This window comes from Mesoflavibacter sp. (assembly GCF_964226795.1).
In the GTDB taxonomy this organism is placed as follows: domain Bacteria; phylum Bacteroidota; class Bacteroidia; order Flavobacteriales; family Flavobacteriaceae; genus Mesoflavibacter; species Mesoflavibacter zeaxanthinifaciens.
In genome coordinates, this window is the sequence record NZ_CAXQQP010000006.1 from 173,014 (window position 1) to 230,684 (window position 57,671).

A 57,671-nucleotide genomic window follows, 5' to 3' on the forward strand; every position below is an offset into this window, starting at 1 on the left:
TAGGAGATAAGATTGAAGTATTTGTTTATCTAGATAATGAAGAACGTATCATTGCAACAACAACAAAACCTTACATTAAAAACGGAGAGTTTGCAATGCTGCGTTGTAATGAGGTTTCTAAATATGGTGCTTTTTTAGACTTTGGTTTAGTAAAAGAATTATTCTGTCCGTTTAAAGAACAAGCTTTCCCGATGAAAAAAGGAGGTTGGTATTTAGTAAGATGTTATATAGATGAAAAAACAGAACGTCTAGTAGCTTCAAGTAAAACCAATAGGTTTTTAGATAATACTAATCTAACCGTAGAACAGTTTGAAGAAGTAGATTTAATAGCATCACATCCAAGTGATATAGGTATGAATGTTATTGTAAATAATATACACTCAGGATTAATTTATAAAGACAATATTTATCAAGATATAAGTGTTGGAGACAAGCTAAAAGGAATAGTTAAAAAAATTAGACCAGGTAATAAATTAGATATAGCTTTAGGTCAAATAGGCTATAGAAGTATAGAGCCAAATGCAGATAAAATTTTAGAAGAATTAAAAGATAATTCTGGTTTTTTACCTTATAATGATAAATCTAGTCCAGAAGATATTAAAGAAGCTTTAGAGATGAGTAAAAAAAGCTTTAAAAAGGCAATAGGTACACTTTATAAACAAAAATTAATATTAATTAAAGAAGATGGTATACACCTTAACCAACATTAAAGTGTCTATACTTACTTTGGTTTTTTAGTCTACACCATTTTATAGCTTCATATAAATCATTAAATCTTTCCATCTTAAACCTAAAGAAAAATTTTTCCATTAAAGCACTTTGCCAACTACTTTCAAATTCTGTAACTATAGCATAACCATTTATTTTTAAATTTGCTTTTTGAAATTTTAACCAATCTTGTGGTTTAACAGAGTATTTGTTAACCCTATTAGATATGTAACAAATCTGTTTTCCAGAAGGATAATGTTTTAAAGCTTCATGTATAATTTCTTGGGCTTCGTCCCAAGTAAATGTAACACCTTCGTTGATTTCTGAAATTATTATTCCATCTAAAAAATAAAAGATACCACTATCAGATACATAAACATCTTCTATTTGATTGGCTAAGTTTGTGTTTTCAACTTTCATAAAAATTAATAGCGTTAAATTTTTTACAGTTCAAAAATATTTTGTTTGTAAGCGAAATCTTAAATTATGAGGTCGCTAAAAAAAAACTTTCGATAAAATTCACTTTTATTGCGACAAACAAATTTAAAATGAAGAATAAGTTGTGTGTCTATAACTGTTTGAAAATTAGTTTATTTAACACCTAAAACGTTTTAGATTTGTAAGAATTAAGCAAATTACTTACAAGTTATTTATTAGTAATACACACTAAAAATTATATAATTACTTATTTTTACATTATAAAAAATAACATCATGAGCCAAATTAATTGGGAAACAGCCAAAGAATATCAAGATATAACTTATAGAAAATGTAATGGTGTTGCACGTATTGCATTTAACAGACCAGATGTACGTAATGCGTTTAGACCGCAAACAACAAAAGAATTATACGATGCTTTTTATGATGCAAATGAAGACACATCAATAGGTGTAGTTCTTTTATCTGCAGAAGGACCATCTTCTAAAGATGGAATTTACAGTTTTTGCTCCGGTGGCGATCAAAAAGCTAGAGGACATCAAGGTTATGTAGGAGAAGATGGTTACCATAGGTTAAATATTTTAGAGGTACAACGTTTAATTAGATTTATGCCAAAAGCTGTAATAGCTGTAGTCCCAGGATGGGCAGTTGGTGGCGGACACAGTTTGCACGTAGTTTGCGACCTTACTTTGGCAAGTAAAGAACATGCTATTTTTAAACAAACCGATGCTGATGTTACTAGTTTTGATGGTGGTTATGGATCTGCATATTTGGCAAAAATGGTAGGACAAAAAAAAGCACGCGAAATTTTCTTTTTAGGAAGAAATTATTCGGCACAAGAAGCATATGAAATGGGAATGGTAAATGCAGTTATACCACATGCAGATTTAGAGGATACTGCTTACGAATGGGCACAAGAAATCTTAGCTAAATCGCCAACATCTATCAAAATGCTAAAGTTTGCAATGAATTTAACAGACGATGGTATGGTTGGACAACAAGTTTTTGCAGGTGAAGCAACACGTTTAGCTTATATGACTGACGAAGCAAAAGAAGGTCGTGATGCCTTTTTGGAAAAACGTAAGCCTAATTTCCCTAAAAAATGGATTCCTTAAGATGAAAAACACTTTAAAATGGATATCTGCAATGCGCTTGCGTACGCTACCATTATCAATATCAGGAATAATTATAGCGTCTTGTTTTGCAGAATATAATGGTGTTTTTGATATAAAAATCTTTGTATTAGCAATTTTAACCACACTTAGTTATCAAATTCTATCCAATTTAGCTAACGATTATGGAGATGGTGTAAAAGGCACTGATAACGATGATCGTATTGGACCGCAAAGAGCATTGCAAAGCGGTGCTATTAGTAAGGAAGAAATGTTTAATGCTATAAGAATAAACATATTAATATCTATAGTTTTAACTGTGGGATTGGTCTATTATTCTTTTGGAACGGAAAACCTTTTATTAGCTTTACTTTTTTTAGGTTTAGCAGGATTGGCGGTTAGAGCTGCTGTTAAATATACTGTTGGTAAGTCAGCGTATGGCTATCGAGGAAAAGGAGATATTTACGTATTTATATTTTTTGGTTTAGTAAGTGTTATAGGTTGTTATGTGCTTTATGCAAAGCAGATAGACCATGTAGTAATTTTACCAGCTATTAGTGTTGGTATGTTAAGTACAGCAGTATTAAATCTTAATAATATGAGAGATATAATCTCTGATACAAAATCAAGTAAAATTACATTAGCGGTCAAACTAGGTAAAGAAAAAGCAAAAAAATACCATTACTTTTTAGTTGGAGGCGCTATGATTTGTGCTCTCGTTTTTAGTGTTTTATATTATACTTCTTCACCTTTTAGTTTATTATTTATCATTTCTTACATACCATTACTTATACATTTGTCTAAGGTAAATAAGGTGTCAAATCCAAAAGACTTTGATCCAGAATTAAAAAAACTAGCTCTATCAACAGTTTTATTTAGTGTGCTGTTAGGTATAGGTTATTTATTATAAACTACTTTAAATGAAATTATTTAAACTTATCGTCTTATCATTATTACTTTCTAGTTGCCAGTATAACCAGTCTGTAAAAAAAAACTTTAACACAGATACTTACACTAGAGGAAAAGGTCTAGCATGTAACGATGTTTATATGACTATTAATGATGAAAAGGATAATAGAAATGAAATTATTTACGGAGAAAAAATAAAGTTTGTTTTTGATAATATATCAGGATTTAAAGTGGTCGAAGAGAAAGCATATCCTGCAATGTCAATTTATGTTGTTAAAAACCAAAAGGATACAGTTTTAAATATTCCAAATACGATTAAAGATATATCAGTTAATGGAACAGACTTAAAACCATTGCAATTACAAGCTCATATAACTGCTGGATTACCTTATTCTAAAAATGAGACATATAAAGTTTTTGTAGATATATGGGATACAAAAGGTAATGGCACTTATAATCTAGAAATGCCTTTTACGGTTAAAGAAAATGACCTTTTAAGAGTAAAGACTGAAGGGCTAGAGTATTCTAATGTTTATTTATGGGACCAAAGCAAAGAGCAAGTATTGACAAGCAAAGATAATTTTAAATTTGGTAAAGAGTATTTATTATTTATTGAAGGTTTAGATGGATTATCAGTTAAGGACAGTCATGTATATCCAATGTTTTCTTTAGATATTATTGATAATGATAAAGAGGAAATTTTATCAAGCAGTAATTTGTTTAATGTTAGTGAAACTAAAGGAGTATCGTACAATGATATAAAAGAAAAATTTTATGTAAATTTCAGTTTTACAGAAGGTTACTTGTCTAATCCTTGTAAATTAAAATCTGTTGTTAAAGATTTATATTCAGAAAATGAAATAAGAATCTTAACAGAAATTAATATAGAAACTCAAGAATAACTATTTACCTGACATCACTTTTAATAACTAAACGATGTAATAGTTTAGGAAAAAATCGTTTTAAATAAACTCCAAAAATTTCCTTTTTACCAATATATACTTCAAATTTTTCCTTTTGTATCGCTTTAATCATACGTTTACTAAATTCAGATACTGTTAATCCTTTTTCAGTTGCTTGATCTTGTTTATTTTGTAAACTTCCATCGCCTATTAAAGCATTTTTTGCAATATTAGTATTGACAAAACCAGGACAAACAATAGTTACTTTTATATTGTCTTTTTGATGTTCCATACGTAAAGCATCAAAAAAACCGTGTAAAGCATGTTTTGCGCCACAATATCCTGAACGATAAGGAGAACTAAATTTACCCATCAGACTTGTAACCACTACAAAATGACCATTTCTATTTTTGATAAAATGTGGTAGTAAAGTTTTACTTAAAGCAACAGTCCCTAAATAATCAACGTCTATCAATTTTTTGTCTACACTAATATCTGTATCCACAATTAATGATCGTTGACTAATACCACCATTGTTAATTAAAATATCAATATTTCCAAAGTAGTTAACTGCTGTTTTAACAACAGTTTTCATATTATTAATTTCGGCTAAATCAAAAGGAATAACAGCTACATTTTCAAGCGTTTTACAGGTTAGTTTTATAGCTTCTAATTTGGCTTTATTTCTTGCAGAAATAATTAACTTACAATCCATATTAGATAAATGTTCAACAAGACCTTTTCCTATTCCACTAGAGGCACCAGTTATCCAAACAACTTTATTGTTGAAGTTCATTTTGTCTGTTCTTTAACCATTCATTTCTTAAATCATCGCTTAGTTTTCCTGTACCATCATGTTTCCAACCTGGTGGTTTTATTAGATAATTAATTCTATTTTTTAAAGAAATTTTATGTTTAAAAGTATCTTTAAACATAAAAAACCATTCTATAAAAGCAACTTTTATAGGATTATAAGTTTTAATGTTGCTAACTAATCCATAGATCACCTTTTCTTCATCTAATTCTTCTTGAAATGTTCCAAAAAGTTTATCCCAAATAATTAAAATACCAGCATGGTTTCTGTCTAAATAAATAGGATTGCTTCCATGATGTACTCTATGATGCGATGGTGTATTAAATATAGCTTCAAACCATTTAGGCATTTTGTTAATAGCTTCGGTATGTATCCAAAATTGATACAGTAAACTTATTGACATTTGAAGTAAAATCATACCAGGATGAAATCCAACTAGAGGTAACCATAACCAAAAAATAAAGGTGTAAAAGCCACCAGACCACGTTTGCCTTAAAGCTGTACTTAGGTTATAATGTTGAGAAGAATGATGCACAACATGCGAAGCCCAAAATAAACGACATTGATGAGATATCCTATGAAACCAATAATAACTAAAATCGTCAGCAAAAAAGATTAAAACAAAACTCCACCAAGTAACAGGAATCGTAAAAAGCCTAAAGTTATCATACACAAAATAAAAAGCAGCAATAACAATTGCTTTGCTTATAAAGCCAAGTAAGACATTGCCAATGCCCATACTTAAAGACGTTATAGAGTCTTTAGTTTGGTAAGATTTTAAATTTAATCTAACAGTATAAACCACTTCTACAACCATAGCTATTATAAAAAAAGGAATAGCGTATAGTATAATATTAGGAAATTGATGCATTATATTTTGGGTTATATATGGACTAAAAATACAAAAATAATTACCTATTTTTGAAACTAACTTTATGAAAGCAACCTACAAAAAACATATTTTAAACTTTAAAGTGCCTAGCGGTACATCTAGAGGTATTTTAAAAACCAAAGAAACTTGGTTTATAATTATAGAAAATGATAGTAAACAAGGTATTGGAGAATGCGGAATTTTAAGAGGCTTAAGTGCAGACGATAGACCAGATTACGAAGCACAATTACAATACACCTGTAATAATATTGAAAAAGGTTTAGATGTTCTTTATTCTGAAAACGAAGAATTTCCTAGCATTCAAATTGGATTAGAAATGGCTTTTAAAAGCTTAGAGGCTAAAGATCCTTTTATCTTATTTCCATCTAATTTTTCAAAAGGTAATGACTCTATTCCGATTAATGGATTAATTTGGATGGGAGATAAGTCTTTTATGAATCAACAAATCAAACAAAAAATAGCAGATGGTTTTGATTGTATAAAGTTGAAAATTGGCGCTATAGATTTTCAAACAGAACTTGATATTTTAAAAGGGATTAGGCAAAATTTCAGCGAAAGCGATATAGAAATAAGAGTAGATGCTAATGGAGCTTTTAATATTGATTCTGCTTTAGAAAAACTTAAACGCTTATCTGACTATAAATTGCATTCTATTGAGCAGCCAATAAAACCAAACCAATGGGATCAAATGGCAAAACTTTGTGAAAAAACACCTTTAGCAATAGCATTAGATGAAGAATTAATAGGTGTCTTTAACGAAGATAAAAAGCAGGAACTATTACGTGTAATCAATCCACAATATATCATCTTAAAACCAAGTTTTATAGGCGGTTTTAAAGGTAGCAACACATGGATTACCCTTGCCGAAAAACAAAATATTGGTTGGTGGATTACTAGTGCTTTAGAAAGTAACGTTGGACTTAACGCTATTGCACAATACACCTATTTAAAAGAAGTCACAATGCCTCAAGGTTTAGGTACAGGTAGCTTATTTACCAACAATATTTCTTCACCATTAACAGTAAAAAATGGTACATTGCAATACAATACAAATTTAAATTGGGACTTTAATTTTTAACCTATGGATTATATAAAACAAGCCTTTTACGCTAAGCATGATGTATGGCGTTATATTGTTGGATTATTAATAATACTAGTTGCTTGGCAGTTTGTTGGCGCTATACCATTAATGATTGCATTAGTATTAGCAGTCGTTAAACAAAACGGAGATTTAAATAATACGCCAACAGATATAGCAGGATTGGTAGATCTTTTAGGTCAAAACAGCTTTTTGGTATTAATGTTAATCTCGTTTTTAATTGGTCTTATAAGTTTATTTTTAGTTGTTAAATTTATTCATAATCAATCCTTTACTTCATTAACAACAGCTAGAGCTAAAGTAGATTGGAAGCGTGTATTATTTTCGTTTTTCTTTTGGGGAATTATTTCTTCTGCTATGGTGATTTTAGATTATCAATTAACACCAGAAGATTATGTGTGGAATTTCGATTTACAAAAATTCTTAGTTTTAGCAGTTATCGGTATCGTGTTGTTACCATTTCAAACTAGTTTTGAAGAATATTTATTTAGAGGCTATTTAATGCAAGGTATTGGTGTTATAGCAAGAAATAGATGGTTACCACTGGTAATTACTTCAGTAATTTTCGGAGTAATGCACATTGCTAATCCAGAAGTAGAAAAACTAGGTTATGTTATTATGGTATATTATATAGGTACTGGTTTTTTCTTAGGAATTATAACTTTAATGGACGAAGGTATGGAGCTTGCACTTGGTTTTCACGCAGCAAATAACTTGTTTACAGCATTACTGGTAACTGCAGATTGGACAGCTTTACAAACAGATTCTATTTTAAAAGACATTTCAGAACCTGGTGAAATGGCTTTAGGTGAAATCTTTGTTCCGGTGTTTATAGTGTTTCCAATTCTATTATTTATTTTTTCTAAAATGTATAAATGGAATAACTGGAATGATAGATTATTTGGTAAAGTTGAAGCTCCAGAATTAGATATAACTACAGATATTGGCAATGACACCAACGTATAAAAACATCCATAATCGTTTTAAATTAAACGGTACTCATTACAATTTTGAAGATTTAAAAGAAGTCGCTTATAGCTTTATTAAAGAAGGCTTAGATTTTGAAAAACAAATAGGAGACTTTTTAAATCATTGGCAAGATGATAGCGAGTTAATCGATGTAAAAACTTCAGGATCTACAGGTCAACCAAAAACCATAAGTTTAAGTAAGCAAGCTATGGTTAACTCTGCGATAGCTACAGGAGATTATTTTGGGTTAGAACCAGGTAATACAGCCTTAATGTGTCTTCCTGCAAATTATATAGCAGGAAAAATGATGTTAGTTCGAGCATTAATTTTAGGTTTAGAAATTGAAGTTATAGAACCAAAAACAAATCCAATTTTTGATAACGAAGTGCACTACGATTTTTGTGCAATGATACCTATTCAAGTACAAAAAGCAATACAAAGATTAGATCATATTAACACGTTAATAATTGGTGGCGCTTCGGTAAATTATCAATTAAAAGAAAAGCTTCAAAATTTAAAAGTGAATGCTTATGAAACTTATGGTATGACAGAAACCATAACGCATATTGCAGTAAAAAAGCTAAATAACTTCAATACAGATAAGGATTGTAGTCCAGTTGAAGCGTCTTATTTTGAGACCTTACCAAACATTAAAATTTCACAAAATAAATCGCAATGTTTAGTCATTGTTGCACCAAATATTTTAGAGGAAACAATAGAAACAAACGATGTTGTAAAATTACATTCTGCAACTAGCTTTGAATGGTTAGGACGTAAAGACAATGTGATTAATTCTGGTGGCGTTAAATTGTTTCCAGAACAAATTGAAGCCAAATTACAGCCTCAAATAGCTTCACGATTTTTTATTTCAAAAGAAAATAATGATAAGTTTGGAGAGCATGTCATACTTGTTGTAGAAGATAAAGATTTCAACTTAAAACTTTCAGATTTAAAAGATTTATCTAAGTTAGAAGTGCCTAAAAATATCTACACTGTAGATAAATTTATAGAAACATCTTCAGGAAAAGTAAACAGAGGTAAAACATTGCAACTACTTCAAAAGTAGACTTCACTCAACAAAAAATACACTTTACTCAATAGCGGTTTTATAAGCATTGGTTTGGTTATAGTTTAGTTATAAACTTTAAAACCAAGGATTATGAAAACAATTCTATCATTAGTATTATTTCTGTTTTTAACGGTCATTAATGCACAAGAAACAACGCTCACAACTAAATCTTTAAAACTTGATAATCTAATTTCATTTGTAGCAGACAATTTTCCTTTGCAATCAGAAAATAATAACGAAGATGACGAAGATTATGAAGAAGAAGTAACTCAATTAAACTATCAAGTTACTTTTTTATTAGAAACAACGACTTCAAATTTTTCTGATGAAGATGAAATTATATTAAAGCAAGCCTTTAAATTTTTATCAAATAGATTAAGTAAAGAAGATAAGCTTTCAATAGTTGTTTATTCTGGTCAAAACGGATTATTATTAGATAATCAATCACCAAAATCACTTAAAAAAATTCTTCATGCTTTAAGTGATGTAAAAAAGAATATCATCGAAGAGTATGATGATGGAATTGAAGACGCTTATTCTCATGCAAACTCAAATTTCAACACAGAATCTCATAATATTTTAGTTATGGTAAGAAATCCAGATGCTAAAGTAGAAACTAGTGAAACAGAAGAAATTGTTGAAACCTTAAAAGCAAACGGAGCAAAAACTAAGGATAATAGTATCGTGCTTTTAACAGCTATTTCATTACTACCAGAATTAATCGAAGTTATTAAAAAATAAAACCATCAAATTATGAAACTATTTTTAAAATCAATTTTAGTACTTTTTACAATAGTACAAATACAAGCACAAGAAAAAGTAATAAGCGGTGTTGTCTCTGATGAGAATGGGTTACCATTACCATCTGCAACCGTTTTAGTTAAAGGAACATCAAATGGCATTCAAACCGATTTTGACGGAAATTACACTATAAAAGCACAACTTGGAGATATATTAGTATTTAGTTACGTTGGTTACAATACAAAAGAAGTTACAGTAGGATCTTCTAATACAATAAATGTTAGTATGGTACCAGATAATAATTTAGACGAAGTTATCGTAGTTGGTTATGGTACAACTAGACATCGTGTAAAAAAAGAAAGAATAAAAAATGCTAGTCAATTAGTTAGTAACAAACAGCAAGAATCTTCTAATGTCACTCAAGCTTTAACGGGACAAGTGGCAGGTGTAGCAATAACTAATTCCACAGGTCAACCAGGTAATAACACTAATATTAGAATAAGAGGTTATAATTCAATTAATGATAACGAACCTTTATACATAATTGACGGAAAAATTTCTAGCAAAGACGATTTAAATACTATTAAAGCAAGAAAAGTATCAGAAGTTAAAGTTGCTAAAAATTTTGTTGGACAAGCACTTTATGGAGACAAAGGAAAACACGGAGTAGTTTTCGTAAAAACTAAAAATAGCAATTATATACTACCAGATTTAGAAAGTATAGAAAACGAATCCTACACAAAAATTCACGAGAACAAGTTTAAAACTGTAAGTGCTTCGCCATTATCAACATTTTCAATAGATGTAGATAAAGCAGGTTATAGCAATGTAAGACGCTTAATTAATAATGGGCAATTTGTACCAGCAAATGCTGTAAAAATTGAAGAAATGGTTAATTATTTCAATTATAATTATCCGCAACCAAAAGACGAGCATCCATTTTCTATCCATACAGAAGTCGCAAAAACACCATGGAATCAAGACACAAAATTGGTTAAAATTGGATTACAAGGTAAAATTTATGAAAATGAAAATTTACCTGCAGCAAATCTTACATTTTTAATTGATGTATCTGGTTCTATGGGAAGTCCAAATAAGCTAGGATTATTAAAACAAGCATTTAAATTATTAGTAAATCAGCTTAGAGAAAAAGACAAAGTATCTATCGTGGTTTATGCTGGAGCAGCAGGAGTTGTTTTAAAACCAACATCTGGTAAACATAAAGATAAAATTATTGAGGCTTTAGATAATTTAGAATCCGGCGGTTCTACAGCTGGTGGCGCAGGTATACAATTAGCATACAAATTAGCACAAGAAAACTTTAATAAAAAAGGCAATAACAGAGTGATTTTAGCAACCGATGGTGATTTTAATGTTGGCGCATCTTCAGATCAAGATATGGAAGATTTAATTACTGAAAAACGTAAATCTGGCGTATTTCTTTCGGTTTTAGGTTTTGGATATGGAAATTACAAAGATTCTAAATTAGAAACTTTAGCCGATAAAGGTAACGGTAATCACGCTTACATAGATACAATGCAAGAAGCTAGACGTATTTTTGAAAGTGAATTTGGCGGAACGTTATTTACCATTGCAAAAGATGTAAAATTACAAGTAGAATTTAACCCAAATAAAGTACAAGCCTACCGTTTAATTGGTTACGAAAATAGATTGTTAGCAGACGAAGATTTTATTGATGACACTAAAGATGCTGGCGAATTAGGCGCAGGACATACCGTAACAGCACTTTATGAAGTGATTCCTGTTGGTGTAAAAAGTAAATTTATTAAAGATGAAATTGATTTAAAATACACAGACAAAAAAGCAAATAACAATTATTCTGATGAGTTGTTTACAGTAAAATTCAGATACAAAAAACCAGACGAAGATACGAGCATAGAGATGGTTCATGTTCAAAAAGATGAAACAACAGAAGCTTCCGAAAATATGAATTTTGCTAGCGCAGTAGCTTTATTTGGTATGCAATTAAGACAATCTCAGTTTTATAATAACGCATCTCAAGATTTAGTGATACAATTAGCAGAAAAGGGAAGAGGCGAAGATAAAAACGGATATCGCGCAGAATTTATCCGACTAGCAAAAACACAAACATTTTAATTAATTTTTTAATGTATTTAGAACTAGATTGTATTTTTAATTTTTAATCATTTATTTTTATGGTCTAACTAAAAATACAATCTATGAGTTCTAAATTTTACGATTTTAAAAACTTAAAAGGAGATTTAACTGGCGGATTAGTAGCTGGTGTAGTTGCTTTACCTTTAGCATTAGCATTTGGTGTACAATCTGGTTTAGGTGCAATTGCAGGACTTTATGGCGCAATAGCTGTTGGTATTTTTGCTGCTATTTTTGGTGGTACAGCTACACAAGCAAGTGGACCAACTGGTCCAATGACGGTTGTTTCTGCAGCATTAGTTGCTGCTTCCATAGAAATTACCGGTAGTTTGGAAGCTGCAATGCCAATCATAATTCTTACGTTTTTATTAGGCGGAATTTTTCAGATTGTTTTTGGATTTTTAAACATTGCAGGTTACGTTAAATACTTTCCATATCCTGTAGTTTCTGGATTTATGAGTGGCGTAGGATTAATAATAATTATCCTTCAGTTGTTCCCATTTGTAGGATTAAGTTCGGCTAAATCTACATGGTTAGTGATGCAGGATTTACCTAGATTGTTTTCAGATTTTAACTGGCAAGCTTTAGTTTTAGGTGTCATAACAATTATTGTTTATTTTGTTTTTCCGTATATAACAAAAGCGATTCCTAGTGCTTTGGTTGCTTTAATTTTTTCATCTGTATTATCATTTTTATTAAAATGGGATGTGCCAATTATTGGCGAAATTCCTTCAGGTTTACCAAGTTTACAAGTTTCTGGATTATTTTCAATAGACGCTAGTGCTTACGCTTTAGTGTTAGAATACGCTCTGGTTTTAGCTGTTTTAGGCTCGATAGATTCGTTATTAACTTCAGTTATTGCAGATAATATGACCAAAACAAAACACAATAGTAACCGCGAATTAATTGGTCAAGGAATTGGTAACTCAATTGCTGCAATTTTTGGTGGTATTCCTGGTGCAGGCGCAACCAAAGGAACAGTGATAAACATAAATTCTGGCGGACGTACAAGATTATCTGGTGCAACACATGGGTTGTTTTTATTAGCGGTTTTACTTGGTTTAGGTAAGTTAGCAGCGTTTATTCCGTTATCGGTTTTAGCTGGATTATTAATTCCAATTGCGTTTAAAATTATTGATGTTAAAGGCTTAAAACATTTACTAGTTGTACCAAGAGCAGATGCTGTAGTTTTAATAATTGTTTTATTAATTACCACATTTGGTAGTTTAATACAAGCAGTAGGAATTGGGTTATTATTAGCCTCTTTATTATTTATGAAACGCGCTAGTGATATTGGTGAAAAAGGTATGGAAGTTGGTACTTTGGCTGGTTTTGATGGCGAAAAACCTTGGCAAGATGAAAAAGAGTTTTACGAAGCGCATAAGGACAAAGTATACATTAAACACCTTTACGGACCGTTATTTTTTGGGTTTACCTCTCATTTTCAAGATGAAATCGCAAACATTCCTGAGCAAGTAAAGGCGTTAATTATTAGATTAGATCGTGTACCATATATTGATCAATCAGGTTTATATGCTTTAGAAAATGCAGTGTTAGATTTAGAACAACGTGGTATACAAGTGCTTTTAACAGCTGTACAAGAACAACCAAAAGACAAATTAACATCAATAGATATTGTACCAGATTTAATTTCTGAAGAACATATTTTTGATACTATAGAAGATGCTTACGCGTATTTAAGAACGCATTTTAAATTATAGCAGTTACAGTCTATCTTTATATACCAAATCCTCGTTTAGGTTATAGGCTTTCCAAAGTCCAATTGGTTTATCTTTTCGGTATTTACCACTAATTTTTAAAATCCCGTTTGGATAAAATTCTTGGTATTTACCGTGTTTTAAACCGTCTTTAAGTTCGACTATAATATGTGGTTTTCCGTTAGCGTAGTTTTTGGTGAATGTTTTTGCAGTTAAGTCTGTTGGATATAATTCGGAAACGTTAAATACTGTGTTTTTATCTAAATTTTCTTTGGTAATTTCTATAGAATAAGATGAAGTATATTGCTTTTCTTCTTTAAAAATGAAATTGTTTTTAACAGATTCTAAATCATCGTATTGCATAACAATTTTACTGCTAAAAAACTTGTTTTCTGGTGTTAATTGTAATCCAATTTGAGGAAAACAAATAAAGTAATCTTTGTTAGCTTTTAGTTGTTTTTTGGTATCATTATCTACAAATTGATAAGCCGAATTATATAAACTTGACGTGTTAGTGTAGGCAAACATACTTGATCTGTTTTCAAACCGATCTTCAAAATCTTTAAAAGCTTCAAAATTAGTAAGCGTTTCTTTGTCAATGTAAGTGTTTATAATACTTTTAAGCGTGTTTGGATGATTGCTAAACACCACATAATCATCAATTATAGTGAAGTAAGGCTTTTCAATATCTTCAAATAATCCGCCTAAAAACAGTTTAAAAAAGCCTTTAATTTGCATGAAATTAATAGCGTAACCTTTGTAGTTTATTTCTTTGAATTTTACAGGACTTCGTTTTCTAATTTGTTCTAAAACAAAACCCAAATTTTCTTTAGCATCATCTTTATGTTTTGCTTTTAAAACTAAAGCGACATCTTGTTTAGATTGCGAAACCGACGAATGTAATTGAAGTAAAGCCACTTCGTCATCAACCCAATTTATAAAGTGTCTTTTAATGTTTATTTTAAGGAAACTTTCGACTTGCTCTATACCTTCGGTATAAGATTTAAATTGTTTTGGGTTTTCTTTTTGAAGCGCTTCAAAATTCTGATAAAATTCAGAAAAACGACTAAAACCAAAGCTAAGGTACAATGCGGTTTGTTTTGGCGCTATTCCGGTAATGCTGCGTCCACCTTTACCTGATTTTTGTAAGGCTTTAAGGTAGATACCAGCATTTGGATTAACATTTGTAATTCCATTTGCGGTAATGATATTTTTATTTAATTCGAAACTAAAGCCACTAAACGCTAAACTTTTACTAATTGATGTGGTTAGTGTGTTGGGTTTATTGGAGAATACTTTGACAAATTCATCTAAATAATCATATTGAAAATATAGACGAAACATATCATCACCGTCGACTTCTTTTTTAACCTCTAAAAAATTAAGATTTCGACCAATTTCTGGTTCTAAATATTGATCAATAGAGGCTTCTACTAACGTGTGCACGTAGGACGCAATCATTTGATTTTTAATAAAACTTATGTATAGCGTTTCGTGTGTTTTGTTATCGTAAACTTCAGTGATTTCATGAGTTTTATAATCTCGTTTACTCACTTTGTAATTGTTGTTTACAACAGTATTTAAATGCGACTTTAATACATTTAACCGAGATAGTTTTTGTAGGTCGACTACATAAAAAAAGCCATATTTTTTTGGCGCATACACGTGAGCAGAAACTAAAACATCTCTGTTACCAATACGATTAAAAACCGATTCTTTTTCTTTAAAAATAGAATCGAGTTTATTTAGATTTTTAGCAAGCGTATTAAAATAGTCGTTAGTGTTTAGATGTTGCCAAATTTCACTTTCACTAATGGTAGCCCAATTATCTACAGGTTGATCGGTTTCGATAACATAAACCGCATCTTTTGGTACTAAATATATGGATTGAATGTTATCGTTTGTAGCAAAGTAAAACACATAAACTTGATACAAACAAAAAGCTATAAACAATACTCCTAAAGCAGATAAAATGGGGCGTTTTTTCATTAATTACACTTGTAAAACACCCATATTAAAAGGTTTTTCGATAGGCGAGTGGTTAGCTGCTTCTATACCCATACTTATCCATGTTCTTGTATCTAAAGGATCTATAACTGCATCTGTCCAAATACGTGCTGCAGCGTAATAAGGTGATACTTGATTGTCGTATCTCGCTTTTATTTTATTAAATAATTCTTCTTCTTTTTCTTTAGTAATCTCTTCACCTTTTTTCTTTAAAGAAGCAGTTTCTATTTGTAATAAAACTTTTGCAGCGCTATTACCACTCATAACTGCTAACTCTGCACTTGGCCAAGCAGCGATTAAAGTAGGGTCATAAGCTTTTCCGCACATGGCGTAGTTACCAGCACCATAACTATTACCAACAACAATTGTAAATTTTGGAACTACAGAATTACTAACTGCATTAACCATTTTGGCACCATCTTTAATAATTCCAGAGTGTTCACTTTTACTACCAACCATAAATCCAGTAACGTCTTGTAAAAACACTAATGGGATTTTTTTCTGGTTACAATTAGCAATAAATCTGGTTGCTTTATCTGCGCTATCATTATAGATTACTCCTCCAAATTGCATTTCGGTTGGTTTGGTTTTAGAGCCTTTAGTTTTTACCAAAGTACGTTGGTTGGCTACAATACCTACAGCCCAACCATCAATACGTGCATAAGCAGTGATAATGGTTTGTCCGTAACCTTCTTTATATTCATCAAATTCAGAATTATCAACTAATCGTTTGATAATTTCTTTCATATCGTATTGATCGGCGCGAGATCTAGGTAAAATCCCATAAATATCTTCTGGATTATCTTTAGGTTTTTTAGCTTCTATACGATTATAACCAGCTTTATCATAATCACCAATCTTATCTACAATTCGCTTAATTTTATCTAAAGCATCTTTATCGTCTGCAGCTTTATAGTCTGTAACGCCACTAATTTCGCAATGCGTAGTTGCGCCGCCAAGAGTTTCGTTATCTATACTTTCGCCAATTGCAGCTTTTACTAAATAACTACCAGCAAGAAATATACTTCCGGTTTTGTCTACAATTAGAGCTTCGTCACTCATAATAGGTAAGTAAGCGCCACCAGCAACACAACTTCCCATTACAGCAGCAATTTGTGTAATTCCCATACTACTCATAACCGCATTGTTTCTAAAGATGCGTCCAAAATGTTCTTTATCTGGGAAAATTTCGTCTTGCATTGGTAAATAAACACCAGCAGAATCTACAAGATAGATAATTGGTAATCGGTTTTCTATAGCAATTTCTTGCGCGCGTAAGTTTTTCTTTCCAGTGATCGGGAACCATGCACCAGCTTTAACTGTAGCATCGTTAGCAACAACGATACATTGTTTACCACTTATGTAACCTATTTTTACAACAACGCCACCAGAAGGACAACCACCATGTTCTTTATACATGTCTTCTCCTGCAAATGCACCAATTTCAATAGATTTTCTTTTGTTATCTAAAAGATAATCAATACGTTCTCTTGCTGTAAGTTTGCCTTTTTCATGGTGTTTAGCAATACGTTTTTCTCCGCCACCAAGCTTTACTTTAGCTAATTTTTTCTTTAGTTCTGAGACTAATAATTTATTGTGATCTTCGTTTTTATTGAAGTTTAAATCCATAGAATGTCATTTTTTCACGAATTTACAAAAAGTAAATGCTTTTTAATACAAAAAATGTAATACGTTAATTAATTCATAAAAATTTACCGTTGTAAATATATTCCTTGGAATATAAATTTATATTTCCTAATTTTGTATTAACAAACAAAAAGATATTTACAATGAAAAAAATAATAGCTTTTGCAGGAAGTGATAGTAAAACATCTATAAATAAGCAATTAGTAACATATGCTTCTAATCTAATCAATGGTTTTGAGGTTGAAATTTTAGACCTTAATGACTATCCATTACCAACTTACAGTGTAAATATTGAAAAGGAATCTGGTTTTCCTGAAAACGCGAAGTTGTTTTTAGAAAAGTTAAAGACTGCAGATGCTTTTATAATTTCTCTTGCAGAGCATAATAACGCTTACACAGCAGTTTTTAAGAGTTTAATGGATTGGTTATCTAGAATAGAGTTAAATTTCTTTTTTAACAAACCTTTACTTTTAATGAGTACTTCACCAGGAGCAAGAGCTGCAATTTCGTCTTTTAGTATGGGTGAAGAAAGGTTTCCAAGACATTCGGCAGAGATTGTTTCAACATTTAATTTACCATCTTTCAATGATAATTTTAAAGATGAAAAAATTATTGATCATGCATTAAATGAAGAATTAAAGCAGGCGGTAGATAAATTAACATCAGTTTTAAATAAATAATAATATGTCAAGTTTTTCAGAAGCTATAAATTCATCTTTTAAAGATAATAGAGTTAAGGCTATGCTTAATATTCTATATACTGCAAATTGGATTTCTAGTCATCAAAATGAATTTTTTAAGCAGTTTGGGTTGTCTCCACAACAATATAATATTTTAAGGATTTTAAGAGGTGCTAAAGAGCCAATTAAGGTACAAACTATTAAAGAACGTATGGTAGAACGTGCGCCTAACTTAACACGACTTACCGATAAATTATGTGATAAAAATTTAATAGAACGCATTCCTTTTGAAGGTGATAGACGTGTTGTTTTGATTGGTATTACTAAACAAGGATTAGAATTATTAGAAAAAATCGATCCTCAAAGTCCACAATTAAATTTATTAAAAAATTTAAACGAAGAAGAAGCTAACCAACTTAGTGACTTATTGGATAAAATGAGAGATTAATATTGGGGAAATATTGCTAAAAGAAAAGAAAAAAATGAAAACAATTGTACACAAAGCAGAAGACCGTGGATATGCAAACCACGGATGGTTACAAGCTAATCACAGTTTTAGTTTTGCTAATTTTTTTAACCCAGAAAAAGTTCAATTTGGAGCTTTAAGAGTCTTAAATGACGACATTATAGCTCCAAGTATGGGATTTAGTACACATCCGCATGATAATATGGAAATTATTACCATTCCTTTAAAAGGAACTTTAAAACATAAAGATTCTATGGGTAACACATGGGAAATGGTAGAAGCAGGAGAAGTACAAGTAATGAGCGCTGGAAGTGGCGTACAACATTCTGAAATGAATGCAAAAACAGACGAGTATTTAAATTTATTTCAAATTTGGATATTTCCTGATAAAAAAAATGTAAACCCACGTTACGATCAAAAACATTTTAATGCAGAAGATAGGCAAGGTAAATTACAAACCTTAGTATCTTCTATTGATAATGATGACGAAGGTTTAAAAATTCATCAAAATGCTAAGTTGTCAAGAATTGATTTATCAAAAGATGAATCTTTTACCTATAATCTTATAAGTGAAAATCATGGTGTTTATATTATGACTATTTCTGGAAATTTTTCAGTAGAAAATAATCAATTAGAATCAAGAGACGCAATAGGTGTTTATGACACAAAAGATTTTACTTTAAAGACTAAGGAAGACACTCAGCTTTTGTTCATAGAAGTACCGATGAGCTAATACATTTTAAAGTATAATTTATAAAAAAAGCACACTATAAAAGAGTGCTTTTTTTATTTATGTTTTCTAATTAGAATAATGATTCCCGCAAGAAGAATTCCTGTACCAGCCATAGCAGCTCCAACCCAATCTGCAGAGGTATAACCGTAACCCATTGCAATTGGTAGTCCTGCAAAATATGCACCAGATGCATTACCAATATTAAATGCACTTTGATTTAAAGAAGAGCCTAAGGTTTCAGAACCTTTTGATGCTTTTATTATCAATAATTGAATAGGAGTTGAAATTGAAAAAGCTACAACACCAATAATGAAAGTCATCACTAAAACCATTATTTTATCATGTGCCGCATATGTATTGATGATTAAACAAATAGCCATCATAATTAATACAATAGTTACAGCATAAAGCGACGAGAATTTTTCAGCTAATTTAGCACCAACAAAATTGCCAATAACCTTACCTAGACCAGCTAATATCATTGCGTAGGTAACAATATCTTCTGTGTGATGAGCAACTTCAGTGATTAACGGAGCTATATAACTATACCAAGCAAAAAATCCGCCAGTTCCAATTGTTGTTAGAAGTATGATTAACCAAAGTTCTGTACGTTTAAAGATTTTAAATTCTTCTAAAAAGCTTTTATCAGAAGAATTTTTTAAAAATGGCATCCAAAATTTGACACCTAGTACAGCCATAATACCAACTAAACCAACAAGTAAGAAAGATACACTCCAAGAAAAGTTTTTTCCTAAATAAGTACCTAGTGGTACACCTAAAAGGTTAGCAAAGGTTAGTCCACTAAACATAATTGCTATACCTTGTGCTTCTTTACCAGGTTTAGATAATTTACCAGCAACAACAGCACCAATACCAAAAAAAGCACCATGTGGTAAACCAGATAAAAAACGTAATATAATGAATGAATTATAGCCAGTTGCAAAAGCAGATAAGGTGTTAAACACCGTAAACCAAATCATTAAACCCAAAAGCATTTTGTTTGACGGAAATTTGCTTCCAAAAGCTGTTATAGTTGGAGCACCAACAACAACACCTAATGCATAAGCCGATATAAAATGACCTGCAACAGGAATACTTACATTAAAAGCAGTTGCTACATCTGGTAGAATTCCCATAATAACAAATTCAGTAAGTCCAATTCCAAATCCGCCAATTGCTAAAGATAGTAAGGCTTTATTCATATAAAGAGGTAGTTTAAGGATAAAACAAGTTACAAATGTAATTTGTACAATTAACTTTAGAATCTTTAATTTTTATAATAATATGTTAATTGAAAACTCTTTAAAATAACCCCTAAAAAATTACTAAATAAAGAAAAAAAGAGAATCACTTTAATTAATTTATAATAGATAAATTGGTAACTCTTGTAATTAAATTTGTGTGTTAGAATTGTAAAAAAGCACTTAAATTATCTGCTTTTTTTACAAAATAAACGATATTTGTTTTTACTAAACTATAAAAGGATTTAAAATGGCAATGAATAAAAATACAGTTTTAGCATGGGCAACAACAATAATGATAATAGTAGGATTAGCGCTAATAGCACTTGGTGCTTTTAGGTATGATGATGTTGCTGGTTGGGGATTTGCTTCTGTAGGAATTGGTTTTTTTGCAATCGCATGGGTATTTAACGCACTTAAAGGTCGCGTATAATTGTAATAAATAATAAAAAATAAGATATAAAATATGTCAGACGATAAAAAAGTAATATTCTCAATGTCTGGTGTTACCAAAACGTTTCAAAGCGCTAATACACCAGTACTTAAAAATATATATTTAAGCTTCTTTTACGGAGCAAAAATTGGTATTCTTGGACTTAACGGTTCGGGTAAATCTACCTTGTTAAAAATCATAGCAGGTGTAGATAAAAATTATCAAGGTGATGTTGTTTTTTCTCCAGGATATTCAGTTGGTTATTTAGAACAAGAACCACAATTAGACGAAGAAAAAACAGTATTAGAAGTTGTTAAAGAAGGTGCTGCAGAAACAGTTGCAATTCTTGATGAATACAACAAAATTAACGATATGTTTGGTTTAGAAGAAGTCTATAGTGATCCAGATAAAATGGAAAAGCTAATGAATCGTCAAGCCGAACTTCAAGATCAAATCGATGCTTCTAATGCTTGGGAATTAGACACTAAATTAGAAATCGCTATGGATGCACTACGTACGCCTGAAGGCGATAAAAAAATAGGTGTTTTATCTGGAGGAGAAAGACGTCGTGTAGCACTTTGTAGATTATTATTAAAAGAACCAGATGTATTATTATTAGATGAGCCAACTAACCACTTAGATGCAGAGTCTGTACATTGGTTAGAGCATCACTTAGCACAATATAAAGGAACTGTAATTGCAGTAACGCATGACCGTTATTTCTTAGATAATATTGCTGGTTGGATTTTAGAATTAGATAGAGGTGAAGGTATCCCGTGGAAAGGAAACTATTCGTCTTGGTTAGATCAAAAATCTAAACGAATGGCTCAAGAAGGTAAAGCAGCTTCTAAGCGTCAAAAAACATTAGAACGAGAGTTAGAATGGGTTAGACAAGGTGCTAGAGGAAGACAAACAAAGCAAAAAGCACGTTTGAAGAATTATGACAAGTTAATGAGTCAAGATCAAAAACAATTAGACGAAAAACTTGAAATCTATATTCCTAACGGACCACGTTTAGGAACAAACGTTATTGAAGCTAGCGGAGTAAGTAAAGCTTACGGAGATAAATTATTATACGAAGACTTAAACTTTAATTTACCACAAGCAGGAATTGTTGGTGTTATTGGTCCTAACGGAGCTGGTAAAACAACAATTTTTAGAATGATTATGGGTGAAGAAACACCTGATAAGGGCGAATTTAAAGTTGGTGAAACAGCAAAGATTGCTTACGTAGATCAAAGCCATTCTAATATAGATCCTGAAAAAACAATTTGGCAAAACTTTAGTGACGAGCAGGAATTAGTCATGATGGGAGGAAGAGAAGTTAATTCTCGTGCATACTTAAGCCGATTCAATTTTTCTGGTAGCGAGCAAAACAAAAAGGTAAAATTATTATCTGGTGGAGAACGTAACAGACTTCATTTAGCAATGACGCTAAAAGAAGAAGGAAACGTATTACTATTGGATGAGCCAACAAACGACCTTGATGTAAATACACTTCGTGCATTAGAAGAAGGTTTAGAAAATTTTGCAGGTTGTGCGGTTGTTATATCTCACGACAGATGGTTTTTAGACCGTATTTGTACGCATATTTTAGCTTTTGAAGGTGATAGTCAAGTTTACTTCTTCGAAGGTGGATTTAGTGATTATGAAGAAAATAAGAAAAAACGTCTTGGTGGCGATTTAATGCCAAAACGAATTAAGTATAAAAAACTAGTAAGATAGTTTAAAAAAGCCTTCCAAACTGGAAGGCTTTTTTATAAATTAAACTTTATTCTTTAACGTTTTAATTTCTTTCTTCAATTTAAAAATTTTGTAAATACTGATTATTAGTAAACAAAATACTATTAGTAAAGAATAAGACAATATGTCCGCTAGCTTTTCTAACCAAGTTACATCAGTAGTTTCTTGAAATAAAAGAAAAATAGTTAAAATCATTTGAGCATTCATTTTAATAGTTGAGGATATAAATATAATATTTTTCTCTAAATTTCATTTTTGAGGAATTTTTAATACTGCTAACTGCTAACTGCTAACTGTTTACTGATTTGGATACCATTCCAAAAGCTCTACATTAATATCAGGATTACCTTCATTTACAATAGATTTAAATTTTTCTACATCGCTCAAACCTTCAGTACCTCTAAAATGGTAAGGATAAACGGTTTTAGGTTTAAAATCTAATACAGAACTAGCTGCACTTTCAACAGGCATTGTGTAAGGTAAATTCATACAAACAAAAGCTTTATCAATGTTTTTAAGATTTCTCATTTCTGGGATATCTTCGGTATCACCAGAGATGTAAACACGTTCGTCTCCAAAGGTTAATACATAACCATTTCCTCTTCCTTTTTCATGAAATTTTAAAGCTTCTTCACGTAAATTATACATTGGTATAGCTTCAATATTTATGCCTTTAACAACTGCTGTTTGTCCATTATTCAACACTTTAAACATTGGTTTAAAGTCTTCAGGAAATTTATCTACTACAGCTTGAGGCGCTACTATTATTGTGCCATTAAGATTTAGTTCTTTTAAAGTATCAATACTTAAATGGTCGCCATGTATATCTGTAATTAAAATAATTGTAGGTTGTTTAAAATCAGCAAATGCTGCTTTGCCACCAGTAGGATCTACGTAAATAGTTTCGTCATCATAATTCATTACCATGGTTGCGTGTGTGATTGGTGTAAAATCTAAGCTAGCTTTGGTTTCTTTTTGTTCAATTACTTCTTTTTTAACCATTTCAGAAGTCGTTTCTTGTTTCGTATTCTCTTTACAACTAGTCAATAAAACAGACATTGAAAGAGTAATAAATAGTAGTTTTTTCATTTTTTATGGTTTTCTTTTAAAGATAAGTATCAATCGATAGAAAAAATAATTTGTAACATTTTTATAACAAATAATACCAATATTATGAGCATTAAATATTTCTTCAACTAATATTTTTTAACGAAATTGCTTACAGAAAATTTGTCCAACCTTAAAACAAAGTATATATGTCTGATGATTTTGACTTATTAGAAACCAACTCTCAAGAAAAAAACGAAAAAGTAGACGTTAATTGGGGAAAAGCAATTGACACCATGAAGTCTAAACTAGCACAAGAAGACGATCCTGAAAGTCGTCAAAAAATTCTTAACGCGACCTTAGATGATGTTGTTCACATGGCAGAAAAAGATCGTACAACACTTTTAGATGCAATTAAAGACTTAACCGATTATCAAGATGAAGTTGGTATACTTTTCGAGCGTTTTTCGTCTTTAAATGAAGACGAACAAAAAGTTATCGACGATGCACAAAAAGCTTTAGAACGTGCTAAAATCGAACTTGAAGACGCACAAAACAAACCAGATACGTGGTGGAATAACCTTTGGGGAAGAAAAAGCAAAATCAAAAAAGCCGAAGATACTTTAAAAGAAGCCGAAAAAACACGTGCAGCTGCAGATAATAAAGCAAAAGCAATGTTCCAAGAGCGTATAGAAAGTGCAGATGTACAAACCTTATTAAGTGAGTTGTCTTACAAATCTCAAGCTGCAATAACACGATTAAAAAACCGTGAGGTAGAAATTAAAGAAGTAGAAGATAAGTTACAAGACGCTATAGTAGAAGCATCTAAAAACCATACTAAAGCTTTAGAGAAAAAAGCCGAAACCGAAGCTAAACTAGAAGAGCAATACGCATTATTAAAACAAGCGCGTCAAGCTTTAGAAGAAGTAGCAGATAAACAATCTACAGAATACTCAGAAGCGTTAGCTAAAGTCACAAAACTAGAGCAAAAAGTAGAAGAATTAGAAGGTCTTAAAAACGCTTATACAACTTTAGCTGCATCAAAAGATAGCTTTGTTCACAAGCATAATTTAACGATTAAAGTTTTAACGTCTTTACGCAGTAATTTACAGACGCATCGTGCAAAATTAAAGTCAGATACAGACGAGCGTTTAAAGTACTACGATGGTTACGTTGTAGCACTTAAAGCACGTACAGATCAAGAGTTTGCTTCTATTCTAGAACATTTAGGAGTAAAAACAGACGAGCATATTGGAGAGACGTTAGCAGCAATGCACACAGCAAGTGCAAGAGCACGTCAAGAGATGATGGACAATATACCAGTACACGAAAAAGTAATGCAAGGTGTTTACAGTAGTTATGCAGAAGCGTTACAAGAAATCCGTGCTAAAGACGTAGATATTCAAAAGAATTTTGCCGAGCGTTATGGTATCGATATGAAAGAAATTTTTGAAGACTATTACAAAGCAGATGCTAATCAACCTACCGAAGATAATTCTGGAGGCGTTGGTAATGGTGCTCCAAAACAAGACACCGAAGACGATTTATTAGGTTAGAATAAAAAGGGCGTTACCTACTTTTGCTTTTAATGGCAAAAGTAGGTCAGGCTTTCCGCTATATCTTTTTTGCGAATGGTCACTGAGCGTAGTCGAAGTGATAGAAGCAAAAAAGGATGTCGCTTCAATCCTTAACGCATCACTTAGCCAAGTAAAAGTAAAACGTAAAAGTTAGTCAATATTTACAGTGTAAAATGGATAACTTCATTCAATTTATTAAAGACAACGGATTATCAATAATCATAGTCATTGTTGGTATTTTCATAATAAAAACAACAAGTTCAGATATTGGATTAATCATTGGTAGTGTTAATGTATTAGTCTTTGGCGGATTAACATTAAAGGCACTGATTCAATATTTAAAAAAATAAAAGCTAAAGCATAAAGCTAACAGCAAAAACATGTCAATACATCATATTACAACACCATTAGATTCGGCTATTTTAGATAGTAAAGCACAATATGTGTTTTATCATAAAAAAGTAGATTTTGCCCTTAAAGAATTGATTGTTGCAGTACAGCAAAACAACTTGTGTACACAGCAAGAAATTGTGTTTTTTAAGCAATATGCAGATTTGTTGTTGTATTCTATCGAGGCTATGCGTATTAAATACATGTACGACGAGGAAGATAACATGAAAGTTGATGTAACGGATTCTGGGTTTCCTAATTATTTAGAGTTTAGATACCTTTATAATGATTTATCATTACGTCATAATTACATTAATAAATTAAAAGATCTATCACAATTACAGGAAGAGTTTTTAGACCAATTATTAAGGGTAAAAGAACCAGTCAGACGTGATAAATTATTTCAAGCAGCTTCAATAGTTTATTATACTTCTGTAGAACAAAAATATATTTTCAACCGTTTTGTACAAGGTAAAATCATAAAAGCACCAGAAGGTAGTCAAGCAACATATATGACCAGCTGGAGTTTTTATGATGTGTCTTTAAACAGACCATTTATTTGCTACATGTATTTTGATTACGATGGTAAAGATCCTTTAAAAGACAAAGAAGATATCTACGAAGTTTTAAGCAAAGTAGCAGATCGCCAAATGGATTTAGATACTATGGCTTATGGTATAGATAGACGCTTAAAACGTGTGTTGCCAAAACACATAAAACGCTTAGATGTTGGTGCATTTCATAATGTATTTGCAAAAGATGAAAACGAATTAACGCATACCATTCTAGAAGCAATAGCAAAAAAAGAAGTGCCTTTAGAAGCTTACGCATTGTCTTTTAAAGTACATGAGGTTATGTCTGGAAGCACATTTCAAGAAGGCGGATTTTTTAATAAGCAAGTATTACAAAATTGGAGTCCAGTTATAAAACAAAAATATGTCTTTGCGCCTCATAGAATCATACAGCTATTATACAACAAAAACCCTGAAATAATGAATAAACTGGCTAAACCGCCATTTCAAATTTCAGATTTAAAAATTGATAAGGTTTAGTTTGCAGTAAGCAGTAAGCAGTATTCAGTAGGCAGTAAAAGATAACAAATTATGAGTTTTAAGTCATTATTAGCATATCAAAAAGGATTCGAACTAGCTATGGAAGTTTATGAGTTAAGCAAAACGTTTCCTAAATCAGAATTATTTGGCTTGACTTCTCAAATGGTTAGATCTAGTCGTTCAGTTTGCTCAAATATTGCTGAAGGTTATAGAAAAAGACAATATGAAAAGCATTTTAAAAGTAAAATGTCTGATGCTGATAGCGAAAACTCTGAAACACAACTTTGGTTAGATTTTGCATTAGCATGTAATTATATTTCTGAAAAAGAAAGAACAGAATTACAATTTAAAAGTGAAGAAATAGGAAAATTGATTAATTATATGATTAATAATCCTAATAAATTTAGATAAAAAAATAAACTCATGTAGTTTAATAAAGTAGTAGACTAAGACTGCAAACTGCTTACTGTAAACTGCATACTTAAATAAAAGATAATGGAACACAATTCCACATTTCCTATAAAAAAATCAGAACTAGATGTGTTACGTGATGAAGCGTCATCTTACTTAAAAAGTGTAAGTTGGGAGCAAGGCGCGCGTGCAAAAAACAGAGATAAAGACGCTAAAGACGAGTCTATTTTATTGTATCTGTCTCGTGCAAATAATGGTTCTTCAGTTTCTGTAACATCAGTTTCAAAAACCATTTTAGCGCTAAAAAAGCGTTTGTTGCCAGATAGTATTGCAATTCCAATTCATCTAAACCAGACATTATATGCCGTTCAAGAAGGTATTACTTTAGGAACGTGGATAAAAGATAGCTATTATGATGCATCGGGTTTATCAAGTTTAAACGAGCGTAAATCAGCATTAGATAGTAGTGGAAAACGCGAATACGAAAGCAAAATGCAAACCGCAACAGCGTTTATGTTATTTGCAACGTCTTATTATATTCTTCATCAAATAAAACCTTATGCGTCAGACGATTTAAGTGTGATGAAACAGAAGTTTGCAGGTATTCCGGAAGTGTCTTTACTATCACCATTAAAAGGAATTTCTTGCACATTATTTTACTATGATAAATATTTAGCGCATCCAGATATAATCAAATCTGATAAGGATGTAGCCGATTTTACAGCGGTATTTTTTGAAGCAGTAATTGACGAAATTAATTTAAGACGAAGCAGTTTAGAATACACCGAAACGATTGTAGATAGAACATATAAGTTAGAAAACAGTGATTTTGCTATTTCTGGTTGGGAAAATACGTTTCAAGGTACTGCAAAAAGTGTAGAGTTTAATAAAATTAAATTTGAGCAAATTGTAGGTAATAGAGATGCTAAACACTTTGCACGTCGTTTAACAGAAAGAATGCTAAGCTACGATTTTGCAGCACAGAAAAATCCGTTTCAAGAATTAGGCGGATTCATGCCGGTCTTTATGGGTTACGGTATTCCTGGTACGGGAAAAAGTATGCTTATCGCTGCTATAGCAACACGTTTAAAAGAACATTGTGATAATTTAGATATTCCGTTTTTGTTTCATCCAATGCCAGATACGTTAATTAGTACATTTCAAGGTGGATCTGCCGAAAAAATGGTAGACTGGATGAAACCTTTACAAGATCCAACAAAATTAATTTTTGCACCAATTGATGATGCCGAAAATAACTTGCAAGAGCGTACAGCACAAGGTGTTTCGGCTGGTGTAAAAGAAGTTATTGGTGTCTTTTTACGTTATACAGAAGGTGCTTATGCAGTTAATTATGGGAATAGTTCTATTGGTTTGTTTACTAACTTACCAGAAATGTTGGATAAAGCCGTAATCTCTCGTGTACAAGGACGTTTTAAAATTGACGGAGCACGTACAGAACACGATTTTTTAGATCAAGATCATTTATGGTGGCGTAAGTTTGAAAAGACAATGCCAGACTTTGTAAACATGCAAAATCCTACAAATTATACTTATTTACAAGATCAAGGTTTGGCGAAAAATATGGGTGAAATTTTAAATGTGTCTAACAAACCAACAGAACAACGTGTTTTAGAAGCTTATGATATTGCCGAAAAGCAACATAAAACAACAGATCATTTGTTTTATGCTACGTTGTATAAAGAAATTCAAAAGATATTTCCGTTTTTCTCTTCTAGAGATGTTAGGAATATACAAAGCGCAATTTCATTACGTTTAACCGATTTTGATTTAGAAGAAAGCTGGTTTGAAAATCCAGAGATATATTTCAAAAAAGATTACGATACCAAGTTTGCGATGCTTCAAGAATTAATGAAAGCCAATATGAAAGGTTTAGACTTTTCTGAAATTAGACGACAAGAAGTTGTACGTTATTTAGATAATGTTGCGACTATTGCAGATACCGATTTTAAACGTCAAGTAGAAGGTAGAGTTAATCAATTAAATATTGAAATGGAAGCTAGAAAGCAGTTTGATAACAAGTGAAAACTATTTTGATTTATATTGGAAAAAGTACTAAAAATATATAAAGAATATTTTTTATTAAGTCATGGGTTAGTATTGATTTTGTTTTTAATTAATTTACTTTTTGAATTAAAATCAAATAATAAAGAAGTAATTTTTTTAACAATTTATCTATTTCTAATTCTTACTTTTTTTAGTGTATTAGAATTTGTTAAATATGAAGTAATTCGTCCTAAAAAAATAAAAAGTGTATTAGAAGAATCATTTATAGAATCCATAAAAATCAATAAGCAAAAAATTAAAAATAATTATCTTTTAAATATTTATGATTATGACATTATAATTGAGCCAGAATGGGAAAGATTTCAAAAAAAACTTAATTTCAATTTTAGAGTATTATTTGATCCTTTATCTCTAGATAGAACAATTAGCAAAGAGGAATATGTTAAATTTAACGATGCTGAAAATCATAAATATTTTTTTCAATTGAACTGTTTAGTGCTCTCCTTAAATGAAAATCAGTTTAATAAATTGAATAAAAAAAGTTTTATAAGTGAGATTAAATTAATGACAGAATTACTTGTTTTAAAAAAGTTGAATCCTATCACATATAAAAACTGGATTTTAAGTTATGCAAAAATGGAAGAATTAGAATCAAAATACTTAGATAAATTATATAGTTAATGCAAAAACTAAAACAAGCAAATTTATATAGAAGTGAATTAATTCCCGTTAGCGGAAAGTTAGTGGAGCGTTATAATAAATGCTTAGTTAAGCTTGGTTTTACGCCAACAAAATTAACTTCATTTTTTATTGATGGCGTTGGTTATAGTCCAGAAATAGCCGAAGAAAAAGGCTCGACGATGTACTTAAATAACGGAGAAGCTAATCCGCATGCCATTATCATTTCGCCTTTACAAAAGGGTAAACCAGTGTATTCTCCATTTCATAGTTTTGATAAAGAAATGATGCAGCAAGTATTTAGAATTCATGGTGATAAAATAAATGATATTACACGCGATAGTGCCATTTGCTTAGACTTTGATCAAAATATAGATGCGTTTTATGAGCCATTAGATGTTTTAAAATATGATAAAGTAAGTATCAACTTTCATCTAATAGATAATTTAAATAAAGCTCAAAAAGAACAAGAGCAGCTTATTGAAATTTTTAAAAAAGGCAATAATTTTATAGATGAAAGTATTCATGAGCAATTGTTAGAATCTGCTAAAACATATGGAGACTTACGTCATAGAGATTTAACTTTACACAGTCTTCAGCATCAGTCAGAATCTTTTTACACCAAAGCTTTTGGTGGTGTTTATGTACTAAGAGATTTTATATCTCCAATCGTGGTTTTTGAAGATTTAAAATGGTATAAAGAAGCTATAAAAGATACCATACACGATGTGTTGATTTATCATATTAATCAACCAGAGTTAATGGAAAAATTGCGAGATCATATTATTGTAGAATATGATTTAGAAGCTGCGTTAAATACAGATCGATACCAACGTATTAAAAAAATGGAATTTGCAATGTCTTTAAAAGAGACACAACATCCAATACAGCAAATACTTAATGATAATGTGTTATTTAAAAGTTATTTAAATAAATTGGATATTGATACAAGAAAAAAGATTATGGGTGTAGAATTGTATCTTGAAAAGCTTGAAGTAAGTAATCAATACAAAATACACGATTTAGTAGATATAGGTATTTTTAATGCATTACATACACCACATTCGTCATTACATGTTTCTCAACAAGATTTAATATGGAAGTTGTTAATCAATATTTCACCAAGAGATATTTTATTCTTGTTCTGGTATGATAAAGATGAATTTTACAAACAATATGCTACTTGGGATGAATCTTTTCAAGATTGGGTTGTAGAAACTATATTAAAAAATATATAAAAAAAAACAGGTCGTTTAGACCTGTTTTTTTTGTTTCATTAAGATTATTAATCTATTTTTTTATAAACTTTTCTAAAGATTTTAAACCGTTAGAGTTAATCTCTAAAAAGTACATTCCTTGTGATAAATTAGTAATATTTATTTGATAATTAAGCGTATTATTTTCAAGAGATATTGTACTTATTAATCTTCCATTTATATCGTAAATGGTTAATTTTTCAATATTTGTGTTAGACGAAATATTTAAAATGTTTAATGCAGGATTTGGATAAACTTTATAGTTTTTAATCTCAAACTCTTCATTAGATAATGCTGCAGCAGGAGCAAAGCTATATATACCATCAATACCAGTAAAGTCTCCGGTTAAGGTTACTCCGCCATTATAACTACCAATAGTAGCCATAACGTTTTCAACAGTGCCAGAAGTACTTTCTCTATTAATAACTAAGTCGTTTCTTGTATATGTGCCAGCAACAGCAGTTTCCCAACCAGCAACTTCAGCTTCGGTAAAATAAAAGGTCATAGTATTATTTCCAGATTGAGTAGCTTGAGTAGCAGTAACTTCAAATTGCTTATCCATTGCTAATAATGGAGCTGTACTACCATTAATTGGTTGTCCGGCAGTTCCATCTCTATAAACACTTACATTTACACAGTCGTAATTAAAATTATCATTGTTTTCTAAACTAGCAATAATGTTACCATTACTAGAGTCGTAAGCATAAACTAATCCAGAACTAGCTAAAGGTACAATTGCATTTGTTGTTCCGTTATTAACACTAGTTTGTATGTTTGCATTACCTTGACTAGTTACAGTAAAATTATCAATAGCTAAACCATAAGCCCAATTTCCTAAATCATTATATAAGAAAGAAATTAATACGTTAGATTGTCCAGCATAAGCAGAAAGGTCTACATCTACATTGGTCCATTCAGAATAAGAAATAAGTTCTGGTCCTACATTTTGCCAAGTTAAACCATTATCTGTAGATGCTTGTATAAAACTATCTGAAGCATATTGATCATTACTATCTGTATAAATAATATCAAAATTTAAATTAGCTGTACTGTAAGCAGAAAAATCAAATGGAGTAGTGTACATTAAGCGTTCTTGGTTCATGTTACAATTACAAGCATCATCATTAACATAAGCAAAGTTAGTTGAGTTACCAACTGTACTCCAAGAGGTAGATGAAGATGATGCAGCATCACCTATTGAGAAAGTAGGAAAACCATTTCCTGTAACAGTCCAATTAGTTAATCCAGATTCAAAGTCATCAGAAGCTAAAGTTACATTATTACCTATTGAAGGTTCATAATCATCGTCAATTATAGTAAAAGTTTTTGTATCTATAGTACCTAATTGAGCGTCACCACCATTTGCATTTAAAGATAGGTTTAAAGAAAAGGTTTCATCACCTTCAATAAAAGCATCATTATATACTCTAACAGTAAAAGTTTGGTCAGTATCATCTCCTGCTAAAAATGTTATAGGATTAGGTGTTATAACTTCAAAATCTTCAAGGTTTGTAGCCGTTTCATTAATGATATTAACCGTAACATCTGCATTGTTAGATGCAGGCATAGCAATTCTTAAATTAAAATCTATATCTTGATAATCGCAACCAGTAGCTTCATTTACAGTAGAAGTAGCACTAGAAAAAGTTACGTAAGGCGCTTCAGGGTTAGGGTCATCAACTCCACAGTTAGGCATATTAGCACCTATTGCAGCAATTAAATTATCACTTCTTCCGTAAGAACCATTTGGGCAACCACCAGTATTATGGATTGCAACTACTAAATGATCAGAATAGCGTATTACTGGAGACCCAGAACTACCACCTTCTGTGTCACATTGATATTCTACACGATTAGGAAAATCTCCTTGATTTGTAATCACAGCAAATCCGTTTGCATCGCCACCAACATCTGTATTTACAGCAATTTCTTTTCTTCTTCCTGCTGGATGTTGAGGTATATAAATTCTTTCTCCTACAGGTGCTATTGTAGATGATAAGCTTAAGTATCCATAAGTAGAAGTTGGGTTAACAGGTAGCATAACAAGCGTAAAGTCTAAGTTTGCGTCTGTTTGAATAAAAGTAGAAGATGTAGCTACTAGGTCTTGTAAAGCAAAAGTTGTTTCGGCACAATCAGCATATTTATAATTAAATAAAAATTCTGTATTTAATGCGTCAGTTGAGTTTTCGATACAATGGTTATTGGTCATTAAGTTTCCGTCACAACCTAATAACCAACCTGTACATAATCCACTACCACCAATAAGTAGTCTACATACAGCTTCAGATTTTCTACCCATTTCTGTACCATCGTAGCAAACAATAGCTTCTTTATCATCAAAACTACATACAGTTTCTGTGTCTTGAGGTGTCAAAATTTCAAAAGCACTACTTATTTTATCAACACTATACCCATAGGCTACAGTATCAATATCAAATCCGTAATGGTTATTATTTCCGTTTTGACTGTATAATTCAACAATTATATGATCGCTCCATATAGTTGTAGACCAAAAAGTATCAATCATTTGGTCTTCATTACCAATTAATTTACCTTGGTTATAATAGAAAAATTCTTCAGAAGTTTTTGGGCTATATACCTTTACATAATCTCCAGAGTTTAAATCAAAATTCTTAAAATGTACTTTTACATAGCCAGAACCAGTAGATCTAAATTCTTTCTGAAAAACTATACCTGTTTGATTATTAGAGTAATATGGGTTTGAGGATATGTCTACACTATATTCATCCCCAATTTTTAAACGACCACTATTGTCTTGAGCAATTATTATATTAAAACAAAAAAGAAATAAAAAGAGAAGTTTTAGTTTCATTAGTTAATTAGTTAAGGGTTACAAAGTTGTAAATATATACGAAAAAAATTAATTATGGTTTATATAATTAATTAACTAATTAAAAGAATATATCTCAAAAAAAATACTTGTTTACCTGTAACTATTGCTATAAATTTACTACAAATAAATAAAAAGGAATGACACTAGAACTCATAATATTTGTAGCCTCAATTTTATTCGGAATTTTATTGTATTGGAGAGAATCTAAAAGCAATAAAGTCTATCGGTTTTTTAATAAACTAATGTATTCTAAAGAATTACAAATGAAATCTGAAAGTAAAAAAGGATTCATTTTTCAACAAAATTTTCTGCTTAGGTTAGTTTATATAACAGTTTTGTTTTTAGTAGCAATAGTAGTTGTTCAATTTATTTTACCAATTTCAGCTTCATTAGTACAATGGTTTGTGTCTGCAATTGTAGGTACATTAATTGGTACATATCTAGCTAATTTTATACTTAAATCTAGCGATGTTATTGGTGAAAAAAGTGAATCTTTTGAAGACGTTTTAAACGAAAGTATAAACAAAGGAAAAGAGTTTATAGACGACTTAAAAACCAAAGACGCTAAAGTTGTAGAAGAAGCTAAAAATGAAATAAAAGAAGAGCCTAAAAAAGAAGAAAAAAGTGCACGTCAACGTCTTAAAGACAAAGGTTTAATGTAATTAGAACTTAATATTTTTCTTTAACAGAATTTAAAAATATGATAAAAAATTATTGGAATAAAGGCGGAAAACAAAAAGCAATCGTCGTTGTATTAACCTTGGTAATAGTTGGGCTTTTGTTCTTTTTAAGAGACGATTATCAACCTGCATTATTATTTTTTAGAAAATACATCTTCATAATAATATTAAGTGCAATTGTTTTATTTTTTGGGTTAAAAAAATTCCGAAACTCACCATCAACAGGAACACGCTTAGGTATTCTAGGTATTTTGGTAGCTTTTTTTGGATTGCTTTACGTGTTAGGTTGGCACTTAAAACTTTATGATTATATGAAAACGTATAATGTTTTTAATAATTTAAATAGAGTTGAAATTAATGAGTTGCCTCTTACACAAAACGAACGTATACAACCATTACGTAACATTTTTTCTATGGCTAACGAAAGTGTTGGCGAAACCAAAGATGTTTCCTTACCGCATTTAGTTAGAGTAGATGGCGAAAATAAATGGACTATGGCAATTCAGCCAACCGAAAAGTACGTATGGCAAGGAATAAGCGATAATACAGAAGAAGTGTTTGCAGTACCAAGCACAACTCCATTTCCTCGTTTTTCTAATGAAAACCGAATTCCTGTTACTTTTTCAATAGGAGAATCTTTAAAATTTAGCCGTAACACATACAACGCAGTGGTACAACGCTTTAATCCTTGGATGTTATTCAATTACGAGCCAAGCGACACCTATTATATGAAAAATGATAAAGGTGATTGGGTTGAAGTTGTTAGTTTAATTAAATGGAAAGGTTTTTTCTTTCCGTATCCAACCTTTGGTGGCGTTATGATTATTGAAAATGGAGAACATGATTTTAATGATTATTTAGAACGAATGGTTATTGGTAAAGGGACATTTATAGCTCCAGACCAAATGAGAAACTATCCATTTTTAACACGTCAAAATACCTTGGCAGAAAAAGTGTCACGTTTACAAGCAGAATCTTTAAAGTTTCTAGGCGGATTTAGTGATCCATTACCATGGAATATGGAAACTGCTGTAAAAATTCCTGTTTTACCAGATGATCAAAATCAGCAACCTTTTGTTACCGATTTTGATTTTTCAGAAGCTAATAAAGATGCATATAGTGGTTTATATCATTGGTTTGGTTTAGAACCAGTAGGCGATGAGCGTACCAGTTTAACTTACAGTGTTTTTGTGCCTGCAGATGGCACAGAAAAGCTATTTTACTACGATCATGCTAGTAAAAAACAAGGTTATGCAGGTGTTTCTGCAATGCCTTTAAAAGTGATAGAATCTAGAAAAGAATACGATTGGTCTGTAAATAAACCAGTAGAATTTAGACCTTATATAAAAGAAATAGCTGGTAAAAAACGTATGTTTTTTCTAGGTACTATTTCTTCAATTAAAAAGGATAATGCGCAGTTTGATGGCTCTGCAACACCAGATTTAGCATTAATTGATAGCGAATATCGTGATGTAGTTTGGATTGATGCAAAACATCCTAGTCAATGGAATAAAATAGTTTATGATCAGTTAAATGAAGCTTGGCGTGCTAGTGAAGGTATTGGTAACTTTTTTCAAGAAGATAATACTATGTTAGATGCTATAAGTGGGATGGAAGACAAAGTAATTGAAATAGACTCCACATTAACTAATTCTACAAACAAAGATTTAACTGTTGAAGAATTAAAAGCACAAATTGATTCAATTAAAAATGCCAGAAAACAAAGTGAAGTAGAACGTTTACAACGCGAACTAGACTCATTAAAAGCTTTAGAAAACTAACTAAATTGTTTAAAAATATCGTTTACAACGGTTTCAATTTTTAGGTTTTTTTGTTCTTTTTCTAAGATTTTAGCTGGTACCATTCGCTCTTTACAATCTTTGATCGCACAACGCTCGCAAGTAACACCAACATTAAAGGTTTCAATTTTTTTGTCCTCTAAAAAGTTAAGCTTTCTTTTTAATTGTTGGTTAATTAATAATCCTATACTAACGCTTCTATATTGGTCGGTTTTAAACGGATCTTTTGTTGCAGAAGACAATACTAAATACGATTGGTTACTATCTGGATAATTAGAGATTTGTAAATTAAACACATGTTTGTCGTTTGTATTTACAATGTCTTTTAACACCTTTAAAGACATCCAACGTCTGCAATAATGCTCGTTAGTTTCGTTAGCATGAGGCGAATGTTGATGTGATAAATGGAGCTCTTTGGTTAAGTAAAAGTTTGGACTATTTTTTTTATGTATAAAACGTAAGAAAAATAAATTCTGAATATTAAAATCTTTAGGTAAAATATTGGTTAAACGCTGATAAAAAGATTCTGGAGAAGCGTTAAACGATTGTGCAATTTGCACAAATTGCTTTTCGTCAAAGGTTTTTTTCTTAAATAGTTTTTCGACTTGATTAGTAAGTAATTCTTGTGGTAAAATTAACGAACCAGCAAAATAAGATGCGTAAAAGTTATTTAATACTTGATCAAAATTCTCGAATTTAATCCAGGAAAATGTATATAATCGTTCTTTATAATTCAAATAATTATACGCAATTTCTTTAGCATAAATAAACGTACGTTGGGCTTCATCTATATGATTAGCCACTAACAACGTTTTTGTTTTAGGTATAAAAATAGATCTTAAATTATCTAATTCTTTATAATTTTCTAATTCTTTATTATTAATAGTGTAGCCATATTCTTCAACTAAAATTTCTTCTAATTCTAAAGATGAAATATTAGCTTTTAAATCTAATTGATAAGCTTCTGCAAACTTAATTACGCTTTGCTCTAAAGCTTCAAAATAGTTATTATTTGCTTCTTGAAAAGAACGTACAGACGCCAAATAAAAACTTTCTTTACTAAAGCTGTAATGTTGTGCTATTTCTATAATAGTACTAATAAATGCATTGACTTTATCTGGTGCATTTGCAACAATATCTATCAAGTCGCTTTCTTTTATACCAAATAATTCTAACGGAATTTCCTTTAAAATCTTCGACTTTAAGATATCACCAATTGGCGCCAAATTTTTATCCAATTTTAAGGATACAAATTGATCGTAAGGGACATCTAATTTTTCAGATAATATTGCAATTTTATCAGGTTTAGGGTATTTTTTTCCTTTTTCAATTTCGTTTAAATACGATTTTGATAACCCAGATAATTTAGATAATCCAAATAGTGATAAATTCCTGTCAGTTCTTATCTGCTTTAGCTTTAAGCCAAAAATTAACTTAATATAATCTTCTTCCATAATAGCAAATATAATCAATTTTGCGAATATTATTTTTTAGCGAATAAATAAAAACAGCGAACGTTCGCTTGTTTTTTTAAAAAGTTTGTTTTAATATTGCTTTATAAATACAAAACGTCATGGAATACAGCACATTAAAATTACCAACAGTACAATTTTCTAAAGCGGTAAAACAGTATTACCCAGAAATTTTAACCGATGAAGCTTTAGAGTTTCTTTCTGCTTTACACGAAAAGTTTAATTCTAATAGATTACAATTATTGTCCAGACGTGTAGAACAACAAAAGGTGTTTGACCAAGGTAAATTTCCAGAATTCCCTAGAGAGACAAAAGCCATTCGAGAAGCAGATTGGACAGCAAATGCAATTCCAGAAGATCTAAAAGATAGACGTGTAGAAATTACTGGTCCAGTAGATAGAAAGATGATTATTAATGCATTAAACTCTGGCGCAAAAACCTTTATGGCAGATTTAGAAGATAGTAACGCGCCAAGTTGGAAAAACTCAATCGAAGGTCAGCAAAACTTATTAGATGCTAATAATAAGACTATTATTTTACACGATAGTAAACGTAATAAAACTTATAAATTAAACGATAAAACAGCAGTATTACTAGTGCGTCCGAGAGGATTGCATTTGAACGAAAGACATCTTTTATTTAATGATCAAGAAGCGTCTGGAAGTTTAGTAGATTTTGGTTTGTATGTGTTTCATAACACCAAAACAATGCTAGAACATGGTACTGCGCCTTATTTTTATTTGCCAAAATTAGAACATTATTTAGAAGCACGTTGGTGGAATGAGGTATTTACCTTTGCCGAAAACTATTTAAATGTTCCTGTTGGCACATTTAAAGCAACGGTTTTAGTCGAAACTATTACGGCTAGTTTTCAATTAGATGAAATTATTTACGAGTTAAAAGATCATATTGTCGGACTTAATTGCGGACGTTGGGATTACATCTTTTCATATATTAAAAAGTTTAGAAATCACCCAAATTTTGTTGTACCAAATCGCGATCAAGTAACAATGACGTCGCCATTTATGGACGCCTATTCAAAATTAGTAATCCAAAGATGTCATAAAAGAGGCATTTTAGCAATTGGCGGAATGGCGGCACAAATTCCTATAAAAAATAACGAAACAGCTAATAAAGCAGCGTTAGAAAAAGTAAGAAAAGACAAAGAACGCGAAGTAAAAAATGGTCACGATGGGACTTGGGTAGCGCATCCAGCATTGGTAGAAGTAGCAATGAATGAATTTGATAAACACATGAAAACGCCAAATCAACTTCACGTAACAAGAGATGATATTACTATAACTGAAGAAGATTTAGTAGAAATCCCAAAAGGAACTGTTAGCGAAGCAGGAATTAGAAAAAACATAAACGTCGGTATTCTTTATATCGAAGCTTGGCTACGTGGTTTTGGCGCAGTTGCACTGTATAATTTAATGGAAGATGCAGCTACAGCAGAAATCTCGAGAACTCAAGTTTGGCAATGGTTAAAAAATGAAGTAACTCTTGAAGATGGACGTGTATTTAACAATCAATTATTTACTGATATTTTTGATGATGAAGTTGAAAAATTGATCACAGAAATAGGAGACGATGCTATTAAAAACACAAAATTTGAATTAGCGATTTCGTTATTTAAATCTTTGGTAACTGCTACCGAATTTGAAGAGTTTTTAACATTACCAGCTTATAAATACTTATAAAAAAATGATCCTGCGATTGCGGCAACAATCAACAGGATCCAATTATTAATAATAAATAACTATTACAAAATTATGAAAAATTTATTTGATACTAATTACAATTCTGCTTTACAAACAATACAAGATTTAAAAGCAAAATTTGGTACAACTTGGGAAGCAATTTCGGCTCAAAATGGCGCAAGAATGAGGTTTCAAAACCAGTTTAAAACAGGTTTAGACATAGCAAAATATACTGCAGCTATTATGCGAAAAGATATGGCAGATTATGATGCAGATGCTTCAAATTATACACAATCTTTAGGTTGTTGGCATGGTTTTGTGGCACAGCAAAAAATGATTGCTGTAAAAAAACACCACAATACAACAAATAAAAGATACTTATACTTATCGGGTTGGATGGTAGCTGCGTTACGTTCAGAATTTGGGCCATTACCAGATCAATCTATGCACGAAAAAACAGCAGTTCCTGCTTTAATTGCAGAGATTTATGATTTTTTACGTCAAGCAGATGCAATTGAATTAAACGATTTATTTAGACGTTTAGAATTAGGCGAAGATGTACAAGATCAAATTGATAATTTTCAAACACATATCGTACCAATAATAGCAGATATAGATGCTGGTTTTGGAAATGAAGAAGCAACGTATTTATTAGCAAAAAAAATGATTCAAGCTGGTGCATGTGCGATACAAATTGAAAATCAAGTGTCTGATGCCAAACAATGCGGTCATCAAGATGGTAAAGTAACTGTGCCACATGAGGATTTTATTGCAAAATTAAATGCGGTTAGATATGCATTTTTAGAACTTGGAGTTGATGATGGAATTATTGTAGCAAGAACAGATTCTGAAGGTGCAGGATTAACACAAAAGCTTCCGGTAAGTAAAACAAAAGGCGATTTAGCGTCTAAATATTTAGAGTTTGTAGATGCAAATCCAGTTAATATTGAAGACGTAACCGAAAATGAAGTGTTATTAAAACGAAATGGGCAATTAGTAAAACCTTTACGATTAGCCAACGGATTGTATAAATTTAAAGAAGGCTCTAATATAGATAGAGTAGTGCTAGATTGTATTACTAGCTTACAAAATGGTGCAGATCTTTTATGGATAGAAACGCCAACACCAAACGTAAAGCAAATAGCACATATGGTAAATCGTGTAAAAGATGTTGTGCCTAATGCTAAATTAGTTTACAATAATTCACCATCGTTTAATTGGACTTTAAACTTTAGAAATCAAGTGTATGAAGAAATGTTATCTGAAGGTGAAAACATGACTGCTTACGACCGTAATAATTTAATGGATGCAGAATATGATAATACCGAATTATCGTTTAGAGCAGATCAAAAAATTAAAACATTTCAGATGGATGCAGCACGAGAAGCTGGTGTTTTTCATCATTTAATAACATTACCTACTTATCACACTACAGCGTTACACATGAATGATTTAACAAAAGGATATTTTGGTAAAGATGGTATGTTAGCTTACGTTAAAGACGTGCAAAGACAGGAAATACGCAAAGGTGTAGCTTGTGTAAAACACCAACGTATGGCTGGATCTGATTTAGGAGACGATCATAAAACTTTTTTTGCAGGAGATAATGCTTTAAAAGCTGGTGGCGCAAAAAATACTTCTAATCAATTTGAAACTAAAAAACAGGTTAAAAAAGAGGAAAATACTATAAGCGTTGTTGCTTAATTAATTTGTTAGTTTTAATTGAAAAAGCACTCTAAAAGTAGAGTGCTTTTTTTGTAACAATTATTTTGATTTTCAGACTTATAAGTAAAGCAGATTATGGGATACATGGGATTTGGTATGTTAAGTTGGGTTTATAATATGAAACCTCGTAAACCTTTTTCTGTTGAAAGAAAACCGTCTTTTACAGCTGTTCCAGTCTATAAAAGAAAATTTAAGCTTCAGCATTCTAAATCTTCATCTAAAAAAGTTGCTTTAATTGCATTAATAATCTTATTGATTGTTACACCAATTTCATTTTCTATGGTAAATCAGTTTTTAAAACATTCAAAAACTATAACTACAGCTAAGCAAAAGTTAGAAAAAAAAGAAGATAAAATTGCGTTTAATTTTTTATTAGAATCAGGTATAAATCGACTGTATTCTAAAGATTATAAAGGTGCTTTTTCAGAGTTTAAATTAGCATATAAAATCAATCCTAAACATTTACAAACGCAAACATTAATTATTGAAACCTTAACTGTATTATGCGTTAATAACAATGATTATTGCAGTTATTTAGATAAGTTTTTAAATGAAATTAATTCATATTAAATTCCATTTTAATATCTGCTCTTTTGTAAGGTGTATTTGGTTCTAGCTTAACTTCTTTAAATCCAATTTTTTTATACAAATAAATGGCATTTTCTAAAGATCTGTTAGAATAAAGCAATAAGTTTTTAAACTTATTTTCTTTAGCAAAATTTATAGCATGGTTTAATATTTTTTGTCCAATTTTTTGACCTCGCATTTCTGGTAAAACAGCCATTTTTGTAAGTTCAAAACCTTCTTTATCTTTTAATGGCATAAATGCATAGGTACCAACTATAGTATCGTTTAATTTTGCAAAAAAGATATAACCACCTTTGTTAATAATATACTTTTCAGGTTGGCTTAAAACGTCTTCATCTAAAGGTTCTACGTAAAAATAGGTTTCTAACCATTCTTTATTTAGTTTATAAAAATCTTTACTGTAAAGTTTATTAAATGGTATGATATTAATTGTTTCAGTCATTAATTTATATATATAAAGGCAAATCCAAAAAGTAGTAAACTTATAAACGAAATGAAAAAGGTTAAATTAAGAATTGATTTATCTGCAATATTTTTTTTTACCAAATCAATAATCATCCAAATAGGTATTGCGATAATTAAAACTAAACTAGGTATAGTAAATAATTCTGCTAACGCTTGAAACCATTGTGAATCAATACGATTTATGTATAAAAATAGATGAGTGACTATATAAACAAAAACTAAAAAAGCTAGAGCTAATCGTATATATTCAATTTTTAGTTTATTCATTTTTGGTGTTTTTTGCTTTAATAAAATCGGTTATTAAATAAGTAATTAATTTACCTACTTGATTGGCTGTCTTTTTTGTTGGTGCAGCTTCGCAAATATGCAAATATTTTACATGTTTTCGTTTTGCAAAATAATGTAAAAATTGTCTTGTTTTTTTAACGCTAAATCCACTTGGTGTTTTTGCACTACTTGGTATATTTATAATAGCATCGCAATCTATTTCGATACCAAATTCATTTTTACAAATATGATCTTTACCTCGTTTTAAAGCGTTTTTAAATGATGTTTTTTGTCTTACTTCTATGTCTTCATAGGTTATGTAGTCTAGCTTTTTATCAGTGTCTAAATTCTCGAAAATTGGAGTAGAGGTGTAGTTTTCATGTAAACCAAAAATAAAATACTTTTTTAAAAAACCTTCGTTGTATGCGTAGCTAAAACCATTTCCGCTATGTCTTCCTTCTAAGTTTCTAAAATCGGTATGAGCATCAAAATTAATTGTATTAATCGGTTTTTTTAAGCCTAAAGATGTACCTTTAATCATTCCGTAAGCATTATTGTGTCCACCACCAATAGCAATAGGTGTTTTACCAGCGCTAATAATTGTACAAACTAAGTCTGTAACGTGTTTATCAATTTCGGTAACCAATTTTCTTGCACTTTGTAAATGTTTTTTATCGTTTTGCTTAAGTTTTGATAGTTGTTCTAACTCTTCAGTAAAATCTAAATGTCCTAATATCAAAACTCTATTAGCTGCTGTAAAAGGGTTACTTTGTATATTTAACAAAACTTTAATTGTGGCATTCCAAGCGTTGTAAGTGCCAGTATTTCCTAGGTTTGCAAATACACCAACATCTTCTGGTAAACCAAAAATAACGTAGTCAACGTCTAAAGATTTAATTGCGTCGTATATATTAGAAACGTTGGATAATAACTTGATTTGTTCACCAAATTTTATTTCTCCATCACGAGTATTAAGTAAATTGTTTACTTCTAATTTTTCTAATAAAATTAGTTTTTCCATTTGCTTTTTATAAGTTTTGTAGAATAAAATTAAGGTTTTTAAATCAAAGTTTATCCAAAAAAAAGAATTAACGTTTCACCCTTAAAAAAATTAAATATTATGGCAAACAACACTGCAAGCACAGGATTAAAAGTAGCATTAGGTATAGCTTTAGTGTTATTTATTGGTACAGCTGTTTATACTGGATCTTTATATAGCGAAAAACAAGAAACAGAGCAGCAATTAAAAACAGAAAAAAATGATGTATTAGCCAACTTAAATGCAATGAAGTCTAAGTACGACTTAGCATTAAGCGAAAACGAAGTGACTAATCAAAATTTAGTAGATGCAAGAGAAAGAATACAAGGTCTTATAGATTCTTTACAAACTGCAGAAACTAACGTAAAAAGTTTATGGAGGTATAAACAAAAGTATCTTGCATTACAAGAAGAAATGGATGTTCTATTAACAGAAAATGACCGTTTAAAAGTAGAGAACATGCAGCTAGCAACAACTTTAGATAGTACAAAAGTGCAACTTGAAGAAAGAGCAATGTTTAATGACTCTTTAATGATACAAAATACAGCATTAGCTGAAGTTATGGAAAATGCAGCTGTCTTAAATACAGTAAACCTTAAAGGATATGGTGTTTTAGTGCGTAATAATGGTAAGTTAGTGCCTATGGAAAGAGCTAGACGTGTAGACAAAATTAGAGTATGCTATACTGTTGCTAAAAACAAGTTGGTACAATCTGGAGATAAAGAGTTATACGTGCAAGTTATTGATCCAAAAAACAATATTTTAGGAGCAAACCAACAAGTAACCTTTGGAGAGCAAACTTTAAATTATAGTGTTATTAGTAAGTTTAATTACGAAAATGGAAACTTAGATATATGTGAGTTTGTAAGTAATAATACAGACGACGATTTTGAAGATGGTCGCTATCAAGTAAACGTATTTAACGGAAACGAATTGGTATCTAGCTCTGAATTTACCCTTAAATAATATTCAGTAACAATGTAGATATTGTTAATTATTCCACTAAAAAGCCCATATTAATTTTGGGCTTTTTTTTATGCAATAACTTGACCGTTAATAATTACAGTTTCTATATTATTTTCTCCAAAAGAATACGGTAAATAATAGTAGCTAGGTATTTGTTTAGTGATTATTACATTTGCTTTTTTACCTCTGGTGATACTTCCGTATTGTTTCTCTATACCCATAGCGTAAGCACCATTAATGGTTGCTGCATTAATAGCTTCTTCTGGTGTCATTTTCATTTTTATGCAAGCTGTACTTACAACAAAATTCATATTACCACTTGGTGTCGATCCAGGATTATAATCTGTAGCTAAAGCTAAAGGTAAACCTGCATCAATCATTTTTCTTGCAGGAGTATACGGAATACTTAAAAAGTAGGAGCAAGACGGTAACGCAACCGGCATAGTATTACTACCTCTTAAAACTTCAATGTCTTCATCATTCATTTCTTCTAAATGATCTACGCTTAAAGCATTGTTTTCTACAGCTAACGCTACGCCACTAAATGCATTAAATTGATTTACGTGTATTTTTGAGGGCATATGATGTTTTTTACCAGCTTCTATGATTTGTTTAGTATCATCTAAATCAAAATATCCTTTTTCGCAAAAAATATCAATGTAGTCTGCTAATTGCTCTTTATTAATTTGCGGTAGCATTTCATTTATAATTTCATCTAAATAACCTTGTTTGTTGTTTTTATAATGTTGTGGCAGTGCATGTGCTCCTAAAAATGTAGCTCTTACTTTTACAGGAAATTCTTTTTTTATGCGTTTAATTACACGAAGCATTTTAAGTTCAGCTTCAGGTGTTAATCCGTAACCAGATTTAATTTCTAATGCGCCTGTACCTAACCTCATAACGGTTTTAACACGTTCTATTGATTGATTGTAAAGTTCTTCTTCAGAAGTGTTTTGAAGTGTTTTAGCACTATTTAAAATACCGCCACCACGATTAGCAATTTCTTCATAAGTTAATCCGTTAATACGGTCTACAAATTCTAATTCACGATTACCAGCGTAAACAATGTGTGTATGAGAATCGCACCAAGTTGGTAATACAAATTTACCAGTTGCATCAATAGTGGTTTCTGCTTCTATGGAAGCAGCATCTTCCATTGGTCCATAACTTATAATGGTATCATTTTCTATTAAGAGATATGCATCTTCTATTGTAGGAAGCGTTTTCATGTCTTTACCTGCAATAAACGATGGACAATTTTCTCTAACTTGAAGTAATGATTTTATATTGGTAATTAATATGGACATATGGTTGTTTTTAGATGAAATTCAAAGATAGATATTTTAATAAAAATTTATAATTGAAATATTCGTTCTTTTCAAGAATAATGCAGTTTGTCGAATATTTAAATCTAAGTCAAATTTTTCAAAAACTTTTTTGTACTATGTCAAGATTAACTAATTTAATCAAACATCCCTTAAAATATTAAATGATAACACCAGACTTAATACAAGCATTTAAAGATAATGTAAGTGAGTTTTATGATATTTCTTATGAGTCTTTGCACCTTTTAAAAGAAATAACAGAAGTTAAAGAGCTTAAAGCCGGAACCATTTTAGAAAATGTTGGAGATATACCTAACAGCGTTTATGTTATTATTGATGGGTATTGTAGATCTTATTTTGTAAATGAAAAAGGTAAAGAATTTACAAAAGCAATTTATAAACCTTTAGATATTTTCACTTCTTTTAATGCTATAATCAAACAAATACCGGCAGATTGTTATTATGCAACTTTAACAAAATGTACTGTAATAGTTACAAATTATAACGAATACATTAATTTAAGAGAACAACATCCTGATATATTAAAGTTTCATTTTAGTTATTTAGAAAATTTAATATGTCAAAACGATGTAAGACATAAAGAGCTTTTAAGTATGAATGCTACAGAGCGATATTTGAGTTTAAGAAAACAAATACCAAATATTGATAATTTAATACCTCAATATCAAATAGCAACTTATTTAAGTATTACACCTGTGCAATTAAGCAGAATAAGAAATAAGTTAAATCATTAACATATGTTAATGCATAAACTTGATGTTTTAGGTATTATTGTATTGTTATAATACTACACACATATTAATAACTAACTCACACACAAAAAAACCGTTAAAAAGTTAATTTTTAACGGTTTCCTTTTTTAAAGTATATAAAGTTATTATTTAAGACTTCCAACCATGTCTTCTGGTTTTACCCATTCGTCATAATCTTCTGCGCTTACATAACCTAAATTAATTGCTTCTTCTTTTAAAGTAGTACCGTTTTTGTGTGCTGTGTTAGCAATTTCGGCAGCTTTGTAGTAACCTATTTTTGTATTTAAAGCAGTCACTAACATTAAAGAATTGTTTAATAATTCTTTAATCACTGCGTGGTTTGGCTCTATACCAGATGCACAATTTATATCAAAACTTACACAAGCATCTCCAATTAATTGTGCAGACTCTAAAATATTAGCCGCCATAACTGGTTTAAACACGTTAAGCTCGTAATGTCCTTGTGTACCACCAACAGTTATCGCCACATCGTTACCCATAACTTGCGCACAAACCATAGTTAAAGCTTCGCATTGTGTTGGGTTTACTTTACCTGGCATGATAGAACTTCCAGGCTCGTTAGCAGGAATAATAATCTCTCCAATTCCAGATCTTGGTCCAGACGCCATCATACGTATATCATTAGCAATTTTATTTAAAGACACAGCAATTTGCTTTAAAGCGCCATGACTTTCTACAATTGCATCATGTGCAGCTAACGCTTCAAACTTATTTGGTGCTGTGATAAATGGTAAACCTGTAAATTCAGCAATATATTCTGCTACACGTTTATCGTAACCTTTTGGTGTGTTAAGACCTGTACCAACAGCTGTACCACCTAACGCTAATTCTTTTAAGTGGTCTAACGTGTTTTCTAACGCTTTTAAACCGTGATCTAACTGAGATACGTAACCAGAAAACTCTTGTCCTAACGTTAATGGAGTTGCATCCATTAAGTGTGTACGACCAATTTTTACAACGTTTTTAAACTCTTCAGATTTCTTTTTTAAAGTATTACGTAATTGTTTAACACCAGGTATGGTTGTTTTTACAATTTTTGTATATGCTGCAATGTGCATTCCTGTTGGGAATGTATCGTTAGACGATTGCGATTTGTTAACATCATCATTTGGTTGAATAGTTTTATCGCCTTCACCAATAGTTTTACCAGCTAATTGATGTGCACGGTTAGCGATAACCTCGTTAACATTCATGTTAGATTGTGTACCAGAACCAGTTTGCCAAATCACTAACGGAAACTGATCATCATGTTTACCTGCTAAAATCTCGTCACAAACCTTAGCAATAAGGTCGCGTTTTTCTACCGGTAACACGCCAAGCTCGCAGTTAGTGTAAGCAGCAGCTTTTTTAAGGTAAGCAAAACCGTAAACAATTTCTAAAGGCATAGATGCTGGCGCACCAATTTTAAAATTGTTACGAGAGCGTTCTGTTTGTGCGCCCCAAAGTTTGTCTGCTGGCACTTTAACCTCGCCCATTGTATCTTTTTCTATTCTGTATTCCATGGTATAGTTGATTATAAAAATAAGACTACAAATTTATAAAAAATTGAGGTCTTAATTAAGTGAATGTTAATAAGAAATAAATACTTTTTAGGGTTTGTATTTGAGATGTTGAATAATTTGTCGAAATTGTGGTTTAATAATAATTTATTTTAATATCATGAATTTAAATAGGTCAATCTTCTTTATCTTTTTGTTTTGCTCCACCATTAGTTTTGCTCAAAAAAAAGACAATCCTAATGTAAGTATATTATTAAAACAATGGGAATTAGTAGATTTTGAAACTGTTGATAGTTCTTCAGATAAAATGATAGTAACTTTAACAAAGTATGCAGATAAGGTTAGATTTAATTTTAGAGAAGATTTTTATTTACAAGTTGTTTATTCTGAAACTAAAAAAGAAATTTATAAATGGAAGTTTAAACGAAAATTTACAATTGAAATTACACCATTAGATATTAATAGTTTTAATAAAGATATTGTGGGAGAATTCGTAATAAGAGACTTAAGTAATATTTCGTCTATATTTTTAGAGCATAAGGGACAACCTCATAATGGTATAATGCTCAAACTTTCTGAGAATTAATCAACATTCTTAACAACTCTGTTAATAATTTTTAGGATAGTGTTGTTTAAAAAAAAGGTAATAAGTATCTTTGCGGTAACAATAAACAAGTAATTAGACGTAATCATGTTCGAATTTGACCAATATTTAGGCTTTTTAGCATTTTTAACTATCTTAACCATAGGCTTTTGGTTAATGATTTTTTTAATCACATTTGTAGTTCCTTATTGGATTGGAGGAAGCTTAATAGAGCGTTTAAAAGAAATTAAAGAAGAGAAAAAAGCAAAAAGACAACAGGCTTAAGCTTTTATTAAACATATTTAAAAAGGGAAATTCTAAAACTATTTTAGAATTTCCCTTTTTTTATGCGGTTTATTAAGTGGTTTTGTCATTCAGAGTTGTCACATTGAGCGCAGTCGAAATGAAAGCAAAGGATCTATTTATTTAAGATTATGAGATTCCTCAATTCTTCGTAATGACAGTTGATTGATATTTTAGGATATAAAAAAAGGGTTTATTACAATTTAATAAACCCTTTTTTATAGTTTGCTAACTGCTAACTGCTAACTGCTAACTATCCTTCAAATTCTTCATCACCATTATAGTCATTATTTCTGCTACCTCTATTACGATCTTTTTTCTGATTAAATCTATAGATCATAGATAATGTAATTTGACGTTGTCTCCATTGAAATTCTGAAGTTACACGTTCTGTAGCTGTTGTTGTAACAGAGTTTCTTTTTCTTGAGTTAAATACATCTCTAACATTTAAAGATAGTGTAGCTTTATCTTTAAAAATCTCTTTACTAAATGCTAAATCCATAGAGAAAATTCCGTCTGTATCAGATTGTGCATCAGATCTTGCACCTCTATAAAATGCATTTGTTTGCCAATCTATCTTTGCAGGTAAAGTTACTTTACTACTAAATCTAGCAAACCAACTTGTGTTTTTTGCGCTGTAATCTACACCGTTAAATTCTCCTTCTGTATTAAATTGAAAAAAGTTAATACTAGAGTTTAAACGTAACCATTTTTCTGGGTTGTATAACACACCAAGTTCGGCTCCAGTACGTTTGTTTGTAGATAAGTTAACAGGAATTGTTCTAATAATATTAATACCATCTGTTGTTACGCTACCGGTGTTTTCTTGTACACGCTCAAAAGAATCTGTTTCGTGTTGGTAGTACACAGATGTAGTTAATGTTAATTTATCCCAACGTTTTAAATATCCTAAATCAAAAGTGCTAGAAAATGCTGGATCTAGGTTTGGGTTACCTTGAAACACTCTTGTTCTACTTGATCTGGTAGGAAAAGGATTAATAAACCAACCACGTGGTCTGTTAATACGTCTGTTGTAACCTAGTGTTATGCTTTCTTCTTTCTGATCTTCGTTTGCAAGATTATAAATTAAGTTTACTGTTGGGAATAAACCTAAATAGTTTTTATCAAAATCTGTATCAATCGGGAAACCAAAAGCATCGTTTAATTCTTGATCAGATAATCTTGAGTCAATTTTTCCTTTTAATTGTGTATGCTCTAATCTAAGACCTAATAAAAAAGAGAATTTACCTAATTTGGTTCCGTATTGTGTGTAAAGTGCATTTACGTTTTCTGAATAATCAAAAACGTTTGTAATAGTATCGTTTACAAATAAAGATCCATCTGTAATGTCTTCTTGTTCTAAAAGATAATCTGTTACTTCATTTTGAAAACTACCACGGTAACCAGCTTCAAATCTAGAATCCTCACCAATTGGTAATACATAATCTGCTTGTACTAAATATTCTTTTTGATCTTCTGTTTGATAAATTTGTTCTCTTTGAAATGGTTCTGGATTAGCATCTTCGGTAAAATCATAATTTTCATCTAAAAATGTAAATTGCTCTTCTTTATCAATTACATATTGAAAATCTGCAGTTAATTGGTGTCCGTTATCATCAAATTTAGTGATATAATTTAATGCGAATTGGTAGCTATTATCTTCTTCATTTTGACGCTCGTATCTTGTAGTTTGTTCTACTAAACCACCATTATAACGTTCTGAAATATTTGTAGATAAATCTGCATCTTCACCATATCTATAGAAAAAACTTCCTGTTAAAGATGTTTTATCAGATAAGAAGTATTCCATACCAATGTTACCGTTATAATTACGATTAAGTCTAGTAACATCTTGGTCTTCTATAATTTGTCTATATTCTGGTGTTTGTAAAATACCGTCTTCATCTAAATAATCAAAATAATAGGTGTCACTATCACTTGTTCTTGGTGCATCAAAATATCTAAAACCTATGTTTGAAAATAGGTTGAATTTTTCTGTTCTGTAGTTTAATGTTGTTGCAATACCAACTAAATCTGGGTTACCAGCATTTAAATTAATAGATCCATTAAACCCTAAAGTTTCCTTTTGACGTAGTATAATGTTTAAAATACCAGCAGTACCTTCGGCATCATATCTAGCAGAAGGCGATGTAATAACCTCTACACGCTCTATTGCTTCTGCAGGAAGCTGACTTAACACATTGCTGTCTCCAAAACCAGCAAGTGCAGATGGTTTACCGTTAATTAAAATTCTAACATTTTCGTTACCTCTTAAACTAATACCACCTTCTATATCTACAGAAACTGAAGGGACATTATTTAAAGCATCACTTACAGTTCCTCCAGCTGTCGTTAAATCTTTACCAATATTGTAGATTTTTTTATCAAGTCTAATGTCTACAGTAGTTTTTTCGGCAACGATTTCAATTTCATCTAAAGTTTCGGCATCTACAGTTAGGGAAGTGGTACCTAAGTTTGTATTGCTAGTAATTGATTTGTTATTGATTGTTAGCTTTTTAAAGCCTATATATTCGTATGAAATGTTATAAGTTCCTGCTGCAACTTTAATGTTGTAATTACCTTTGGTATCTGTTATTCCTCCGGTAACATCACTTGCATCTGTTGTGCTAGTAAATACAATTGTTGCGTATTCTAATGGTGTTTGAGTGCTAGCGTCTACAATTTTACCTTTTACTGTAATTTCTTTTTCGTTCTGAGCAAAAATTAGCGTTGTAAATAAAAGAATAAAACTGGTTAGTATTTTTTTAGTCATAATTAGGTTTTTGTTCTAAGACGCCAAAAATACTTACAGGTTTAACCTGACTTGGTTAAAGCTTTGTTAAATAAAAATGAATAGTGTTAACGTACGTTAATTAGTCTGGAATTATATCAAAAATACGTTTTGCTGGTTTACCTATTACGGCTTTTTCTCCGTTAATAATTATTGGTCTTTCAATAATTTCTTGATACTCAACCATTAGATCCAAAAGCTCTTCGTTATTAAACTTATGATCATCTTGATGCAAGTGATCAAAATTTTCTTTCCAGACTTTACTTTCTTTCCTAATTAGTTCTTCTGGATTAATTTTAAGAAGCTTTATTATTTTTTGAAGTTTTATTTTATCTAAAGGTTTATCCTGATATTTGATAGCTTCTTGATCATGTTTACTTGTCTCTAAAATTTCTAAACACTTATTTGAGTTTGGAGAGTCTGGATTGTGATATATTACTATCATTATTGTTTAAGGGGAAATTTTATTACTCTATAATTATTTATGGTTTTAAATATTAATGATTAATAGCGATACAATTTAAATAATTTTTTTAATATTTTCAGGTGGTCTTCCAACAATAGCTTTATTTTTATTTACAACAATTGGTCGTTCTATTAACTTAGGATTTTCAATAATTATTTTAATTATTTCATTATCAGATAATTGTTTGTTTTTGTAGTTTTCTTTCCAAATAGATTCATTTTTTCTAACTAGGTCAATTGGTTTAATACCTAGTAGTTCTATGATGTCAGAAAGTTCTTCTTTTGTAGGCGTATTTTCTAAATATTTAACAATTTCAAAATCTTTACCTGATTCTTCAAGAATTTGTAATCCTTCTCTAGATTTTCTACATCTTGGGTTGTGATATATTTTAATCATATTAATTTTTTAAAGATTATTATTGTCTTCGGTTTGTTGCCCCATCATCATTAAATAAGACTTTAAAAATGGTTCTATATGACCATCCATTACAGCATCTACATTACCAGTTTCGTGACCAGAACGTACGTCTTTAACTAACTTATATGGATGCATAACGTAGTTACGTATTTGGCTTCCCCATTCAATTTTCATTTTACCAGCTTCAATATCATCACGTTGTGCCATTTGTTTTTGAAGTTCAATTTCATAAAGCTGAGATTTTAGCATTTGTAGGGCACGAGCACGGTTATCGTGTTGAGATCGTGTTTCTGAGCATGAAATTTGAATTCCAGTAGGTTTGTGTGTTAATTGTACTTTAGTTTCAACTTTATTTACATTTTGTCCTCCGGCACCACTTGATCTAGCAGTAGTAATTTCAATATCTGCTGGATTAATTTCGATTTCAATTGTATCATCAACCAAAGGATAAACATAAACAGAAGCAAAACTTGTATGTCGTTTTGCGTTACTATCAAATGGCGAAATTCTTACTAATCTATGGACACCGTTTTCGCCTTTTAACCATCCAAAAGCAAAGTCGCCTTCAATTTCTAAAGTCACTGTTTTTATACCAGCAACATCACCTTCTTGAAAGTTAAGTTCTTTTACTTTAAAACCATTTTTTTCTGCGTACATTAAATACATACGCATAAGCATACTTGCCCAATCGCAGCTTTCTGTACCTCCAGCACCAGCTGTTATTTGTAAAACAGCGCTAAGGCTATCACCTTCTTCAGAAAGCATATTTTTAAATTCAAGATTTTCTATAGCAGTTTCTGCTTTTTCAAACCTAGATTCTACATCTTCTAAGCTAGCTTCCTCTTCTTTAAAAAACTCGTATATAACTTCTAAATCTTCAATATAAGTTTTAGCATTATCATAGTCTTCTATCCATTTTTTCTTTTCTCTGATGGATTTCATGACTTGCTCTGCAGCTTTAGAATCATTCCAAAAATTCGGGTCAAATGTTTTTTCTTCTTCGTTACGAAGCTCTATTGTCTTTGCATCTAAGTCAAAGATATTGCCTTAAAGACTTAAGGCGTTTATTAAGATCTTTAATTTGATCTGTTGTAATCATATAATATATTGTTTGAAACAAAAATAAAATTATTAGTAAGATTCTAAAATTTATTAAAACAATATTTATAGTTTTATCTCTAAAAAAAATATACTAATGATTATAGATTTAAGAAGTGATACGGTAACTAAACCAACACCAAAAATGCTTGAGGCAATGATGCAGGCTAAAGTTGGAGATGATGTGTATGATGAAGATGAAACAGTTAACGCTTTAGAAGAAAAAATAGCTAATCTTTTTGGAAAAGAAAAATCTTTGTTTTTTCCTAGCGGGACTATGGCTAATCAAACAGCTATTAAATTACACACCAATCCTGGTGACCAAGTAATTTGCGATAAATATGCTCATATTTTTAATTATGAAGGTGGTGGCGCATCTTTTAATAGTGGCGTGTCTTGTAAATTAATAGATGGTAATCGAGGAATGTTTACTGCAAAACAGGTTGAAGAAGCAATAAATCCACCAGATTTTTATCATAGTCCGTTAACCAGATTAGTCGAAATTGAAAATACCACAAACAAAGGTGGCGGCGCATGTTGGGATTTTGACGAAATATTAAAAATAAAATCACTTTGTAAAACACATAACTTAGGATTTCATTTAGATGGTGCAAGATTATGGAATGCTTTAGTAGCAAAAGAAGAAACTACAGAACAATACGGTAAAGCTTTTGATACCATATCTGTTTGCTTAAGTAAAGGTTTAGGTTGTCCTGTTGGATCCGTTTTAGTAGGTGATAAAGCAATTATGGAAAACGCAATACGAATTAGAAAGATATTAGGTGGAGGCATGAGACAAGTAGGTTTTCTTGCTGCTGCAGGTTTGTATGCTTTAGATAATAATATTGAAAGATTAGCCGAAGACCATAAAAAAGCAAAGTATATAGCAGAATTATTACAACAATCTAATTACGTTAAAAATGTAGAGTCAGTAGAAACAAACATCGTTATTTTTGAATTGTATGAAGAAACAAGCGAAAAGTTTTTGAAATCGCTTTCTGACAATAAAATTCTTATTACCAATATGGGAAATAACAAACTAAGAATGGTAACACATTTGGAAATTACTGATAATGAATTTGATATGTTAGAAAATGTAATTAAGTCACTTTTTTAAAAATAAATTTAATATAATTTAAAAGTTGTTTATGTCGTTTTTTTATGCATTTTATCGATTTTTTGGTTTTTCTTAACAGTTAATGTTAAAATAAGTTTGAATAGTGCTTTTTTTGTCTGAAATTAGTTGTAAGATGCTAATTTATAGTCTTTTATTAATCTATTTATAAACTTAAATTAACAAAAAATGAAAAAAGTATTACTAACGATTTTGTCTTTTGTAGCCTGTACAGCAGTATTTGCACAAGACTTACCAACAAATCCTGAACCAGGAAAATGTTACGTTCGTTGTGTTACTCCAGATGTATGGGTAAACCAAGATGTAACAGTACAAGTGGCGCCAGCTTATAAAAAGCTATCTGTTGTGCCAGCTAGTTACAACACGGTAACAGAAGAAGTTATTGTGCAAAAAGCAGGAACAGAATTATCAGTAGTTCCAGCAAAGTACGAAACTCAAAATTTTGATGTAGTAGTACAAGAGGCAAGTCAAAAATTAGAAATCATACCATCATCAGTTTCTTACGAAGAGGAAACAGTTGTTGTACAAGAAGCTAGCCAAAGATTAGAAGTAGTTCCTGCTGTTTACGAAACTCGTACTTTTGAAGTAGTAACTCAACCAGCAACGCAACGTTTAGAGGTTATTCCTGCTAAATACGAAACAAGAGAAGAAACAGTAGTTGTTCAATCTGCAAGTCAAAAATTAGAAGTAATTCCTGCTGTTTGGGGAACACAAACTATTACATATAAGAAAAGAGAATTTGGTAACACTTTAAAAGTTGTACCAGCTAAATTTACTTCTAGTTACCAAGTTATAGAGGTTAAACCTGCAACTGCAAAGTGGGAAATGAGCGATACACCAGCTGCAGAGTGCCAATCAAGTGATCCTAACGATTGTAGATACTGGTGTTATAAAAGTGTACCAGCACAAAACATTACAATAAATACTACTGAATTAGCTTCAGATGCTTCTGTAATAACTACTCCAGGATGTGATAATTCTAATGGAGGAGCAGATGATTGTGGTATGGCTACTTATACTCAAAAAGTTATAGAAACTCCTGCAACAACAAGAGTTATTGATATTCCTGCTGTTACAAAAACAGTTAAGAAAACAGTAATGGTTACTCCTCCAACGACAAGAGTTATCGAAGTGCCTGCAATAACTAAAACTATGGAGCGTGTTGTAATGGTAACTCCTCCTACAACAAGAGTAATTGATATTCCTGCTGTTACAAAAACAGTTAAGAAAAAAATCATTACTCCAGAAACAACTCGTGTAGTTACCATTCCAGAAGTTACTCAAACAATGAAGCGTGTGGTTATGTCTACACCTCCAACTACAAGAACTATAGATATAGCTGAGAAACGTTCTACAATCAAGAAAACTGTTTTAGCTTCAGATGCTAGAGTAGAAGAATCTGTTGTACCGGCTGTTAATAAGACAGTTACAAAAGAAGTTTTACAAACTAAAGGAGGTTTAACAACGTGGAAAGAAGTTGACTGTAAGTTAGTAGAATATAATGACCTTAACATAAACTGGAATTTAGGTTCTGCAACTTTAACACCTGCAGCAAAAGCAGAGATAGATGCTAAATTATTACCAGTACTAGCAGATGGTGTATCTGTAGAGATTGCTTCTCATACAGACTCAAGAGGATCTAAAGAATCTAACAGATTATTATCAGAAAGAAGAGCACAAGCTGTAACTAATTATTTAATTTCTAAAGGAATTAATTCTTCAAGAATTACTTCTAACGGTTATGGTGAGTCAAGATTAACCAACAGATGTTCTGACGGTGTATCTTGTACAGAAAGAGAACACTTAGCAAACAGACGTACTCAGTTTAGAGTTATCAACTCTAAATAAGAGTAGAACGACATAATAAAAAAGGAAGCCATTTGGCTTCCTTTTTTTGTTTGCACTATTATTTAAACATGTCCATGCCAGGTATATTTGGCATACCATCTTTAGCAACAGCAGCTACTTCTGTTTCATGTACTTCTGTAGCTTTAGTAATAGCTTTATTTAAAGTTAAAATTAAATAGTCTTCTAATTGTTCTTTGTCTTTTAGTAATGCATCATCAATGTTAATAGATTTTATCTCTCTATTGGCTGTTAATGTGACTTGCAATAGGTTGTCATTACTTTTTTCATCAACTAAAACAGTATTTAAACGCTTTTTAGTTTCTTCAACTTTTTTTTGGGTTTCTTTAAGCTTACCCATCATTCCCATTAGGTCTCCAAACATCTTTATTAGTTTTTAAATTATAACTGCAAATTTATTAATTTCAATAGATAAATTTCAACTCAATTATTTATTAAATGATTTAGCTGTTTTGTTATTTAACTTTACATTTGCTTTTTCCTAAAAAAAAAAAGAACTTAAAATGACAGATTTTAATTCTGAATTAATAGCTCCAAAAGCAAAAAAAATAAAAAAAGAGCTTACCATACATAATGATGTAAGAGTAGATAATTATTATTGGCTTAATCAAAGAGAAGATAAAGACGTTTTAGAATATTTAAACGCAGAAAATGATTATACCAATGCAGTATTAAAATCTACAGAAAGTTTTCAGAAATCTCTTTTTGAAGAGATGAAATCTCGAATAAAAGAAGATGACCAAAGTGTACCATATAAATTTAATGGATACTGGTATATCACCAAATTTGAGCAAGGAAAAGATTACCCAATTTACACCAGAAAAAAGGAAACTTTAGAAGCAAAAGAAGAAATTTTGTTTGATTGTAACCAAATGGCTAAAGGCTATTCATACTTTAAGTTAGGTGGTTTTTCTGTAAGTGAAGATAATACGTTAGTATCATTTTC

53 protein-coding genes (2 of these 53 only partly in view) are annotated in these 57,671 nt (G+C 30.8%); 34 read left to right on the plus strand and 19 right to left on the minus strand.

From position 1 onward, the window contains the following. Positions 1 to 710: the 3' portion of a S1 RNA-binding domain-containing protein gene (locus ACEQT4_RS04590; RefSeq protein WP_370226264.1), read on the plus strand. 127 nt of this gene lie to the left of the window's left edge; 710 of the gene's 837 nt are visible here — the last part of the coding sequence; its start codon lies off the left edge, out of view; it ends in the stop codon at positions 708 to 710. Here the strand turns inward: ACEQT4_RS04590 and ACEQT4_RS04595 are convergent. After that, positions 697 to 1,128, minus strand: a complete 432-nt coding sequence (locus ACEQT4_RS04595) for a hypothetical protein (RefSeq protein WP_370226266.1) — start codon at positions 1,126 to 1,128, stop codon at positions 697 to 699. The two genes, ACEQT4_RS04590 and ACEQT4_RS04595, sit on opposite strands and share 14 nt — an antisense overlap. A gap of 293 nt (positions 1,129 to 1,421) precedes the next feature. Here ACEQT4_RS04595 and ACEQT4_RS04600 point away from each other — a divergent pair, with 293 nt between their 5' ends. Genes ACEQT4_RS04600 through ACEQT4_RS04610 form a run of 3 tightly spaced genes read left to right on the plus strand, consistent with a single transcriptional unit; the run spans position 1,422 to position 4,069 of the window. Continuing rightward, positions 1,422 to 2,261, plus strand: a complete 840-nt coding sequence (locus ACEQT4_RS04600; protein ID WP_027878857.1) for a 1,4-dihydroxy-2-naphthoyl-CoA synthase — start codon at positions 1,422 to 1,424, stop codon at positions 2,259 to 2,261. A 1-nt stretch (position 2,262) separates the two neighbouring features. Next, complete coding sequence (gene menA, locus ACEQT4_RS04605; protein ID WP_370226268.1) at positions 2,263 to 3,168, plus strand: 1,4-dihydroxy-2-naphthoate octaprenyltransferase; 906 nt, start codon at positions 2,263 to 2,265, stop codon at positions 3,166 to 3,168. A 10-nt stretch (positions 3,169 to 3,178) separates the two neighbouring features. Next, positions 3,179 to 4,069, plus strand: a complete 891-nt coding sequence (locus tag ACEQT4_RS04610) for a hypothetical protein (protein WP_370226270.1) — start codon at positions 3,179 to 3,181, stop codon at positions 4,067 to 4,069. Between the two features lie 4 nt (positions 4,070 to 4,073). Here ACEQT4_RS04610 and ACEQT4_RS04615 read toward each other — a convergent pair whose 3' ends face one another. Next, complete coding sequence (locus ACEQT4_RS04615) at positions 4,074 to 4,865, minus strand: SDR family oxidoreductase (protein ID WP_370226271.1); 792 nt, start codon at positions 4,863 to 4,865, stop codon at positions 4,074 to 4,076. Next, a complete protein-coding gene (locus ACEQT4_RS04620; RefSeq protein ID WP_370226273.1) occupies positions 4,849 to 5,754 on the minus strand; it encodes a sterol desaturase family protein in 906 nt (301 codons plus the stop codon). Before ACEQT4_RS04620 ends, ACEQT4_RS04615 begins: the two co-directional genes overlap by 17 nt. Positions 5,755 to 5,818: 64 nt before the next feature. Between ACEQT4_RS04620 and ACEQT4_RS04625 the strand changes: the two genes are divergently transcribed. The 6 genes from ACEQT4_RS04625 (at position 5,819) to ACEQT4_RS04650 (ending at position 13,510) form a co-directional block, all read left to right on the plus strand. Beyond that, positions 5,819 to 6,853, plus strand: a complete 1,035-nt coding sequence (locus ACEQT4_RS04625) for an o-succinylbenzoate synthase (RefSeq protein ID WP_370226275.1) — start codon at positions 5,819 to 5,821, stop codon at positions 6,851 to 6,853. Positions 6,854 to 6,856: 3 nt separating this feature from the next. Next, positions 6,857 to 7,840, plus strand: a complete 984-nt coding sequence (locus tag ACEQT4_RS04630) for a lysostaphin resistance A-like protein (protein WP_370226277.1) — start codon at positions 6,857 to 6,859, stop codon at positions 7,838 to 7,840. After that, positions 7,824 to 8,909 carry an AMP-binding protein gene (locus ACEQT4_RS04635; RefSeq protein WP_370226388.1) on the plus strand — a complete coding sequence of 362 codons (1,086 nt, stop codon included), beginning with the start codon at positions 7,824 to 7,826 and terminating at the stop codon, positions 8,907 to 8,909. The genes ACEQT4_RS04630 and ACEQT4_RS04635 overlap by 17 nt, the downstream gene beginning before the upstream one ends. Positions 8,910 to 9,002: 93 nt before the next feature. Next, positions 9,003 to 9,653, plus strand: a complete 651-nt coding sequence (locus ACEQT4_RS04640) for a hypothetical protein (RefSeq protein ID WP_370226279.1) — start codon at positions 9,003 to 9,005, stop codon at positions 9,651 to 9,653. 12 nt (positions 9,654 to 9,665) lie between these two features. Continuing rightward, positions 9,666 to 11,771 (plus strand): von Willebrand factor type A domain-containing protein, encoded by a 2,106-nt coding sequence (locus tag ACEQT4_RS04645; RefSeq protein ID WP_370226281.1) that lies wholly within the window; start codon positions 9,666 to 9,668, stop codon positions 11,769 to 11,771. Between the two features lie 83 nt (positions 11,772 to 11,854). Continuing rightward, a complete protein-coding gene (locus tag ACEQT4_RS04650; RefSeq protein ID WP_370226282.1) occupies positions 11,855 to 13,510 on the plus strand; it encodes a SulP family inorganic anion transporter in 1,656 nt (551 codons plus the stop codon). Between the two features lie 3 nt (positions 13,511 to 13,513). On the opposite strand, the gene ACEQT4_RS04655 is transcribed toward ACEQT4_RS04650, so the two are convergent. Next, the gene (locus tag ACEQT4_RS04655; protein ID WP_370226284.1) at positions 13,514 to 15,496 is read right to left on the minus strand and encodes a DUF3352 domain-containing protein; all 1,983 of its coding nucleotides are present in this window, start codon (positions 15,494 to 15,496) and stop codon (positions 13,514 to 13,516) included. Between the two features lie 3 nt (positions 15,497 to 15,499). Continuing rightward, on the minus strand, positions 15,500 to 17,143 hold the full coding sequence (locus tag ACEQT4_RS04660; protein ID WP_370226286.1) for an acyl-CoA carboxylase subunit beta: 1,644 nt from the start codon (positions 17,141 to 17,143) through the stop codon (positions 15,500 to 15,502). Positions 17,144 to 17,304: 161 nt separating this feature from the next. Here ACEQT4_RS04660 and ACEQT4_RS04665 point away from each other — a divergent pair, with 161 nt between their 5' ends. Genes ACEQT4_RS04665 through ACEQT4_RS04675 form a run of 3 tightly spaced genes read left to right on the plus strand, consistent with a single transcriptional unit; the run spans position 17,305 to position 19,040 of the window. Further along, positions 17,305 to 17,841, plus strand: a complete 537-nt coding sequence (locus ACEQT4_RS04665) for an NADPH-dependent FMN reductase (protein WP_370226288.1) — start codon at positions 17,305 to 17,307, stop codon at positions 17,839 to 17,841. A 4-nt stretch (positions 17,842 to 17,845) separates the two neighbouring features. Continuing rightward, the gene (locus ACEQT4_RS04670) at positions 17,846 to 18,289 is read left to right on the plus strand and encodes a MarR family winged helix-turn-helix transcriptional regulator (protein ID WP_370226289.1); all 444 of its coding nucleotides are present in this window, start codon (positions 17,846 to 17,848) and stop codon (positions 18,287 to 18,289) included. A gap of 34 nt (positions 18,290 to 18,323) precedes the next feature. Next, entirely contained in the window at positions 18,324 to 19,040 is a 717-nt protein-coding gene (locus ACEQT4_RS04675) for a pirin family protein (protein WP_370226291.1), read from the plus strand. 53 nt (positions 19,041 to 19,093) lie between these two features. On the opposite strand, the gene ACEQT4_RS04680 is transcribed toward ACEQT4_RS04675, so the two are convergent. Further along, positions 19,094 to 20,242, minus strand: coding sequence for an MFS transporter (locus ACEQT4_RS04680; RefSeq protein WP_370226292.1), 1,149 nt, complete (start codon positions 20,240 to 20,242; stop codon positions 19,094 to 19,096). 289 nt (positions 20,243 to 20,531) lie between these two features. Here ACEQT4_RS04680 and ACEQT4_RS04685 point away from each other — a divergent pair, with 289 nt between their 5' ends. Together ACEQT4_RS04685 and ettA are read left to right on the plus strand one after the other, a co-directional pair. Beyond that, on the plus strand, positions 20,532 to 20,714 hold the full coding sequence (locus ACEQT4_RS04685; RefSeq protein ID WP_027878875.1) for a CAL67264 family membrane protein: 183 nt from the start codon (positions 20,532 to 20,534) through the stop codon (positions 20,712 to 20,714). A 33-nt stretch (positions 20,715 to 20,747) separates the two neighbouring features. Further along, the gene (ettA, locus tag ACEQT4_RS04690) at positions 20,748 to 22,439 is read left to right on the plus strand and encodes an energy-dependent translational throttle protein EttA (protein ID WP_370226295.1); all 1,692 of its coding nucleotides are present in this window, start codon (positions 20,748 to 20,750) and stop codon (positions 22,437 to 22,439) included. A 315-nt stretch (positions 22,440 to 22,754) separates the two neighbouring features. Here the strand turns inward: ettA and ACEQT4_RS04695 are convergent, their stop codons facing one another. Further along, on the minus strand, positions 22,755 to 23,546 hold the full coding sequence (locus tag ACEQT4_RS04695; RefSeq protein ID WP_370226297.1) for an MBL fold metallo-hydrolase: 792 nt from the start codon (positions 23,544 to 23,546) through the stop codon (positions 22,755 to 22,757). A 167-nt stretch (positions 23,547 to 23,713) separates the two neighbouring features. Between ACEQT4_RS04695 and ACEQT4_RS04700 the strand changes: the two genes are divergently transcribed. The 7 genes from ACEQT4_RS04700 (at position 23,714) to ACEQT4_RS04730 (ending at position 30,875) form a co-directional block, all read left to right on the plus strand. After that, positions 23,714 to 25,060 carry a microtubule-binding protein gene (locus ACEQT4_RS04700; RefSeq protein ID WP_106677997.1) on the plus strand — a complete coding sequence of 449 codons (1,347 nt, stop codon included), beginning with the start codon at positions 23,714 to 23,716 and terminating at the stop codon, positions 25,058 to 25,060. Positions 25,061 to 25,254: 194 nt separating this feature from the next. Further along, entirely contained in the window at positions 25,255 to 25,431 is a 177-nt protein-coding gene (locus ACEQT4_RS04705) for a hypothetical protein (RefSeq protein WP_155912552.1), read from the plus strand. A gap of 30 nt (positions 25,432 to 25,461) precedes the next feature. Next, entirely contained in the window at positions 25,462 to 26,523 is a 1,062-nt protein-coding gene (locus tag ACEQT4_RS04710) for a hypothetical protein (protein ID WP_370226299.1), read from the plus strand. 51 nt (positions 26,524 to 26,574) lie between these two features. After that, a complete protein-coding gene (locus ACEQT4_RS04715) occupies positions 26,575 to 26,934 on the plus strand; it encodes a four helix bundle protein (protein WP_370226301.1) in 360 nt (119 codons plus the stop codon). A gap of 84 nt (positions 26,935 to 27,018) precedes the next feature. Then, the gene (locus ACEQT4_RS04720) at positions 27,019 to 28,977 is read left to right on the plus strand and encodes an AAA family ATPase (protein ID WP_370226302.1); all 1,959 of its coding nucleotides are present in this window, start codon (positions 27,019 to 27,021) and stop codon (positions 28,975 to 28,977) included. 18 nt (positions 28,978 to 28,995) lie between these two features. Then, positions 28,996 to 29,640 carry a hypothetical protein gene (locus ACEQT4_RS04725; protein ID WP_370226304.1) on the plus strand — a complete coding sequence of 215 codons (645 nt, stop codon included), beginning with the start codon at positions 28,996 to 28,998 and terminating at the stop codon, positions 29,638 to 29,640. Further along, positions 29,640 to 30,875 carry a DUF6638 family protein gene (locus tag ACEQT4_RS04730; RefSeq protein WP_370226306.1) on the plus strand — a complete coding sequence of 412 codons (1,236 nt, stop codon included), beginning with the start codon at positions 29,640 to 29,642 and terminating at the stop codon, positions 30,873 to 30,875. Before ACEQT4_RS04725 ends, ACEQT4_RS04730 begins: the two co-directional genes overlap by 1 nt. A 52-nt stretch (positions 30,876 to 30,927) precedes the next feature. Here ACEQT4_RS04730 and ACEQT4_RS04735 read toward each other — a convergent pair whose 3' ends face one another. Next, on the minus strand, positions 30,928 to 33,726 hold the full coding sequence (locus ACEQT4_RS04735) for a trypsin-like peptidase domain-containing protein (RefSeq protein ID WP_370226308.1): 2,799 nt from the start codon (positions 33,724 to 33,726) through the stop codon (positions 30,928 to 30,930). 158 nt (positions 33,727 to 33,884) lie between these two features. On the opposite strand from ACEQT4_RS04735, the gene ACEQT4_RS04740 reads away from it, so the two are divergent. Together ACEQT4_RS04740 and ACEQT4_RS04745 are read left to right on the plus strand one after the other, a co-directional pair. Then, positions 33,885 to 34,409 (plus strand): hypothetical protein, encoded by a 525-nt coding sequence (locus tag ACEQT4_RS04740; RefSeq protein WP_370226310.1) that lies wholly within the window; start codon positions 33,885 to 33,887, stop codon positions 34,407 to 34,409. A 38-nt stretch (positions 34,410 to 34,447) separates the two neighbouring features. Next, positions 34,448 to 36,208: a hypothetical protein gene (locus ACEQT4_RS04745; RefSeq protein ID WP_370226312.1), complete on the plus strand. Its 1,761-nt coding sequence runs from the start codon at positions 34,448 to 34,450 to the stop codon at positions 36,206 to 36,208. Here ACEQT4_RS04745 and ACEQT4_RS04750 read toward each other — a convergent pair. Next, complete coding sequence (locus ACEQT4_RS04750; protein ID WP_370226313.1) at positions 36,205 to 37,680, minus strand: helix-turn-helix domain-containing protein; 1,476 nt, start codon at positions 37,678 to 37,680, stop codon at positions 36,205 to 36,207. The two genes, ACEQT4_RS04745 and ACEQT4_RS04750, sit on opposite strands and share 4 nt — an antisense overlap. Positions 37,681 to 37,799: 119 nt before the next feature. Between ACEQT4_RS04750 and aceB the strand changes: the two genes are divergently transcribed. From aceB to ACEQT4_RS04765, 3 genes are all read left to right on the plus strand, one after another. Then, positions 37,800 to 39,398, plus strand: a complete 1,599-nt coding sequence (gene aceB, locus ACEQT4_RS04755) for a malate synthase A (RefSeq protein WP_370226314.1) — start codon at positions 37,800 to 37,802, stop codon at positions 39,396 to 39,398. Positions 39,399 to 39,470: 72 nt separating this feature from the next. Further along, positions 39,471 to 41,102: an isocitrate lyase gene (locus ACEQT4_RS04760; protein ID WP_370226316.1), complete on the plus strand. Its 1,632-nt coding sequence runs from the start codon at positions 39,471 to 39,473 to the stop codon at positions 41,100 to 41,102. Positions 41,103 to 41,198: 96 nt separating this feature from the next. After that, positions 41,199 to 41,693, plus strand: a complete 495-nt coding sequence (locus tag ACEQT4_RS04765; RefSeq protein WP_027878890.1) for a hypothetical protein — start codon at positions 41,199 to 41,201, stop codon at positions 41,691 to 41,693. Here the strand turns inward: ACEQT4_RS04765 and ACEQT4_RS04770 are convergent. The 3 genes from ACEQT4_RS04770 to ACEQT4_RS04780 are packed head-to-tail and all read right to left on the minus strand — an operon-like array spanning position 41,680 to position 43,464. After that, the gene (locus ACEQT4_RS04770; protein WP_370226317.1) at positions 41,680 to 42,153 is read right to left on the minus strand and encodes a GNAT family N-acetyltransferase; all 474 of its coding nucleotides are present in this window, start codon (positions 42,151 to 42,153) and stop codon (positions 41,680 to 41,682) included. The two genes, ACEQT4_RS04765 and ACEQT4_RS04770, sit on opposite strands and share 14 nt — an antisense overlap. Further along, entirely contained in the window at positions 42,153 to 42,443 is a 291-nt protein-coding gene (locus tag ACEQT4_RS04775; RefSeq protein ID WP_370226319.1) for a hypothetical protein, read from the minus strand. The genes ACEQT4_RS04770 and ACEQT4_RS04775 overlap by 1 nt, the downstream gene beginning before the upstream one ends. Then, entirely contained in the window at positions 42,436 to 43,464 is a 1,029-nt protein-coding gene (locus tag ACEQT4_RS04780; RefSeq protein ID WP_370226320.1) for a formimidoylglutamase, read from the minus strand. The genes ACEQT4_RS04775 and ACEQT4_RS04780 overlap by 8 nt, the downstream gene beginning before the upstream one ends. Before the next feature lie 99 nt (positions 43,465 to 43,563). Here ACEQT4_RS04780 and ACEQT4_RS04785 point away from each other — a divergent pair, with 99 nt between their 5' ends. Further along, positions 43,564 to 44,448, plus strand: coding sequence for a hypothetical protein (locus ACEQT4_RS04785; protein ID WP_027878894.1), 885 nt, complete (start codon positions 43,564 to 43,566; stop codon positions 44,446 to 44,448). A 68-nt stretch (positions 44,449 to 44,516) separates the two neighbouring features. Here ACEQT4_RS04785 and hutI read toward each other — a convergent pair whose 3' ends face one another. Continuing rightward, complete coding sequence (hutI, locus tag ACEQT4_RS04790) at positions 44,517 to 45,755, minus strand: imidazolonepropionase (protein WP_370226321.1); 1,239 nt, start codon at positions 45,753 to 45,755, stop codon at positions 44,517 to 44,519. Between the two features lie 182 nt (positions 45,756 to 45,937). Here hutI and ACEQT4_RS04795 point away from each other — a divergent pair, with 182 nt between their 5' ends. Next, a complete protein-coding gene (locus ACEQT4_RS04795) occupies positions 45,938 to 46,528 on the plus strand; it encodes a Crp/Fnr family transcriptional regulator (protein ID WP_370226322.1) in 591 nt (196 codons plus the stop codon). Between the two features lie 143 nt (positions 46,529 to 46,671). Here the strand turns inward: ACEQT4_RS04795 and fumC are convergent, their stop codons facing one another. Then, on the minus strand, positions 46,672 to 48,069 hold the full coding sequence (gene fumC / locus ACEQT4_RS04800; RefSeq protein ID WP_370226323.1) for a class II fumarate hydratase: 1,398 nt from the start codon (positions 48,067 to 48,069) through the stop codon (positions 46,672 to 46,674). 157 nt (positions 48,070 to 48,226) lie between these two features. Between fumC and ACEQT4_RS04805 the strand changes: the two genes are divergently transcribed. Beyond that, entirely contained in the window at positions 48,227 to 48,652 is a 426-nt protein-coding gene (locus tag ACEQT4_RS04805) for a hypothetical protein (protein ID WP_370226324.1), read from the plus strand. A gap of 105 nt (positions 48,653 to 48,757) precedes the next feature. Continuing rightward, entirely contained in the window at positions 48,758 to 48,934 is a 177-nt protein-coding gene (locus ACEQT4_RS04810) for a hypothetical protein (RefSeq protein ID WP_027878899.1), read from the plus strand. 271 nt (positions 48,935 to 49,205) lie between these two features. Here ACEQT4_RS04810 and ACEQT4_RS04815 read toward each other — a convergent pair whose 3' ends face one another. From ACEQT4_RS04815 to prfB, 4 genes are all read right to left on the minus strand, one after another. Next, positions 49,206 to 51,725 carry a TonB-dependent receptor domain-containing protein gene (locus ACEQT4_RS04815; RefSeq protein WP_370226325.1) on the minus strand — a complete coding sequence of 840 codons (2,520 nt, stop codon included), beginning with the start codon at positions 51,723 to 51,725 and terminating at the stop codon, positions 49,206 to 49,208. Between the two features lie 100 nt (positions 51,726 to 51,825). Beyond that, the gene (locus ACEQT4_RS04820; RefSeq protein ID WP_336128955.1) at positions 51,826 to 52,188 is read right to left on the minus strand and encodes an ArsC/Spx/MgsR family protein; all 363 of its coding nucleotides are present in this window, start codon (positions 52,186 to 52,188) and stop codon (positions 51,826 to 51,828) included. 75 nt (positions 52,189 to 52,263) lie between these two features. Then, positions 52,264 to 52,605, minus strand: a complete 342-nt coding sequence (gene arsC, locus ACEQT4_RS04825) for an arsenate reductase (glutaredoxin) (RefSeq protein ID WP_370226327.1) — start codon at positions 52,603 to 52,605, stop codon at positions 52,264 to 52,266. Between the two features lie 9 nt (positions 52,606 to 52,614). Then, positions 52,615 to 53,725, minus strand: a protein-coding gene (gene prfB / locus ACEQT4_RS04830) for a peptide chain release factor 2 (protein ID WP_146131294.1) whose coding sequence is annotated in 2 segments (ribosomal slippage) — positions 52,615 to 53,661 and positions 53,663 to 53,725 — 1,110 coding nt in all. Because the reading frame shifts where the segments join, the coding sequence is not laid out codon by codon here. A gap of 96 nt (positions 53,726 to 53,821) precedes the next feature. Between prfB and ACEQT4_RS04835 the strand changes: the two genes are divergently transcribed. After that, positions 53,822 to 54,841, plus strand: coding sequence for a low specificity L-threonine aldolase (locus tag ACEQT4_RS04835; protein ID WP_370226328.1), 1,020 nt, complete (start codon positions 53,822 to 53,824; stop codon positions 54,839 to 54,841). A 186-nt stretch (positions 54,842 to 55,027) separates the two neighbouring features. Beyond that, positions 55,028 to 56,707, plus strand: coding sequence for an OmpA family protein (locus tag ACEQT4_RS04840; protein ID WP_370226329.1), 1,680 nt, complete (start codon positions 55,028 to 55,030; stop codon positions 56,705 to 56,707). A gap of 58 nt (positions 56,708 to 56,765) precedes the next feature. Here ACEQT4_RS04840 and ACEQT4_RS04845 read toward each other — a convergent pair whose 3' ends face one another. Further along, on the minus strand, positions 56,766 to 57,089 hold the full coding sequence (locus tag ACEQT4_RS04845) for a YbaB/EbfC family nucleoid-associated protein (RefSeq protein ID WP_106677936.1): 324 nt from the start codon (positions 57,087 to 57,089) through the stop codon (positions 56,766 to 56,768). Positions 57,090 to 57,228: 139 nt separating this feature from the next. Here ACEQT4_RS04845 and ACEQT4_RS04850 point away from each other — a divergent pair, with 139 nt between their 5' ends. Then, a protein-coding gene (locus ACEQT4_RS04850; RefSeq protein ID WP_370226331.1) for a S9 family peptidase crosses the window boundary here: on the plus strand, positions 57,229 to 57,671 show its 5' end (the start). The gene runs 1,627 nt beyond the window's last position; 443 of the gene's 2,070 nt are visible here — the first part of the coding sequence; it begins with the start codon at positions 57,229 to 57,231; the stop codon falls past the right edge of the window.

Bases quoted from the DNA above. Each gene is read 5' to 3' on its own strand.
- ACEQT4_RS04595 (WP_370226266.1), bottom strand. From the start codon at position 1,128: ATGAAAGTTGAAAACACAAACTTAGCCAATCAAATAGAAGATGTTTAT.
- ACEQT4_RS04600 (WP_027878857.1), top strand. From the start codon at position 1,422: ATGAGCCAAATTAATTGGGAAACAGCCAAAGAATATCAAGATATAACT.
- menA (WP_370226268.1), top strand. From the start codon at position 2,263: ATGAAAAACACTTTAAAATGGATATCTGCAATGCGCTTGCGTACGCTA.
- ACEQT4_RS04610 (WP_370226270.1), top strand. From the start codon at position 3,179: ATGAAATTATTTAAACTTATCGTCTTATCATTATTACTTTCTAGTTGC.
- ACEQT4_RS04615 (WP_370226271.1), bottom strand. From the start codon at position 4,865: ATGAACTTCAACAATAAAGTTGTTTGGATAACTGGTGCCTCTAGTGGA.
- ACEQT4_RS04620 (WP_370226273.1), bottom strand. From the start codon at position 5,754: ATGCATCAATTTCCTAATATTATACTATACGCTATTCCTTTTTTTATA.
- ACEQT4_RS04625 (WP_370226275.1), top strand. From the start codon at position 5,819: ATGAAAGCAACCTACAAAAAACATATTTTAAACTTTAAAGTGCCTAGC.
- ACEQT4_RS04630 (WP_370226277.1), top strand. From the start codon at position 6,857: ATGGATTATATAAAACAAGCCTTTTACGCTAAGCATGATGTATGGCGT.
- ACEQT4_RS04635 (WP_370226388.1), top strand. From the start codon at position 7,824: ATGACACCAACGTATAAAAACATCCATAATCGTTTTAAATTAAACGGT.
- ACEQT4_RS04640 (WP_370226279.1), top strand. From the start codon at position 9,003: ATGAAAACAATTCTATCATTAGTATTATTTCTGTTTTTAACGGTCATT.
- ACEQT4_RS04645 (WP_370226281.1), top strand. From the start codon at position 9,666: ATGAAACTATTTTTAAAATCAATTTTAGTACTTTTTACAATAGTACAA.
- ACEQT4_RS04650 (WP_370226282.1), top strand. From the start codon at position 11,855: ATGAGTTCTAAATTTTACGATTTTAAAAACTTAAAAGGAGATTTAACT.
- ACEQT4_RS04655 (WP_370226284.1), bottom strand. From the start codon at position 15,496: ATGAAAAAACGCCCCATTTTATCTGCTTTAGGAGTATTGTTTATAGCT.
- ACEQT4_RS04660 (WP_370226286.1), bottom strand. From the start codon at position 17,143: ATGGATTTAAACTTCAATAAAAACGAAGATCACAATAAATTATTAGTC.
- ACEQT4_RS04665 (WP_370226288.1), top strand. From the start codon at position 17,305: ATGAAAAAAATAATAGCTTTTGCAGGAAGTGATAGTAAAACATCTATA.
- ACEQT4_RS04670 (WP_370226289.1), top strand. From the start codon at position 17,846: ATGTCAAGTTTTTCAGAAGCTATAAATTCATCTTTTAAAGATAATAGA.
- ACEQT4_RS04675 (WP_370226291.1), top strand. From the start codon at position 18,324: ATGAAAACAATTGTACACAAAGCAGAAGACCGTGGATATGCAAACCAC.
- ACEQT4_RS04680 (WP_370226292.1), bottom strand. From the start codon at position 20,242: ATGAATAAAGCCTTACTATCTTTAGCAATTGGCGGATTTGGAATTGGA.
- ACEQT4_RS04685 (WP_027878875.1), top strand. From the start codon at position 20,532: ATGGCAATGAATAAAAATACAGTTTTAGCATGGGCAACAACAATAATG.
- ettA (WP_370226295.1), top strand. From the start codon at position 20,748: ATGTCAGACGATAAAAAAGTAATATTCTCAATGTCTGGTGTTACCAAA.
- ACEQT4_RS04695 (WP_370226297.1), bottom strand. From the start codon at position 23,546: ATGAAAAAACTACTATTTATTACTCTTTCAATGTCTGTTTTATTGACT.
- ACEQT4_RS04700 (WP_106677997.1), top strand. From the start codon at position 23,714: ATGTCTGATGATTTTGACTTATTAGAAACCAACTCTCAAGAAAAAAAC.
- ACEQT4_RS04705 (WP_155912552.1), top strand. From the start codon at position 25,255: ATGGATAACTTCATTCAATTTATTAAAGACAACGGATTATCAATAATC.
- ACEQT4_RS04710 (WP_370226299.1), top strand. From the start codon at position 25,462: ATGTCAATACATCATATTACAACACCATTAGATTCGGCTATTTTAGAT.
- ACEQT4_RS04715 (WP_370226301.1), top strand. From the start codon at position 26,575: ATGAGTTTTAAGTCATTATTAGCATATCAAAAAGGATTCGAACTAGCT.
- ACEQT4_RS04720 (WP_370226302.1), top strand. From the start codon at position 27,019: ATGGAACACAATTCCACATTTCCTATAAAAAAATCAGAACTAGATGTG.
- ACEQT4_RS04730 (WP_370226306.1), top strand. From the start codon at position 29,640: ATGCAAAAACTAAAACAAGCAAATTTATATAGAAGTGAATTAATTCCC.
- ACEQT4_RS04735 (WP_370226308.1), bottom strand. From the start codon at position 33,726: ATGAAACTAAAACTTCTCTTTTTATTTCTTTTTTGTTTTAATATAATA.
- ACEQT4_RS04740 (WP_370226310.1), top strand. From the start codon at position 33,885: ATGACACTAGAACTCATAATATTTGTAGCCTCAATTTTATTCGGAATT.
- ACEQT4_RS04745 (WP_370226312.1), top strand. From the start codon at position 34,448: ATGATAAAAAATTATTGGAATAAAGGCGGAAAACAAAAAGCAATCGTC.
- ACEQT4_RS04750 (WP_370226313.1), bottom strand. From the start codon at position 37,680: ATGGAAGAAGATTATATTAAGTTAATTTTTGGCTTAAAGCTAAAGCAG.
- aceB (WP_370226314.1), top strand. From the start codon at position 37,800: ATGGAATACAGCACATTAAAATTACCAACAGTACAATTTTCTAAAGCG.
- ACEQT4_RS04760 (WP_370226316.1), top strand. From the start codon at position 39,471: ATGAAAAATTTATTTGATACTAATTACAATTCTGCTTTACAAACAATA.
- ACEQT4_RS04765 (WP_027878890.1), top strand. From the start codon at position 41,199: ATGGGATACATGGGATTTGGTATGTTAAGTTGGGTTTATAATATGAAA.
- ACEQT4_RS04770 (WP_370226317.1), bottom strand. From the start codon at position 42,153: ATGACTGAAACAATTAATATCATACCATTTAATAAACTTTACAGTAAA.
- ACEQT4_RS04775 (WP_370226319.1), bottom strand. From the start codon at position 42,443: ATGAATAAACTAAAAATTGAATATATACGATTAGCTCTAGCTTTTTTA.
- ACEQT4_RS04780 (WP_370226320.1), bottom strand. From the start codon at position 43,464: ATGGAAAAACTAATTTTATTAGAAAAATTAGAAGTAAACAATTTACTT.
- ACEQT4_RS04785 (WP_027878894.1), top strand. From the start codon at position 43,564: ATGGCAAACAACACTGCAAGCACAGGATTAAAAGTAGCATTAGGTATA.
- hutI (WP_370226321.1), bottom strand. From the start codon at position 45,755: ATGTCCATATTAATTACCAATATAAAATCATTACTTCAAGTTAGAGAA.
- ACEQT4_RS04795 (WP_370226322.1), top strand. From the start codon at position 45,938: ATGATAACACCAGACTTAATACAAGCATTTAAAGATAATGTAAGTGAG.
- fumC (WP_370226323.1), bottom strand. From the start codon at position 48,069: ATGGAATACAGAATAGAAAAAGATACAATGGGCGAGGTTAAAGTGCCA.
- ACEQT4_RS04805 (WP_370226324.1), top strand. From the start codon at position 48,227: ATGAATTTAAATAGGTCAATCTTCTTTATCTTTTTGTTTTGCTCCACC.
- ACEQT4_RS04810 (WP_027878899.1), top strand. From the start codon at position 48,758: ATGTTCGAATTTGACCAATATTTAGGCTTTTTAGCATTTTTAACTATC.
- ACEQT4_RS04815 (WP_370226325.1), bottom strand. From the start codon at position 51,725: ATGACTAAAAAAATACTAACCAGTTTTATTCTTTTATTTACAACGCTA.
- ACEQT4_RS04820 (WP_336128955.1), bottom strand. From the start codon at position 52,188: ATGATAGTAATATATCACAATCCAGACTCTCCAAACTCAAATAAGTGT.
- arsC (WP_370226327.1), bottom strand. From the start codon at position 52,605: ATGATTAAAATATATCACAACCCAAGATGTAGAAAATCTAGAGAAGGA.
- ACEQT4_RS04835 (WP_370226328.1), top strand. From the start codon at position 53,822: ATGATTATAGATTTAAGAAGTGATACGGTAACTAAACCAACACCAAAA.
- ACEQT4_RS04840 (WP_370226329.1), top strand. From the start codon at position 55,028: ATGAAAAAAGTATTACTAACGATTTTGTCTTTTGTAGCCTGTACAGCA.
- ACEQT4_RS04845 (WP_106677936.1), bottom strand. From the start codon at position 57,089: ATGTTTGGAGACCTAATGGGAATGATGGGTAAGCTTAAAGAAACCCAA.